General features: G+C 56.1%; 48 protein-coding genes and 1 pseudogene (2 of these 49 only partly in view). 20 read left to right on the top strand and 29 right to left on the bottom strand.

Annotated elements, in window-relative coordinates; all coding sequences use genetic code 11:
* The 3 genes in view from ACR0J0_RS10535 to ACR0J0_RS10525 are tightly spaced (at most 60 nt apart) and all read right to left on the bottom strand, a layout consistent with a single transcriptional unit that may run on beyond the window.
* A protein-coding gene (locus ACR0J0_RS10535; RefSeq protein WP_480663689.1) for a branched-chain amino acid ABC transporter permease crosses the window boundary here: on the bottom strand, positions 1-324 show its 5' portion. Its footprint begins 660 nt before the window's first position; 324 of the gene's 984 nt are visible here — the first part of the coding sequence; it begins with the start codon at positions 322-324; the stop codon falls past the left edge of the window.
* A gap of 1 nt (position 325) precedes the next feature.
* Complete coding sequence (locus ACR0J0_RS10530; protein ID WP_480663686.1) at positions 326-1,243, bottom strand: branched-chain amino acid ABC transporter permease; 918 nt, start codon at positions 1,241-1,243, stop codon at positions 326-328.
* Positions 1,244-1,303: 60 nt separating this feature from the next.
* Positions 1,304-2,440, bottom strand: a complete 1,137-nt coding sequence (locus ACR0J0_RS10525; RefSeq protein ID WP_480663684.1) for an ABC transporter substrate-binding protein — start codon at positions 2,438-2,440, stop codon at positions 1,304-1,306.
* 511 nt (positions 2,441-2,951) lie between these two features.
* Here ACR0J0_RS10525 and ACR0J0_RS10520 point away from each other — a divergent pair.
* Positions 2,952-3,395 carry a MarR family winged helix-turn-helix transcriptional regulator gene (locus tag ACR0J0_RS10520; RefSeq protein ID WP_480663682.1) on the top strand — a complete coding sequence of 148 codons (444 nt, stop codon included), beginning with the start codon at positions 2,952-2,954 and terminating at the stop codon, positions 3,393-3,395.
* A 37-nt stretch (positions 3,396-3,432) separates the two neighbouring features.
* Here ACR0J0_RS10520 and ACR0J0_RS10515 read toward each other — a convergent pair whose 3' ends face one another.
* Both ACR0J0_RS10515 and ACR0J0_RS10510 read right to left on the bottom strand, forming a co-directional pair.
* A complete protein-coding gene (locus ACR0J0_RS10515; RefSeq protein ID WP_480663680.1) occupies positions 3,433-5,400 on the bottom strand; it encodes a 3-hydroxyacyl-CoA dehydrogenase NAD-binding domain-containing protein in 1,968 nt (655 codons plus the stop codon).
* Positions 5,397-6,224, bottom strand: coding sequence for an alpha/beta hydrolase (locus tag ACR0J0_RS10510; protein WP_480663678.1), 828 nt, complete (start codon positions 6,222-6,224; stop codon positions 5,397-5,399). Before ACR0J0_RS10510 ends, ACR0J0_RS10515 begins: the two co-directional genes overlap by 4 nt.
* Before the next feature lie 319 nt (positions 6,225-6,543).
* On the opposite strand from ACR0J0_RS10510, the gene ACR0J0_RS10505 reads away from it, so the two are divergent.
* The 11 genes from ACR0J0_RS10505 to ACR0J0_RS10455 all read left to right on the top strand — a co-directional run bounded on the left by ACR0J0_RS10505 (position 6,544) and on the right by ACR0J0_RS10455 (position 20,110).
* Positions 6,544-8,841 carry a bifunctional salicylyl-CoA 5-hydroxylase/oxidoreductase gene (locus tag ACR0J0_RS10505; protein ID WP_480663676.1) on the top strand — a complete coding sequence of 766 codons (2,298 nt, stop codon included), beginning with the start codon at positions 6,544-6,546 and terminating at the stop codon, positions 8,839-8,841.
* The gene (locus ACR0J0_RS10500; protein WP_480663674.1) at positions 8,838-9,581 is read left to right on the top strand and encodes an SDR family NAD(P)-dependent oxidoreductase; all 744 of its coding nucleotides are present in this window, start codon (positions 8,838-8,840) and stop codon (positions 9,579-9,581) included. Before ACR0J0_RS10505 ends, ACR0J0_RS10500 begins: the two co-directional genes overlap by 4 nt.
* A gap of 13 nt (positions 9,582-9,594) precedes the next feature.
* Positions 9,595-10,395 carry an enoyl-CoA hydratase family protein gene (locus ACR0J0_RS10495; protein ID WP_480663672.1) on the top strand — a complete coding sequence of 267 codons (801 nt, stop codon included), beginning with the start codon at positions 9,595-9,597 and terminating at the stop codon, positions 10,393-10,395.
* Positions 10,395-11,558: an acyl-CoA dehydrogenase family protein gene (locus ACR0J0_RS10490; protein WP_480663670.1), complete on the top strand. Its 1,164-nt coding sequence runs from the start codon at positions 10,395-10,397 to the stop codon at positions 11,556-11,558. The genes ACR0J0_RS10495 and ACR0J0_RS10490 overlap by 1 nt, the downstream gene beginning before the upstream one ends.
* A 2-nt stretch (positions 11,559-11,560) precedes the next feature.
* Positions 11,561-13,180 (top strand): AMP-binding protein, encoded by a 1,620-nt coding sequence (locus tag ACR0J0_RS10485; RefSeq protein ID WP_480663668.1) that lies wholly within the window; start codon positions 11,561-11,563, stop codon positions 13,178-13,180.
* Positions 13,177-14,016, top strand: a complete 840-nt coding sequence (locus tag ACR0J0_RS10480; RefSeq protein WP_480663666.1) for a tryptophan 2,3-dioxygenase — start codon at positions 13,177-13,179, stop codon at positions 14,014-14,016. The genes ACR0J0_RS10485 and ACR0J0_RS10480 overlap by 4 nt, the downstream gene beginning before the upstream one ends.
* A gap of 1 nt (position 14,017) precedes the next feature.
* Entirely contained in the window at positions 14,018-15,214 is a 1,197-nt protein-coding gene (kynU, locus tag ACR0J0_RS10475; protein WP_480663664.1) for a kynureninase, read from the top strand.
* Positions 15,215-15,278: 64 nt separating this feature from the next.
* Entirely contained in the window at positions 15,279-15,683 is a 405-nt protein-coding gene (locus tag ACR0J0_RS10470; RefSeq protein WP_480663663.1) for a RidA family protein, read from the top strand.
* Between the two features lie 748 nt (positions 15,684-16,431).
* The gene (locus ACR0J0_RS10465) at positions 16,432-17,307 is read left to right on the top strand and encodes a type IV pili methyl-accepting chemotaxis transducer N-terminal domain-containing protein (protein WP_480663660.1); all 876 of its coding nucleotides are present in this window, start codon (positions 16,432-16,434) and stop codon (positions 17,305-17,307) included.
* Positions 17,308-17,359: 52 nt separating this feature from the next.
* Positions 17,360-18,250, top strand: a complete 891-nt coding sequence (locus tag ACR0J0_RS10460) for a type IV pili methyl-accepting chemotaxis transducer N-terminal domain-containing protein (RefSeq protein WP_480663658.1) — start codon at positions 17,360-17,362, stop codon at positions 18,248-18,250.
* Positions 18,251-18,415: 165 nt separating this feature from the next.
* Positions 18,416-20,110, top strand: a complete 1,695-nt coding sequence (locus ACR0J0_RS10455) for a phosphate ABC transporter substrate-binding/OmpA family protein (protein WP_480663656.1) — start codon at positions 18,416-18,418, stop codon at positions 20,108-20,110.
* Positions 20,111-20,278: 168 nt separating this feature from the next.
* Here ACR0J0_RS10455 and ACR0J0_RS10450 read toward each other — a convergent pair whose 3' ends face one another.
* The 8 genes from ACR0J0_RS10450 to ACR0J0_RS10415 form a co-directional block, all read right to left on the bottom strand.
* A complete protein-coding gene (locus tag ACR0J0_RS10450) occupies positions 20,279-22,084 on the bottom strand; it encodes an aminopeptidase P family protein (protein WP_480663654.1) in 1,806 nt (601 codons plus the stop codon).
* Positions 22,071-23,066 carry an ABC transporter ATP-binding protein gene (locus ACR0J0_RS10445; RefSeq protein WP_480663652.1) on the bottom strand — a complete coding sequence of 332 codons (996 nt, stop codon included), beginning with the start codon at positions 23,064-23,066 and terminating at the stop codon, positions 22,071-22,073. The genes ACR0J0_RS10450 and ACR0J0_RS10445 overlap by 14 nt, the downstream gene beginning before the upstream one ends.
* A complete protein-coding gene (locus ACR0J0_RS10440) occupies positions 23,063-24,055 on the bottom strand; it encodes an ABC transporter ATP-binding protein (RefSeq protein ID WP_480663650.1) in 993 nt (330 codons plus the stop codon). The genes ACR0J0_RS10445 and ACR0J0_RS10440 overlap by 4 nt, the downstream gene beginning before the upstream one ends.
* 9 nt (positions 24,056-24,064) lie before the next feature.
* A complete protein-coding gene (locus tag ACR0J0_RS10435; protein WP_480663648.1) occupies positions 24,065-24,922 on the bottom strand; it encodes an ABC transporter permease in 858 nt (285 codons plus the stop codon).
* Positions 24,919-25,860 (bottom strand): ABC transporter permease, encoded by a 942-nt coding sequence (locus tag ACR0J0_RS10430; RefSeq protein ID WP_480663646.1) that lies wholly within the window; start codon positions 25,858-25,860, stop codon positions 24,919-24,921. The genes ACR0J0_RS10435 and ACR0J0_RS10430 overlap by 4 nt, the downstream gene beginning before the upstream one ends.
* Positions 25,861-25,916: 56 nt before the next feature.
* Positions 25,917-27,500 (bottom strand): ABC transporter substrate-binding protein, encoded by a 1,584-nt coding sequence (locus ACR0J0_RS10425; protein WP_480663644.1) that lies wholly within the window; start codon positions 27,498-27,500, stop codon positions 25,917-25,919.
* A 144-nt stretch (positions 27,501-27,644) separates the two neighbouring features.
* Positions 27,645-28,232, bottom strand: a complete 588-nt coding sequence (locus tag ACR0J0_RS10420) for a helix-turn-helix domain-containing protein (protein WP_480663642.1) — start codon at positions 28,230-28,232, stop codon at positions 27,645-27,647.
* A gap of 306 nt (positions 28,233-28,538) precedes the next feature.
* Entirely contained in the window at positions 28,539-28,829 is a 291-nt protein-coding gene (locus ACR0J0_RS10415; RefSeq protein ID WP_480663640.1) for a helix-turn-helix transcriptional regulator, read from the bottom strand.
* 132 nt (positions 28,830-28,961) lie between these two features.
* Between ACR0J0_RS10415 and ACR0J0_RS10410 the strand changes: the two are divergent.
* Positions 28,962-29,644, top strand: a pseudogene (locus ACR0J0_RS10410) (IS6 family transposase).
* Positions 29,645-30,050: 406 nt separating this feature from the next.
* Here ACR0J0_RS10410 and ACR0J0_RS10405 read toward each other — a convergent pair.
* Both ACR0J0_RS10405 and ACR0J0_RS10400 read right to left on the bottom strand, forming a co-directional pair.
* Entirely contained in the window at positions 30,051-31,118 is a 1,068-nt protein-coding gene (locus tag ACR0J0_RS10405) for a ParB/RepB/Spo0J family partition protein (protein ID WP_480663638.1), read from the bottom strand.
* On the bottom strand, positions 31,111-32,496 hold the full coding sequence (locus ACR0J0_RS10400; protein ID WP_480663874.1) for an AAA family ATPase: 1,386 nt from the start codon (positions 32,494-32,496) through the stop codon (positions 31,111-31,113). Before ACR0J0_RS10400 ends, ACR0J0_RS10405 begins: the two co-directional genes overlap by 8 nt.
* A gap of 579 nt (positions 32,497-33,075) precedes the next feature.
* Between ACR0J0_RS10400 and ACR0J0_RS10395 the strand changes: the two genes are divergently transcribed.
* On the top strand, positions 33,076-34,335 hold the full coding sequence (locus ACR0J0_RS10395; protein ID WP_480663637.1) for a replication initiation protein: 1,260 nt from the start codon (positions 33,076-33,078) through the stop codon (positions 34,333-34,335).
* A gap of 38 nt (positions 34,336-34,373) precedes the next feature.
* Here ACR0J0_RS10395 and ACR0J0_RS10390 read toward each other — a convergent pair whose 3' ends face one another.
* Positions 34,374-36,680, bottom strand: coding sequence for a Tex family protein (locus ACR0J0_RS10390; protein ID WP_480663635.1), 2,307 nt, complete (start codon positions 36,678-36,680; stop codon positions 34,374-34,376).
* A gap of 369 nt (positions 36,681-37,049) precedes the next feature.
* Positions 37,050-37,988: a c-type cytochrome gene (locus ACR0J0_RS10385; RefSeq protein WP_480663633.1), complete on the bottom strand. Its 939-nt coding sequence runs from the start codon at positions 37,986-37,988 to the stop codon at positions 37,050-37,052.
* A gap of 96 nt (positions 37,989-38,084) precedes the next feature.
* On the opposite strand from ACR0J0_RS10385, the gene ACR0J0_RS10380 reads away from it, so the two are divergent.
* The 6 genes from ACR0J0_RS10380 (at position 38,085) to ACR0J0_RS10355 (ending at position 45,013) form a co-directional block, all read left to right on the top strand.
* Positions 38,085-38,603: an RNA polymerase sigma factor gene (locus ACR0J0_RS10380; protein WP_480663631.1), complete on the top strand. Its 519-nt coding sequence runs from the start codon at positions 38,085-38,087 to the stop codon at positions 38,601-38,603.
* A complete protein-coding gene (locus ACR0J0_RS10375) occupies positions 38,600-39,346 on the top strand; it encodes an anti-sigma factor (RefSeq protein WP_480663629.1) in 747 nt (248 codons plus the stop codon). Before ACR0J0_RS10380 ends, ACR0J0_RS10375 begins: the two co-directional genes overlap by 4 nt.
* 59 nt (positions 39,347-39,405) lie before the next feature.
* Complete coding sequence (locus ACR0J0_RS10370) at positions 39,406-40,485, top strand: helix-turn-helix domain-containing protein (protein WP_480663627.1); 1,080 nt, start codon at positions 39,406-39,408, stop codon at positions 40,483-40,485.
* A 358-nt stretch (positions 40,486-40,843) separates the two neighbouring features.
* Positions 40,844-42,991, top strand: a complete 2,148-nt coding sequence (locus ACR0J0_RS10365; RefSeq protein ID WP_480663625.1) for a S8 family serine peptidase — start codon at positions 40,844-40,846, stop codon at positions 42,989-42,991.
* Between the two features lie 11 nt (positions 42,992-43,002).
* The gene (locus tag ACR0J0_RS10360) at positions 43,003-44,325 is read left to right on the top strand and encodes an MBL fold metallo-hydrolase (protein WP_480663623.1); all 1,323 of its coding nucleotides are present in this window, start codon (positions 43,003-43,005) and stop codon (positions 44,323-44,325) included.
* Positions 44,326-44,584: 259 nt separating this feature from the next.
* Positions 44,585-45,013 carry a MarR family winged helix-turn-helix transcriptional regulator gene (locus tag ACR0J0_RS10355; RefSeq protein ID WP_480663621.1) on the top strand — a complete coding sequence of 143 codons (429 nt, stop codon included), beginning with the start codon at positions 44,585-44,587 and terminating at the stop codon, positions 45,011-45,013.
* A gap of 93 nt (positions 45,014-45,106) precedes the next feature.
* Here the strand turns inward: ACR0J0_RS10355 and maiA are convergent, their stop codons facing one another.
* The 12 genes from maiA to ACR0J0_RS10295 all read right to left on the bottom strand — a co-directional run.
* On the bottom strand, positions 45,107-45,739 hold the full coding sequence (maiA, locus tag ACR0J0_RS10350) for a maleylacetoacetate isomerase (RefSeq protein WP_480663619.1): 633 nt from the start codon (positions 45,737-45,739) through the stop codon (positions 45,107-45,109).
* An 82-nt stretch (positions 45,740-45,821) separates the two neighbouring features.
* Positions 45,822-46,367, bottom strand: coding sequence for a VOC family protein (locus ACR0J0_RS10345; RefSeq protein ID WP_480663617.1), 546 nt, complete (start codon positions 46,365-46,367; stop codon positions 45,822-45,824).
* A 63-nt stretch (positions 46,368-46,430) separates the two neighbouring features.
* The gene (locus ACR0J0_RS10340) at positions 46,431-47,747 is read right to left on the bottom strand and encodes a TRAP transporter large permease (protein ID WP_480663615.1); all 1,317 of its coding nucleotides are present in this window, start codon (positions 47,745-47,747) and stop codon (positions 46,431-46,433) included.
* On the bottom strand, positions 47,744-48,292 hold the full coding sequence (locus ACR0J0_RS10335) for a TRAP transporter small permease (RefSeq protein WP_480663613.1): 549 nt from the start codon (positions 48,290-48,292) through the stop codon (positions 47,744-47,746). The genes ACR0J0_RS10340 and ACR0J0_RS10335 overlap by 4 nt, the downstream gene beginning before the upstream one ends.
* Before the next feature lie 3 nt (positions 48,293-48,295).
* On the bottom strand, positions 48,296-49,330 hold the full coding sequence (locus ACR0J0_RS10330) for a TRAP transporter substrate-binding protein (protein ID WP_480663611.1): 1,035 nt from the start codon (positions 49,328-49,330) through the stop codon (positions 48,296-48,298).
* A gap of 17 nt (positions 49,331-49,347) precedes the next feature.
* A complete protein-coding gene (locus ACR0J0_RS10325; protein WP_480663609.1) occupies positions 49,348-49,539 on the bottom strand; it encodes a DUF2783 domain-containing protein in 192 nt (63 codons plus the stop codon).
* Positions 49,536-51,170: an FAD-dependent oxidoreductase gene (locus ACR0J0_RS10320; RefSeq protein ID WP_480663607.1), complete on the bottom strand. Its 1,635-nt coding sequence runs from the start codon at positions 51,168-51,170 to the stop codon at positions 49,536-49,538. The genes ACR0J0_RS10325 and ACR0J0_RS10320 overlap by 4 nt, the downstream gene beginning before the upstream one ends.
* 25 nt (positions 51,171-51,195) lie before the next feature.
* Positions 51,196-52,146: an MBL fold metallo-hydrolase gene (locus tag ACR0J0_RS10315; protein ID WP_480663605.1), complete on the bottom strand. Its 951-nt coding sequence runs from the start codon at positions 52,144-52,146 to the stop codon at positions 51,196-51,198.
* Between the two features lie 358 nt (positions 52,147-52,504).
* A complete protein-coding gene (locus tag ACR0J0_RS10310) occupies positions 52,505-53,743 on the bottom strand; it encodes an NAD(P)/FAD-dependent oxidoreductase (protein ID WP_480663603.1) in 1,239 nt (412 codons plus the stop codon).
* Positions 53,740-54,753, bottom strand: a complete 1,014-nt coding sequence (locus ACR0J0_RS10305) for an Ldh family oxidoreductase (protein ID WP_480663601.1) — start codon at positions 54,751-54,753, stop codon at positions 53,740-53,742. The genes ACR0J0_RS10310 and ACR0J0_RS10305 overlap by 4 nt, the downstream gene beginning before the upstream one ends.
* Positions 54,754-54,762: 9 nt before the next feature.
* Positions 54,763-56,304 carry a trimethylamine methyltransferase family protein gene (locus ACR0J0_RS10300; protein WP_480663599.1) on the bottom strand — a complete coding sequence of 514 codons (1,542 nt, stop codon included), beginning with the start codon at positions 56,302-56,304 and terminating at the stop codon, positions 54,763-54,765.
* A 14-nt stretch (positions 56,305-56,318) separates the two neighbouring features.
* Positions 56,319-57,671, bottom strand: the 3' portion of a protein-coding gene (locus ACR0J0_RS10295; protein ID WP_480663597.1) for a GcvT family protein. 1,101 nt of this gene lie beyond the right edge of the window; 1,353 of the gene's 2,454 nt are visible here — the last part of the coding sequence; its start codon lies off the right edge, out of view — the gene reads right to left on this strand; the stop codon is at positions 56,319-56,321.

Raw genomic sequence — 57,671 nt, 5'->3', positions numbered from 1 at the left:
AACAACGGTGGCAACCACCCAGATGATCATCATCGAGTTTGTGCCTTCGACCAAGACTGGCCATTCCAGCAGTGGTGTGTAGGTCTGGGCATGATAAGCCAGAATGCCCATGGCATAGCCGCCGAGACCAAAGAATGCAGCGTGGCCAAAGCTGACCAGCCCACCAAAGCCAAGTGCGAAATTCAGTCCGATGCCCGCAATCGAGAAGATCACCGCGCGCGTGACCAACGTGATCAGGAAGGGTTCATCCGAAAACCACGCCGCCGTTGGGATCACAATTAGCAGGATGAGAAGGCCGCTGTTCAGCAAGGATTCCCGTTTCATTTCATACCCCTCCAAACAGCCCTTTGGGCCGAACCAAAAGGACGCCCGCCATAAGGATGTAAATTGACATTGAAGCCAGCGACGATCCAACCGAAGTGGCCGCTGAAGGAGAAAGGAACAGGGCGAACAGTTTTGGCAGCAGGAAGCCACCCAATGTGTCGGTAAGGCCAACCAGAATTGCGCCGATCAATGCGCCTTTGATCGACCCGATCCCGCCGATCACGATCACGACAAACGCCAGGATCAGAACGGGTTCGCCCATACCCACCTGCACGGATTGAATTGCGCCGATCAGCGCACCGGCCAACCCCGCAAGGGCTGCTCCAAGCGCGAAGACCAGCGTGTAGAGACTGGAAATGTCGATCCCCAAAGCGCCGATCATTTCCCGGTCGTTCTCTCCGGCCCGGATGCGGATACCAATCCGGGTTTTGGCGATCATCCAGAACAGCCCTGCAGCTACGGCCAATCCAACCACTATGAGGCTGAGACGATAGCGGGAATATTCGATACCGAACGGCAGCGAGACGGAGCCCGACAAATAATCGGGCGGGTCAAGAAACAGGGGAAATGACCCAAAGACCCAGCGTGTTCCTTCTGAAAAGATCAGGATCAGCGCAAACGTGGCGAGAACCTGATCCAGATGATCGCGATCGTAAAGCCTGCGGATGACGGTGGTTTCGACCACGATCCCGGCGGCGGCAGCGGCAGCCAGACTTGCCATGAGTGCGAGCAGAAACGAACCGGTCGCGGCCGCAACCGCTGCGGCGGCAAAAGCCCCGATCATGTAAAGCGATCCGTGGACGAGGTTGATCAACCCCATGACCCCGAAGATCAGTGTCAGGCCAGCGGCCATAAGGAACAACATAACGCCGAACTGTAAACCGTTAAGCGTTTGTTCCACCAAAAGAATCCAGGACATACTTACCCCTGTTTCAGCACAAACCCGCCCGTCTTTTCGAACGGGCGGGTTTAGGGCAATTTACATCTGGCATTCGGCGGCGTAGGCGTCGCCGCGATCTTCAAGAGCAACCGAAATGATGCGGTTGGTGTAGACATCGCCTTCCTTGATCACCTCGCGGACATAGATGTCCTGAATCGGGTGATGGTTGGGGCCAAACTCAAAGTCGCCACGGGTAGAGGAGAAGTTGGCCGCTTTCAGTGCTTCCCGGAACGCGTCTTGATCGGTGACATCGGCCGAGTCCATCGCTGACATCAACAGGTTCGCGGTATCAAAGCCTTGGCTGGCATAAAGCGAAGGCAGCCTGCCGTATTTGGCCTGAAAGCTCTCGACAAACGCTGCGTTGGTCGGGTTATCAATGTCTTTCGACCACTGCGACGTGTTGTGAACACCCAGAGCGGCATCACCCACGGCCTGCAGAATTCCCTGATCAAAGCTGAACGCGGGGCCGACAACCGGCAGGTCGACGCCACTGTCCGCGTATTGCTTCAGGAACGAAATCCCCATTCCCCCCGGAAGGAAAAAGAACACACTGTCCGCGTCCGATGCGCGGATCTGGGCGATCTCGCTGGCATAGTCGGTCTGGCCCAGCTTGGTGTAGATTTCGCCGGCCACGTCACCTTCGTAAAAACGCTTGAAGCCCGCAAGCGCGTCTTTCCCGGCAGGGTAATTCGGCGCAAGGATGAAGGTTTTTTCGTAACCCGTCGAGTTTGCATGGGCGCCGGCCGCCTCGTGCAGATTGTCATTCTGCCACGCAACATTGAAATAGTTCTGGTGACATCCGCGCCCGGCAAGAGGCGAAGGACCGGCGTTGGGCGAAAGATAGAATTTGCCCTGCGCCACCGCTCCGGGCACCACGGCCATTGCAAGGTTGGACCAGATGATGCCCGTTAGAACGTCGACCTTCTCGGATTGGATCAGTTTGTCCGCAAGCTGAACCGCGATGTCCGGTTTACGCTGGTCGTCTTCAATGACGACCTCAATGTCGTCCCGGCCGGATTGCTCGACAGCCAGAACAAACCCGTCGCGCACATCAATCCCCAGTCCGGCTCCGCCACCCGACAAGGTTGTTATCATCCCGACTTTCAGGCCCTCTGCCTGAGCTCCGGTGGTCAGAGCGGCTGTGCATATTGCTGCAAGCAACGGTTTTAGTGACATGATGATCTCCCAGTTTATTGTTTGGCTTGCTCTGAAGGTGAGCGGTGTCAGCGTCCGCCCGATCCCGGCAATGTCAAGAAGGCTTTAGTCTTTTTGCCTCCCGGCACATCTCGTATTTTGGGGGGTGCACAGTTTAAACAGCAGGTCAAATGTCCCGCTTGGAGAATTGAGTCCGGAGTGAATTTTGCGGAGATATCTCTCATGCTTCACTTGATTTGACTGTCCGGGGCGCGTCGCACCCCTACCCTCCGATTTATTGGCCAAAGGTGCATTTAGCATGTACAGATGTAGCCGAAACTTCAACAACGTTCAAGCTTAAAGTTTCAAGCTTGAAGAAGTGTATCTGTTATCTCTGATGAGGCGTGACCAGAAAGCATCGAACACGAAACAGTCCGAGCTGGACCGCAAAAACAACCCATAATGCTTTAAGTTTAAAGAACCATCGTCTAAGATCGATTTTGCAAAGCGACTTAACATCGCGTGACTTTCTTGAAATGGGGCCTTCCGGTCAATGAGTGACAAAGATGAACTGGCAAGACGGCGTCTCAGAGCCTGGATCAGACTCCTGCGAGCAACGCGCGCAACAGAAAACCACTTGCGGGAATTCCTAAGAACGCAACACGACACCACGCTGCCTCGCTTCGATGTTGCGGCCGCTTTGTATCGCCACAACAAGCCGATGAAAATGAGCGAGCTAGGAAAGCTATTGCTGGTGTCAAACGGCAATGTCACGGCGATCGTTGAGCGGATGGAAAGTGACGGGTTGGCCAAACGCTGGCAAAGCCCGGATGACCGCCGCAGCGTGCTTGTGGCGCTCACGGAGTCCGGGCGGAACAAGTTTGAAGATATGGCCCGCGCGCATGAGGCCGAGGTCAATTCGCTGTTCAGCGGCCTTGATGACAGCGATCTGGATTTGGTTCGGGACCTGTTGCACAAGGTCGAGCGTGATCACTGACCAGCGCCAATGCCACGCTTTTCGGCAAACCTTTCGATTATGATCCGCTAGGCCGCCGGTTTTCCGCGATAAACATAGGTCCCCCTTTCCATCTGGGGAAGCCAAACGCATTCACCATGGCAACATCAATATCCTGCGCACACCGGGCGATCCCCTCATCAAGAATGGCCTGCCCTTCAGCCTGCATACGCTCAAGTATGCGACCCATGATGTGCTCAGCGCTCATTTTCCGACGGGTGATCCCTTTGCGGCTGGACGCTGAAACAACCAGTTCTTCCACCTCAGGATTGGGCGATCGCTGTTTGCCGTTATAGATGTACCAGCCACGGCCGGTCTTTTGCCCAAACCAACCCTTTTCACAAATCCTGTCCGCGATCTCGACATATCTCAGATCCGGATCGCGCGTTGCCGCCTGCCGCTTGCGCATCGCCCACGCGATATCCAACCCCGCCAGATCCTGCATCTGGAAAACACCCATCGGCAGCCCAAACTCGACCATTGCAGCGTCGATTTCCCAAGGCAGTGCACCATCTTCCAACATGTACTCACACTCGCGGCGATAGGATGACATAATCCGGTTGGCAATAAACCCGTCGCAAACGCCGGACGTGACGCAGATCTTGCCCAGCTGTTTTCCAAACCCGATGCAACTGGCCAGAACCGCATCCGACACCTGATCGGGGGCAACGATTTCAAGCAGTTTCATGATATGAGCCGGAGAGAAGAAATGCAGCCCGATCACCCGTTCCGGGTGGCCGACGGATCGAGCGATTTCGCTCACGTCCAGATAGGACGTGTTCGAGGCGAGGATCGCATCGGGTCGGGCAACGGCGGCAAGGTCAGCAAAGACAGACTTCTTGACCTCCATGTCCTCAAACACGGCCTCAATCACCAAGTCCGCAGTCGCGAAATCGGTATAGCTGGTGGTCGATCGAAAGTTCCGCTCAAGCCATTCAAGCCGGCTTTGGGAAATCAATCCACGCTTCAGACTGCCCGACAGGATTCCCACCACGCGATCCGCGCCCGCCTGGGCCGCGCTTGCGTCGCGCTCGGCCATCGTTACATTCAACCCGGCCAGAAGACAGGCCGCAGCGATCCCGGCTCCCATTGTTCCGCCGCCAACAACGCCAACGGTTTTGATTTCCTTTTTCGTCAAGCCCTTCAGGCGACTCAACCGACCGGCATCGCGTTCAGCAAAGAACATATATCGCAACGCGTTTGATTGCGGAGACTCCTTGAGCCGCAGGAAGGTCTCGCGCTCCTTCGTCAGCGCTGCGTCTGCTGATAGGTCCAGCGCATCCCTAACAGCAGACGCTGCAGCCACCGGAGACAGCTGGCCACGGGCCTTATTTTCGATCTTCTCTATTTTGCTCTCAAACGCCGCCCTATCCGACACCATAATCACCGGGCGATTCAGAGTTGACTGGTGGTCGCCAGACGCGCCTTTTGCGCGAGCAAGCTCCACTGCATCTTCCAAAAGGCCCTCCTCGGCTAGCGCATCAATCAGACCGGCTCCCAAGGCTTTCTGCGCCTTGATGGGTTTACCACCGGATATCATGTCGAGCGCCAGTTCTGCCGGAACCAGGCGCGGTAGTTGCACAGTGCCTCCGGCACCGGGGATGAGACCCAGATTGACTTCAGGCAATCCAAGAAGCGTATCTTCCATGGCGATACGCGAATGACAGGCCATTGCCAGTTCCAGCCCACCCCCCAAAACCGTGCCGTGCAACGCGGCGACCCATGGCTTTTCGGCCACTTCAATAGCCCTGAGAACATCCGGCAGCAGAGGGCCGACAGGCGGTTTGCCAAACTCTCTTACGTCTGCGCCCGCGACAAAGGTACGCCCGGAGCAAGCCAGCACAACGGCCTGCACGGTCGGGTCGTTCTCGGTTTCACGCAAGGCATCCAGCAAACCTTGCCGCACACTCTGACCAAGCGCGTTTACCGGCGGGTTGTCGATTGTCACAACCCCGATCGTGCCGCGTTTTGTAAGCGTAACCGTCATGACCGTTCTCCGATAAGGGTTTTGACCAGCATGCTTTCGGGGTCAGTGAGGTCGTCGATGACATCGAAATGGTGGCGCCCGACCTCGACGTGAAGCCGCGTGTTTATGCCGACGGACCGCCAGCGCTCTGCCAGCAACGCCGATTGCCGTAGGAACTCAGGCCGCTCGTCATTGCCAACCCAGCACACCAGATCAGACCCTGCCCTGGGGGTGCTCAGAACCGCGCTTTCCGCGGCGGCAGTTTTGTCCGTCAGGCCAAGCTGGCTGTTCATCTGGCTCAGCTTCAATGGCCGCAGATCATGAAGACCACTGATAGACACAACACGCTTGATGCGCGCGGACACGTTGGCCCGCAGCGGTGAATTCTCGCACATCATCCGGGTTACAAGCTGGCCACCCGCAGAATGCCCAGACAGGCAGATCGGTCCATCTATGCGCTGTGCCGCCTCGGTTATTGCGTTTGCAATTTGGCGCGTGATTTCCGGTATCTCGGCTTCAGGAGCAAGAACGTAACTTGGCAGGCAAACTGCCCAGCCGTGCTCTAAGGCGCCTTGGGCCAGATGGGACCAATCCGACTTGTCAAATCTCAGCCAGTACCCGCCGTGCACGATCACGGCCAACCCGCGTGCCTTACCCGCTGGAAGGAAAAGATCCAGCTTTTCGCGTGGGTGTGCACCATAGGCGATGTTTAGTTGCGCATTACCCGCCGTGATTCGGAACTCGGCGGCCCGCCTTTTCCAGCGCACCGGGTACGCCATCCCGTCCGGAATGAAATCGGCATTTGCGAACGCTTCGGTCCAATCAATTCCCGCTTCGTTTGTCATTTGAATGCCCGCACCCTGTTGAGGTTTCTGCCCGAATTCAGGGTTCGAATCTTACAGCTATCAACCACCTCGGGACTAGCAGAGCGGATCATGCACTCCCCACCCCAAACGAGAAAAATTGTCAGCTGTGAGGGGCTGCAAAGTGGGCATGCGGGCTGCATGCCAATCGCAAAAGGGGTCATTAAGTCGGACTTTCTCTGGTGCGGATCAGGTTAGTGAGACCATAATACTTCAAACTTAAATATTCAAGCTTGAAGCAAATAAGGAAACAACCTAGGATGTATTCAAAATGAAGCCCTGATTTCGGATGGAGGCACACATGAAGATTGCCTGTTTAGGGGGCGGGCCGGCGGGTCTGTATTTTGCGATTTCCATGAAGCTGCGCGATCCATCGCATGAAGTCGTGGTGTTCGAGCGCAACCGGTCAAACGACACGTTTGGCTGGGGCGTAGTGTTGTCTGATGACGCCCTTGAAAACCTACAGGAAAACGACCCCAAAAGCGCGCAGGCGATCCGTGAAAACTTTGCCTATTGGGATGACATTGCCGTCGTGCATGATGGCGTCCGCACCGTATCCGGCGGGCACGGTTTTGCCGGCATAGGCCGAAAGCAGATGCTGATCCTGCTACAGGACCGCGCGCGGGAATTGGGCGTCGATCTGCGATTCGAGGCTGAGTTCGGAACCGCGGCAGAATTCAAGGATGACTACGATCTCGTTGTAGCTTGCGATGGCATCAACTCACAGACCCGCACTGCCTTCGCAGAACATTTCAAACCCGACGTCGATGTGCGGGCTTGTAAATTCATCTGGCTGGGCACCCATCAGAAATTCGACGACGCCTTTACCTTCATTTTCGAAAAGACTGAGCACGGCTGGATCTGGGGGCATGTCTATCAGTTCGATGATGACACAGCGACATTCATCGTAGAATGCGCGCAAGACACCTGGGACCGGTTCGATTTTGAGGCCATGTCGAAAGAAGAGATCATCGCCACCTGTCAGGATGTGTTTGCCGCGCATCTTGATGGCCACGCCCTGATGTCCAACGCAGATCACCTGCGCGGATCGGCCGTCTGGATGAACTTCCCGCGGATACTTTGCGAGAAATGGTATCATGACAATGTCGTCCTGCTGGGCGATGCTTCCGCGACCGCACATTTTTCGATCGGCTCGGGCTCTCGACTGGCGTTTGACAGCGCAATTGCCCTCGCCAACTACCTGCATTCCGAACCGTCGATGGAGGCGGCCTTCCAACGCTATCAGGAAGAGCGTCGTCTGGAAGTATTGCGCCTGCAATCCGCCGCCCGCAACTCGCTGGAATGGTTTGAAGATGTGGAACGGTATCTGGACCTCGATCCGGTTCAGTTCAACTATTCTCTGCTGACGCGGTCGCAGCGCATCAGTCACGAAAACCTGCGCCTGCGGGATCCGAAATGGCTGGAATCGGCTGAGCGCTGGTTCCAGACACAGGCTGGCGTCGCCGAGGATGCACCAGTACGTGCCCCGATGTTCGCACCCTACAAGTTGCGGGACATGGAGCTGCAGAACCGGATCGTCGTATCGCCCATGGCACAATACAAGGCTGTCGATGGATCGCCGACCGACTGGCATCTTGTGCATCTGGGCGAACGGGCAAAAGGGGGCGCAGGGCTTGTCTATACCGAGATGACCTGCGTATCCGACACTGGCCGCATCACGCCGGGATGCCCCGGTCTGTACAAAGACGAGCATGAAGCCGCATGGAAGCGGATCACCGACTTTGTGCACCACGAGACTGAGGCCAAGATCTGTTGCCAGATCGGCCATTCCGGTCGCAAGGGTTCAACCAATCTGGGCTGGGAGGGGATGGATAAGCCCCTCGGCAACGGAAACTGGGACCTGATCTCTGCTTCCGAGATTCCGTGGTCGCCCGACAACGCAACACCCCGTGCGATGACGCGCGCCGACATGGATGAGGTCACGGCACAGTTTGCGGCATCCGCCAAAATGGCTGACCGCGCGGGCTTTGATATGATTGAGCTGCATGCGGCGCACGGGTATCTGATATCCTCTTTCATCTCCCCGGTGGCCAACACACGCACGGACGAGTACGGCGGGTCTCTGGAAAACCGGCTACGCTACCCGCTTGAGGTATTTGCCTCGATGCGGGCGGCCTGGCCTTCTGAAAAGCCCATGGCGGTCCGAATTTCAGCCAATGATTGGGTCGGCGAAGACGGTGTCACCCCCGAGGAAGCGGTCGAAATTGCCCGCGCCTTCCAAGACGCAGGCGCTGATATCATTGACGTGTCCGCTGGTCAGACCACCATTGACGCAAAACCGGTATATGGACGGATGTTCCAGACACCTTTTTCGGACCGCATTCGCAACGAAACCGGCATCCGGACCATGGCCGTCGGCAACATCTATGAACCCGATCACGTGAATTCGATCCTGATGGCCGGGCGCGCGGATCTTGTGTGTCTGGCCCGCCCGCATCTGGCTGACCCCTACTGGACGCTGCATGCGGGTGCCTCAATCGGTGATCGCCACGCGGATTGGCCGCTCCCGTACCTGGCGGGTCGGGATCAAAGCTGGCGACTGGCGGATCGCGAAGCAGAGGTTTTGGGTAAGGTATGACGATTTCGGGGAAACATGTCATCGTGACGGGCGGCGGATCCGGTGTCGGCGCCGAAACGGCGCGCGCGTTCGCGCAGGCCGGCGCCAAGGTCACAATCATGGGCCGCGGTCAGCAACAACTGCAGGCTCAGGGGCTGTCCTGGCAGGTTTGCGATGTCACCGATCCTGCCTCTGTTTCTTCTGCCTTTGACACCGCACGGGCCGAGCACGGCGATATCGCAGTCGTCGTGGCAAATGCCGGGGCTGCGCTTTCGGTGCCTTTCGAGAAAATGTCGCCGGATGACTTGAACACCATGCTGGGCGTCAACCTGACCGGCGTCTTCAACGTATGGCAGGCCGCATTGCCCGACATGAAAGCTGCGGGCTGGGGTCGGATGATTGCCATTGCCTCAACGGCTGGCCTTAAGGGATACTCGTACGTGTCGGGATACTGCGCTGCCAAGCACGGCGTTGTGGGGCTAACCCGTGCGCTGTCTCTGGAATTGGCATCGTCGGGCATAACAGTGAATGCGATTTGCCCAGGTTTCATCGAAACACCGATGCTGGACCGGAGCATAGCCAACATTACCGAAAAGACCGGCATGACTTCGGAACAAGCCGCCGAGTCGCTTTGGCGCAATAACCCGCAGAAACGGTTTGTCCAGACCGACGAGGTGGCCGGAACGGCAATGTGGCTTTGCTCGGATGCCGCACGATCGGTCAACGGGCACGCGCTCAGCATTTCGGGTGGAGAAATATGACAGGGAGAGATCAATGCGCAGCGAGGTGACGCATTTCAGATGTGAAATTTCCGACGGTATCGCCACTGTGGCGCTGAACCGACCGGAGCGAAAGAACCCCCTGTCTTTTGACAGCTATGCCGAACTGCGGGACTGGTTCCGTGACCTGCACTACAGCGACACCGTCAAGGCCGTCATTTTTGCGCCCAACGACGGGAATTTCAGCTCTGGCGGGGATGTTCACGAAATCATTGGCCCGCTGACCAAAATGAACATGAAAGAGCTGCTGGCCTTCACCCGGATGACCGGAGATCTGATAAAGGCAATGGTGAATTGCGGCAAGCCGATCATTGCGGCCGTTGACGGTATCAGCGCAGGGGCTGGTGCCATCATCGCCATGGCGTCGGATCTCAGGATCGCCACGCCCGAGGCAAAAACCGCTTTTCTGTTCAACCGTGTGGGTCTGGCGGGCTGCGATATGGGGGCTTGCGCCATCCTGCCCCGGATCATCGGCCAGGGCCGCGCCGCCGAACTACTGTATCTGGGCCGCTCGATGACCGCCGAAGAAGGCGCGGCCTGGGGATACTTCAACCGGGTCGTGCCGCAGGACCAGTTGCTGGACACGGCAAACGATCTGGCACGCCGGATCGCTGACGGGCCGGGTTTCGCGAACATGATAACAAAAACGATGTTGGCGCAGGAATGGTCGATGTCGATTGAGCAAGCGATCGAAGCCGAAGCGCAGGCGCAAGCAATTTGTATGCAAGGTCAGGATTTTCACCGCGCCTACAATGCGTTTGTGGCCAAGGAAAAACCTGTATTCGAGGGTAACTGATGCCGGACAAGAGCTTTCTCAACTGGCCGTTTTTTGAGGACCGTCACCGGGATCTGGCCGCGCACCTGGAGGGTTGGGCGGCGACCGAATTGGCGGGTATCGATCACTCTGACACGGATCAGGCCTGTCGCGATCTGGTCACGGCATTGGGGCGCGACGGTTGGCTGGAACATACTGCCGTTGATCCCGAAGGCGGTGCAATGCTTGACGTCCGGAGCCTGTGCCTCATTCGTGAGACATTGGCCCGGCACGATGGGTTGGCTGATTTTTCCTTTGCCATGCAGGGACTTGGAACCGGCGCGATATCGCTGTTCGGCACCAAGGCCCAGCAATCCGAATGGTTGTCCCAGACCCGTGCGGGTCAGGCGATCTCGGCATTTGCGCTGACAGAACCTCAGTCCGGGTCCGATGTTGCCAGTTCGACCATGACGGCCGTGCAGGATGGCGATGACTTCATTCTCAACGGCGAAAAGACGTGGATTTCCAATGGGGGAATTGCCGACGTCTATACCCTCTTTGCCCGCACCGGCGAAGCACCGGGTGCCAAAGGTCTTTCCGCCTTTATTGTTCCCGCTGGAATACCGGGGTTCGAGGTAGTTGAGCGTCTTGAGACAATCGCGCCTCATCCGCTTGCAAGGCTCAGATTCACGGATTGTCGCATCCCCTCCTCTGCTCTCATCGGGGAACGAGGCTCAGGGTTCAAGATTGCCATGTCGGTTCTGGACGTGTTCCGGACCACCGTGGCAGCCGCCGCGCTGGGATTTGCACGCCGTGCCCTGGACGAAACCCTGAGCCGGGTCGCCACCCGCCACCTTCAGGGCGCACCGCTGTTCGATCTGCAGATGGTGCAGGGTCACGTTGCTGACATGGCGCTGGATGTCGATGCTGCTGCACTGCTGGTCTATCGCGCCGCCTGGACCAAGGATAGCGGAGCACCGAGAGTAACGCGCGAAGCCGCTATGGCCAAGTTGTTCGCAACGGATCAGGCACAGGTCGTGATCGACAAGGCAGTTCAGCTGCACGGCGGAGACGGCGTGAAGGCCGACGAACCCGTCGAGAAGCTCTATCGCGATATCCGCGCCCTTCGGATCTACGAAGGTGCCTCAGACGTTCAGCGCGTCGTCATCGCACGTCAGGCGCTCAACGCAAACCACGGAGTATGATCATGCTCAGGGATTCAGCTCATACCGACACGTTTACCCGCGACAACCTGCCGGAAACCGACACATGGCCGGAATTGCTGCTGGACGGTTTTGACTATCCCGATCGTCTGAACGCGGCGGTCGAGTTGACGGATGCCATGGTTGCAAAGGGTTTCGGTGATCATACGGCGTTGATCGGCAATGGTCGCCGCCGCACGTATAAAGAGCTGATGGACTGGACCAACCGTCTGGCTCATGCCCTGGTGAGTGATCTTGGCGTAAAGCCAGGCAACCGCGTTTTGATCCGGTCCGCCAACAACCCGGCCATGGTTGCCTGCTGGCTGGCCGCCACCAAGGCGGGCGCAGTGGTGGTCAATACAATGCCGATGCTGCGGGCGGCGGAACTGGCGAAATATGTAGACAAGGCCGAGGTGACCCACGCGTTGTGCGACACCCGTCTGATGGATGAAATGACCGCCTGCGCCAAGGGCAGCAAATTCCTCAAAACCGTTGTGGGGTTTGACGGTACTGCAAATCATGATGCCGAACTGGATCGTCTGGCACTGGAAAAACCTGTGACTTTCGACGCGGTAGAGACGGCACAGGATGATGTTGCACTGATCGGGTTCACATCGGGATCAACCGGTGAACCCAAGGGCACGATGCACTTTCACCGCGATCTGCTGATCATCGCCGACGGCTATGCAAAAGAAGTGCTGAACGTCACGCCAGAGGATGTCTTCATAGGATCGCCGCCGCTGGCTTTTACCTTTGGACTGGGCGGGTTGGCCGTTTTCCCGCTGCGTTTCGGGGCGACAGCGACACTTTTGGAGAATGCCTCGCCGCCGAACATGGTGGACGTTATCGAACAATATGGGGCAACGATCTGCTTCACCGCCCCAACGGCCTACCGGGCCATGATGCGGGCCATGGATGAAGGGGCCGATCTTTCCTCTTTGCGTGCGGCCGTTTCCGCAGGTGAGACCTTGCCCGGTCCGGTCTACGACGACTGGATTGCGAAAACGGGCAAGCCAATGCTCGACGGAATTGGTGCAACCGAGATGTTGCATATCTTTGTCACCAACCGTTTTGAAGACCACAAACCGGCCTGCACGGGCAAACCGGTCACGGGATATGTGGCCAAAATTATCGACAACGACGGCAAGGAGGTGCCCGTTGGTGAGGTCGGCCGCCTTGCGATACGTGGTCCAACCGGATGCCGGTACCTGAGAGGCGAACGCCAGAAGGAATACGTCCAGGACGGTTGGAACGTGTCGGGCGATGCCTTTTACCGTGATCAGGACGGGTATTTTCATTTTGCCGCCCGGAACGACGACATAATCGTTTCATCGGGATACAATATTGCCGGTCCCGAAGTTGAAGCGGCCTTGCTTAGCCACGAAGCAGTCGCCGAATGCGCCGTCATCGGGTTCCCTGACGAAGCCCGCGGTGCAATCGTTCAGGCGCATGTCGTTCTCTCATCCGGCCACAACCCCGACGAGGACATGGTCAAAGCGTTGCAGGACCACGTCAAAGCATCCATCGCCCCATTCAAATACCCCCGTTCGATCGTCTTTGCGCAGACTTTGCCGAAAACCGAAACGGGAAAAATCCAGCGTTTCAGATTGAAGGAAAAGTCATGAGCGCGCAGCCATATGATCCGGGCTCGGAAGGAGCAAAGATGCGCTTCAAGGACGCTATGTCTTATGGCGACTACCTGAAGCTGGACAACCTGTTGAATCAACAATGCCCGTTGTCAAACGCCCATGACGAGATGCTGTTCATCATTCAGCATCAGACCAGCGAGCTTTGGATGAAGCTGGCCCTTCATGAAATGTCCGTAGCCCGAGACGCGTTGAACGCAGGAAACATGTCCCACATGTTCAAAATGCTGGCGCGTGTGTCGCGAATTTTCGAGCAGCTCAACAATGCATGGGACGTTCTGCGCACGATGACGCCCGCCGACTACACCAGGTTTCGCGAGGCGCTTGGTCCGTCGTCGGGATTTCAATCCTATCAGTACCGAATGATCGAATACGTTCTGGGCAACAGAAACCCCAACATGCTCAAACCGCACGAGCATAATGCGGAAGTGCGTGAAATACTCAGCACAGAACTGGCCCGTCCGAGCTTCTATGACGATGTCATCCGGTTGTTGTTCACCACTATCGACGGGCCCGACGCGAAAATCCCGGAACCGCAGCTGAATTCGCCACATACCCCCCTGCCCGAGGTACAGGCCAAGTGGAGGCAGGTTTACGAGGACGTAGACACCTACTGGACTCTGTATGAACTCGGCGAAAAGCTTGTCGATCTCGAGGACTACTTCAGGCGCTGGCGCTTCAACCACGTCACCACTGTTGAGCGGGTGATAGGATTCAAGCGCGGGACGGGCGGGACATCCGGCGTGGAATACCTGCGTCGAATGCTCAGCGTTGAGCTCTTCCCGGAACTCTGGCACTTGCGCGGAGAGCTTTGAGATGCCCGAAAACACCGTTTACCGAAAGCATCTGTTCGATATTCCGGACGACGTAATTTACCTCGACGGAAACTCTCTCGGCCCGCTTCCCAAAACGGCGGCAGACCGCGCGCTGGCAACCATTCGGTCCGAATGGGGACAGGAGTTGATCAAAGCGTGGAACACGGCCGACTGGATATCTCTGCCCCAGAGGGTTGGCGATAAGATTGCCCGGCTGATCGGTGCGCCAGCGGGATCGGTCGCAACTGGCGACACGTTGTCGATCAAGGAATATCAGGCACTGGCCGCCGCTTTGAAAATGCGCCCTGAAAGGCGTGTCATATTGTCGGATGATGGCAATTTTCCAACTGATCTCTATATGGCGCAGGGGCTGATCGAAACCATCGACAAAGGGTACGAACTGCGCACCACGGCACCGGAAGATGTCGCGGACGCCATCAACAAAGACGTGGCCGTGGTCATGCTGACCGAAGTGGATTTTCGCACAGGTCGCAAGCACGACATGATCGAGATCACCCGCCGCGCCCATGAGGCCGGAGCGGTCATGATCTGGGATCTTGCCCACAGCGCAGGCGCGTTTCCCGTCAATCTGATCGCCAGCAAGGCCGAATTTGCGACGGGCTGTACCTACAAGTACCTAAATGGCGGCCCCGGTGCTCCGGCGTTCATCTATGTGCGGCCTGACCTCGTTGAAACGGTACAGCCCGCGCTTGCGGGGTGGATGGGGCATGAGGCTCCGTTTGCCATGGACCCACAGTACCGCCCGGCAATGTCGACCGAACGTTTGCGTGTTGGTACGCCTCCTGTGGTTCAGCTATCGATACTGGATGAGGCTCTGCAGATCTGGGAAGACGTGGATTTGCAGGACTTACGCATGGCCTCGGTCGCCCTGTCCGAAAGGTTCATTGCCGAGGTCGAGGACCGCTGCCCGCAGCTGCAACTGGCCTCGCCACGTGATCCGTCCGAACGCGGCTCGCAGGTCTCGTTTGCTTACGAGCACGGCTATCCTTCCATGCAGGCGCTGATAGACAGAGGCGTGATCGGCGATTTCCGGTCACCGGACATCATGCGGTTCGGTTTCACCCCGCTCTACCTGAACGTAGACGATGTCGTCGCCGCTGCGAAAATCATCGAGACCGTGATTCAAAACGAGCTCTGGCGAGACCCGAAATACCAACTGAGATCGCGCGTAACCTGAGATCGGCGCGCCAGCTTCGGCCCTCTTGCACACACTGCCCGAAACCAAGCGGAAGAGACAAAAGATGAACCTGAAAGAAATTCACCCCGACGGATGGGCCCCCGCACTTGGCTACGCAAACGGCATGCTGGCCGAGAACGGAACGCTTCATGTTGGCGGCCAGATCGGCTGGAACGCAAACAAGGAATTCGAATCCAAGGACTTTATCGGGCAAATGGAGCAGACCTTGCGCAATATCGTCGCCGTGGTCGAAGCCGCCGGAGGCAAATCAACGGATATCGCACGCTTGACCTGGTTCGTTAAGGACAAGGATGAATACCTGGCAAAACAACGCGAAGTCGGTCAGGCGTACCGCAGGGTGTTGGGCAAGCATTTTCCGGCCATGTCCTTGCTGATTGTCAAGGATCTGGTCGAGGATGAAGCTCTGATCGAAATTGAAGCCACGGCGCATATCTCCGGCGGTCGGTGACGGCAACAGCGTATGATTGAAGAGAAAGATCTCAAAAGTGAGTTGACCCTTTCGGATCAAGTTCACCGCTTCAATGCCATTATGCATTGCTGCCGCTGACTCGTCACGATGGAGGATTGGGTTTTTATCGTAAGTCACTGCTTGATCAACGGGCCTGGCCTAGGATCCGTTCGAAGGTGCCAAGATCAACGGCGCTGAATATCGCGCTCAATATGGCGAACCAGACCAGACGCCCGTGCTAGCTGGTTAAGATGTTTCCGACCTAATGATCTTCCCGTCCTTCTCAAAATCAGCCTGACATGGCCTGCAATTTGTAGAGTGGCAGGAGTATCGTTTGTATGGGACATTTATCCTGCGCTCTAGCAATCTTTGCACTACGTCGCGCTAGCTCTAATCGGATCGCATGTGCAACCAGACAAGTTGACCAAAGGTCCATCGCGGGAAACGGTGACGATCCTTGCTAAAAGATGGGATTTGTATCCGCGCCACTTACGCGGAAATCGCGAGGTCAACAGCCGCTCCATGGTATTAGCGAAATGACCCTCAAACCTGGCGCGTCCAAAGTTTTGTAACTGCACAGACCAAGATGCAAAAAAGGTAAACCGATTAATGGGTTCACCACCATTTAATGATCTAGGTCAAGGTGAATCACCCTAGGGCTGTATATTTCGCTCAACCCAGACAGCACGCTCGTCACAAGATGATGGGTTGAGTCGAGACCCCAACCGGTAAATCCGGAGGCCCTATAATGTTAAGAAATGTGCTTGCGATCGCTTTGGTGCTGGTTGCTCCGACAGGTTTGTTTGCGCAATCCACGACAGTGCCGGCAGATTCTGCTGCACAGGCTGCAAACCGGATCAACATCGCGGGACGCCAGCGGATGTTGTCGCAGCGAATGGCAAAGGCGGCCTGCCTGATGGCTCAGGACATCAGCACAACCACGGCTTATGACCAGCTGACCCAGGCATACAGTTTGTTCATTCGTTCAGACAGCGCCTTGCGGAGAGGAGACCCGGAATTCGGGCTGGCCCCGGAAAGCTTCAGCGCTGTGCTGGCTGCGCTGGAAGAGATTGACTCGCACTGGACAGTCTATCGGAACATTGTTGACGCCGGGATCGAAAACGCAGCGATCGAAAGTGCGGATCTCGAAGTACTCGACAACGCAAGTCTCAATGTGCTCGAGTTTATGAATTCAGCGGTTTACACCACCGCGCAAGCATATGCTTCTGCAACCCCAGACGTTCCGCTGGGCCTTGCGATGACAATCAATGTCGCCGGGCGTCAGCGTATGCTGACACAAAAGGCTGTGAAGGAAGCCTGCCTGATGCGTGTCGCAACTGACCCCAAGGTCCAGGCCGCTCGGCTGGCGAAGACAGTGGATCTGTTTGACCACTCACTAGTGGCCCTTCTGGAAGGCTTTCCGTCCGCAGGCGTTATTCCTCCATCCAACCCAGAGCTTTCCCGAAAACTAAGAGAAGTATCCGATCTTTGGGCGCCCGTGAAAGCGATCCTCGATCGCGCGGTTGCCAAAGAACAACTGACGGACCGGGATCTCGCAGCTCTTGCGAGGGAAACTGAACCTCTTCTGCGCACGATGAACGAAGCCGTCATTATGTACAGGTGACCCCAACAAAACGACCTGAGACAGCCAACTCTCAGTACAAAAGGAAACAAAAATGATCAGAATGGTTCTGACCGCAACCTTCTTGGTCTGCGCAACAGTTGCCCCGCAGACTTCGATTGCACAGGACAGCACAAGTGTGGATCAGGTCACACATCGCGTGAACATCGCCGGCCGTCAACGAATGCTAACCCAACGCATAACCAAAGCCGCCTGCCTGATGGCGCGGGATGTGGGTTTCAACACGTCATTTGACCAAATGACTCAGGCCTTTGATCTTTTTTTGCAATCGGACCAGGGATTGCGCAACGGGGACTCAGATTTGGGTCTGGATGCTGAAAGCAATGACACAGTCATCAGCGCATTGGGGGCAATTGATTCACATTGGGCCGCTTATAAGGCGATCATTGAAGCCGGCATCGACAACGCCACTATTGCCAATGCAGAGTTGGATGAACTCGACAGCGCAAGCCTACGGGTGCTGAAGTTCATGAATATCGCTGTCTACAAAATGGCACGGGCCTATGCCTCTGAAACCGCGTCGGTTTCTCTGAACCTGGCCATCACCGTTGATATCGCCGGGCGTCAGCGCATGCTGACCCAAAAAGCAGTAAAAGAGGCCTGTCTGATGCATGCGGTTGAAGACCCGTCTGAGCAGGCGGCGCGTTTGGCGGATACGGTTGAACTTTTTGATACCTCGCTGTCAGCGCTGCAGGACGGTTTTGACGATATTGGCGTCATTGCCCCGCCAACACCTGAAATCTCCCGAAAACTGCGCGAAGTCGAAGAGCTGTGGAATCCGGTGAAAAGCCTGCTGGAACGCGCGGTGAACGGTGAAGTGCTGTCAGATCGCGATCTATCAGTTCTTGCACGCGACAGTGAACCGCTGCTGCAGCGCATGAATGAGGCCGTTGCCCTTTACACAACGCAGTCCTCTTCGAACTGAAGGCATCCGTCGGGAGGCTGTAGCGGGAGCAACCCAATCCCCAGCCACCCGGTTCTTCGGCGAACCCACCAGGTGAATTTGGAGTGAAATCAGATGTCTCATGCTTCCCGGATTTCAAAATCGTTTCTGGCACACAATTCCAGACAATTGTTTGTGGTTGCCAGCATGTTCGCATCTGCTTTTGCAATAGAGGCAAACGCGCAAACGGCCAACGAAGTAGAACTGACCACTCATGACGGAGGCACAAGCGTCCGAGGCGTAATTCTGGAGTATGATGGCGCCACCTATGTTCTTCAGACAGAGTTGGGAATACTGACACTTTATGCTGCGATGCTCACGTGTTCCGGAACAGGCTGTCCCGGAGCTGACGGGACTATCGCGGAAGCGGAACCTGAAAAAGAAGTTGTCGACACACGAGTGACATTGGTCTCCCGGAGCGATGACACCGAGGTTATGGGGGAGCTGGTTGATTACAGCGACAGCTACTACGTCATTGAGACCCCGCTCGGCAGCTTTCAACTTTCCACTGATCGGGTAGACTGCGTTGGTGCCGCCTGCCCGGATCTGAAACTCTATGATCCGAAGATCGCAGTGCTTGGCGGATCCAACGCTGTGGACTTGATGATGCCCGCATTGCTGAGCGAATATGCGCTCGAGCGTGGTCTTCGATATCTGATTGAGGAGCAATCCCCAGGTCGGTCTGTTATCACTCTTCTGAGCGGTGAGGACGGTTCCGTGGTTGCCGAGATAGACATGCAGCCTGCCAGCGCGGCCGATGCCGTCTTCGCACCGGACATCACGATCACAGACCAACGGATCAACGCGGCTGCAAGTACAGAGCGGGAGTTCTTGCTTGCACTGGACAGTCGCGTTCTGATTGCCGGTGACAAGAACCCTGTCCGCGACCTGAGCATAGAAGAAATCGCGGCCATTTTGTCCGGTGATCTGCGGTCCTGGGAAAACCTGGGCGGGGGCAATTCGCCAGTCACACTACACTTGCTGGAAGGGGATAAACCGGCGCTCTTTTATCAGAAGGTCTCCGGCAGCCCCGATGGCCCGCTGGCTGCAGATACGGTATTTCATCCAAGTGCGCAGGACTTGATCAGCTCGGTCCGCGCAGACCGCACGGCGCTTGGTCTTATTGATCGCGTGCAGGTACAGCGGGACGGGGCCGACATGATGTCCATTCGTAAAGCCTGTGGGCTTATGTCTGAACCGTCCAATTTCGATCTGAAGATCAACAACTATCCATTGTCGCGCCCTGTCCTTGCATATGCCGCAGAAGAGAACCTGCACCCGGTTGCCGGTGATTTCCTTAAATGGACGCAGACAGATGCTGCGCAATCCGTGCTTGAGGATACTGGCTTTGCAAGCGCCCGACTTCAACGCATGAAGATTCAGGACATGGGCATCGCGCTCATCCACGCCGCTGCCGTGGAACCGGATTTCAGCGGGGATGAGTTTTCGTCAATGATGCAAGAGCTACGCCGTGCGGACCGCCTGTCGATCACGTTTCGCTTTGACAATGCCTCCAGCAACCTGGATGCGGAGTCGGTGCTGAACATCCGCGATCTGGCAGACCGGCTGCGCAACAGCGAATTTGACGGGCTGGAACTCCTACTTGTCGGTTTTGCCGATAGTGTGGGTGATGCGGGGCAGAATACGCGGCTTGCGCAACAACGCGCCGAGGCTGTGCGAGAGGTGCTTGCAAATGAGTTTGCCGCCGATGGGCTGAGCGGCTTTAACATTCAGGCACTCAGTTTCGGTGAACAGATGCCGCTCGATTGCAATGACACTGATGAAGGCCGGGCCAGCAATCGTCGCGTTGAGGTTTGGGTTCGGGTGCCTGAAAGCTCTTGATCAGGTAAATGCAGATTACTGTTTGTGCGTCGAACGGCGAGAAAGTTGTAAATGACGCCTGTCGCGCAACGCGCGAACAGTATTCAACCGATGAAAAGAAAAAGATCGTTCTGGATGGCCTGAAGGGTGAGTACAGCGCTGCGGGCAGTGCCGACGATATTGATCCCATCAAATTACCAAGCCACTGGTGGAGCCGAGCCAAGACAGGGCGTTGGATGACAGATAAGTACCGATCCGCTGTTTCATCTCCGCATGATAGGTGTTGAGCCAAGTCCGCTCGGCATTACTCAATTTGTCGAGCAGCAACATGTCCGTCTGGATTGGAATCCATGTGAGGTTCGAGAATTCCATAAAGCCATCTTCTGCCCGGACAATTTCGAACAGGTTCTCAATGCGAATGCCAAACCGGTTCGTTTCGTAATATCCGGGCTCAATCGACAAGATCATACCCGGTGCCAAGTCCACTGGGTTGTAAGGTTTTCCAATGCGTTGAGGATGTTCGTGAACCGATAACCGATGGCCAATTCCATGACCGGTCCCATGGTCGTAATCCAACCCCAGATCCCATAACGGCCGACGGCATATCGCATCAATGTGGTGACCTTGTGTACCAGCGGGAAAACGCAAGGTCGCTATTGCATGGAACGCTTTGAAAACAGCGGTATAAGCGCGGTCATACCCATCGGGTCTGTGTGCCCCGAAAGCGATACTGCGCGTTGCATCCGTCGTTCCCGTCTCATACTGCCCGCCTGAATCCAGCAGATATGTGCCATCCGGTGGGATCGGCACCTGATTGTCCGGGCTTGTCGCGTAGTGGCACATGGCAGCATTGCCTGCAGCAGCAGAAATCGTGTTGAAGCTTTCGCAGATAAAGCCCGGTTGCTGGCACCGGAAGGACAGGATTTTTTCCTCAGCCTCGCGCTCAGTCACTGGATGCCCTGACGCCGCACGGGCCGGCACCTCACGTGCCAGCCAAGCGCAGAACTCCGTCCAGGCGATCCCGTCTTCTATGTGACAGGCTTTCAAACCTTCGATCTCGGACTTGTTCTTTCGGGCTTTCGTCAATGCAATGAGGCTGCTTTTTGCTAGCTCCTTTGCACCGTTCTGTCGTAAAATGGATCGCACGGCTTCCGGCGAGAAGTCCGGATCGAACAAGACGCCCTGATCAGCTTGCACCTTATCCGCAAGCGTCGGCAGCAGTGCTTCCATGGGTAGCAAGCAAACAAAATCGGGCAAATGGTCGGTAATGTCCGCATCTATTTTTCGGTCCGCCACAAACCAAAATACCTGCCCCGATGCATCCGCGAGAAGAAAGGAATGCGGTATCGGATTGAAGGCCACATCAGACCCGCGCACATTCAGCAACCATGCGATATTGTCGGGCTGAGTTTCAATCAGCAGCGTCGCACCTTGCAAGCGCATTTCCGTGACCAGATCCGATATTTTTTTCGCTGAACTCTTACCCGCAAACTGCAATGGAAAGGGTTCGATCTTCCCCATTGGAGGGTCAGGTTGATCAGGCCAGACAGCGTCGACTGGGTTGGTCGCTGTCGCGACCAGCTCTGCCCCGGTCCCCGCCAACGCAGTGAAAAATCGGTCATACCAAACAGGCGGTAGATGCATTGCATCATAGCCAATTTTCCAATTTGTGACCGCAACTGATGCTAGCCAGTTCTCCGGCGGCTCGTTGTGCAGGTGATGGTGGGAAAAGGCCGGACCAGCGCATTGGTTTGCGGCTTGCACCACATAGCGGCCATCAACGAATATCGCGACAGTGTCCGGTGTCACAATTGCCATCCCCGCCGATCCGGTGAAACCTGTTATGTGGGCAAGACGTTCATCATGTGGGGCAACATACTCTGCCTGATGTGCATCATAACGGGGCAAAATAAACGCATCTAATCCTTGTTTGGCCAGTTCCTCACACAAAGCTGAGACAGTGGTTTTCTGGTCCGGGGCATCAAGCATGGGCATTTATCTCTTCGACATGATGACAGGCAACTTCGCCACGACCTTCAAAGGGCAGCAGTGCGGGTACCGTTTGTTTGCAGCCATCCGTGGCGTGGCGGCACCGGACATGGAATGGGCAACCCGAGGGCATGTTCAGGGGTGACGGCAACTCTCCTTCGAGACGAGCCACATTACCCCGATCATCGGGATTTAGTGTGGGGGCTGCAGAAAGAAGCGCCTGACTGTAAGGGTGTGCGGGAGCTGAGAACAGTGTCTCGCTGTCCCCAATTTCCACGATCCGGCCCAGATAGATCACAGCGACCCTGTTAGAAACGTGGCGAACGAGCCTTAGATCATGGGCAACGAACAGGATCGTCAGATCCAGTTCTTCCTGCAGCTCCAGCAGCAAGTTCACAACCTGGGCCTGGACAGAAACATCAAGCGCCGAAACCAACTCATCCGCAATCAGGACTTCTGGCTCAACCGCCAGCGCGCGCGCGATTGCGATGCGCTGGCGCTGCCCACCGGAAAACTCATGCGGAAGCTTGTGCTGCGCATCCTGAGGAAGGCGAACAAGATCAAGAAGTTCAACCACCCGGGCCGGAATCTCGGCCTCTGGGCGCATATTGTGAACGTTCAGCGCTTCGGCCAGTATCTGGCCTGCCGTCATGCGCGGGTTTAGCGAAGAATATGGGTCCTGGAACATCATCTGGACGCGCCGGTTATAGGTACGGTCAGAGCGGTTCTGCTCGCCAAAAACGTCCTGACCTTCGAATTCGATCGTTCCTTCGCTGGGGGCATGCAGGCGCACGATGCAGCGCGCCAGCGTCGACTTTCCGCAGCCGGACTCGCCAACAACGCCCAATGCCTCACCCTTGATCAAATCCAGGCTGATGCCGTTCAACGCTTTGACCACACGGCCTGGCCGACCCGAGGCGTAGTCCACCAGGCTGCGACTTAGAGGGAACCGCAGATGCAGGTCGCGTATTTGCATAACGGTGATCATGCAGCATTTCCTTTGGCGTTGATCACAGGATTGAAACAGGCCACATGCCGCATGTCATTGATGTGCGACAGGTCAGGCCGGTCCTGCACGCAAGCTTCGATGCAGGAACTGCAGCGAGGTGCGAAAGCGCACCCCGGCGGCAATGTGTCCAGACTGGGGGGAACGCCTGGTATCGAATAGAGCGGCGTTCGGGGCGGCAAATTCTGGGGCACCGACCGCATCAGGCCAACGGTGTAAGGATGACGCGGCGCACGCAGCACGTCGCGCACGGGCCCCTGTTCCACAATGCGCCCGGCATACATGACAGAAACACTGTCACAAGTCTGGGCCACCACACCCAGATCATGGGTAACCAAAACCACTCCCATATCCATCTCTTCCGCCAAACGCAGGATCAGGTCGAGGATCTGCGCCTGAATGGTCACGTCCAACGCGGTTGTCGGTTCATCAGCCAAAAGAAGTTTCGGATTGGCGGCCAGTGCAATTGCAATCATCACCCGTTGCCGCATCCCGCCTGAAAACTGATGTGGATAGTCTTTTAGACGTTCCGCGGCCGAGGGGATTCCAACGAGGTTCAGCATTTCGATAGCCCGGTCGCGCCGGGCCGCGCGCGAGAGGTCCGTATGCGTGCACAAGGTCTCCTCAAGCTGGAGGCCGACAGTCAGTAGCGGGTTGAGCGAGGTCATCGGCTCCTGAAAGATCATCGCGATCTCGCGCCCCTGAACACGGCGGAGTTCACGATCCGGCATCGGCACCAGATCACGACCCTGCCAACGTACTTGTCCAGAGACGTCCCCGTAACGACGCGCAAGCCCCATGATCGATCTCAGGGTAACGCTTTTGCCTGACCCACTTTCACCGACCAATCCCAGTACTTCGCCGCGTGTGACAGAAAAATTCACGTCCCGCACAGCAGGCAGCGCCAGTCCGTTGCGATAGAACGTTGTGTTCAACCCTTCGACCTCCAGGATCGGCATCTTGTCGTTCATACCCATCCCCTACCCTCGCGGCCTTAACAGATCGGCCAGCCCATCACCCAGCAACGAGAACCCAAGACCGGTCAGGACGATGGCGATACCGGGCATCAGGCTCAGCCACCAGGCGGTGGAAATGAAGTTGCGACCTTCGGCAATCAAAACGCCCCATTCCGCCTGCGGAGGTTGCGCGCCCAAGCCCAGATAGCCCAGCGACGACCCAAGCAGGATCGCCAAGGCCATATCGGTCATCCAATAAACGATGACCGGGGAAATCGCATTGGGCAGCAAATGGCGAAAGATGATGCGCCGGTCGGAATACCCCATAACGATCCCCGCCGCAGCATAGTCATTGCCCATCTGCGCAATGACCTCGGCCCGCATCAAGCGCGCATAGTAGACCCAGCCGACCACTGAGATGGCGATGTACATGTTGACCAGTCCGGGGCCGAGTACAGCGACAACGGCGATCACCAATACGAGGAAGGGAAATGTGATTACCGCATCGACGACCCGGCCAAAGATCAAGTCAGCAATGCCCCGATAGTAGCCTACCAACGCCCCAATCACGACGCCGATCACCAGCGCAAATACCGTGGCAAAAACGGCCATCTGCATGTTCACCTGATATGCCCAGATCACGCGGGACAAGCTGTCCCGCCCCAACAAATCGGTGCCGAAAGGATGGGCCCATGACGGAGGTTGACGCACAGCCAGATAGTCGATTGCGTTTGGGTCGTACGGCGCGAATGCTCCGGGAAATACGGCGAGCATGATCGAAAACCCGATAATTAACAGGCCAGCCACAAAGCCCGGCTTGCGCAATACCCGCCGCCATCTGGACGGGTTCTGGGTCACAGGATTGAAGGTCGCATCGCTCATTGCAGGCGCATCCTCGGGTCAAGGCGGCTTTGAAAAAGGTCCGTCAGAAGAAAAACCAGCGAGATGAGGACCGCGAATGTCAGGGTCAGTCCCTGAATCAACGGATAGTCACGGGCAAAGATGGCTTCGAGCATCAGTCGGCCCATGCCCGGAACGGCAAACACGGTTTCAGTCACCAGTGTACCGCTCATTAAATTGCCGATGGACAGGCCCAGCAAAGTGACCGTCGAGATGAGTGCATTCCGAAGAACATGTCGTCCAAGGATCAGACGTGCGGGCAATCCCTTGGCACGTGCGAACTGGACGTATTCTGCATCCAATACTTCGATGATTGCGCTGCGCAGATTCCGCATGATGATGGCCGAAGTATATAGCGCGACGGTAATCGAGGGCAGGAACAGGTGGTACAGGCGCTCTCCAAATGTGTCGCCATACCCGCCCACGGGAAACAGGCGCAACTGCGCTGCGAGAAAAGTCAGCAAAACCAGACCGATATAGAAAACCGGCATTGACAACCCAATCTGGAACACGGTGCGAATGACGGCATCCGGCCAGCGCCCTCGATTAAGTGCTGCGACAAATGCCAGCGGCCCGGCGATCAGCAGCGACAAAACCACCGAGTATATGGTCAGAAACACGGTGATCGGCAATCGATCTGCGATCACGTCGAGCACATCCGTTCGCATCAGAATTGAACGGCCGAGATCACCGTGCAGCGTGTTTCTTAGAAACAACCAGAACTGCAACAGCATTGGCTCGTTCAGGCCCAGCCTTTCCCGAATGGCCGCGATGTCCGCGTCAGACGCCCGGTCTCCTGCCATTGCGATGGCCGGGTCGCCCGGCAAAAGGCGCACGAGCAAGAAGATGATGATCATGACCAAAAAGAAGGTCGGGACCATCAGCAAAAGCCGTTTCAAAATGTAAGACAGGCTGGACAAGTCTACGCTCCGCAAAGGGCCCCGCCGCATCTGGCGGCGAGGCAAAAGGTCAGCTCTTATCGGCTGATTGTTGCTTCATCGAAGATGTTATTGCCCAGAGGCGTCTGAACATAGCCTTCGACGGTTGTACCAAGCGCGACTGCGAAGGGTGTTTCATACATGAACAACAACGGAGCGGCCTCTGCATAGAGTTCCTGCATCCTCGCGAACTTGGCCTCACGAGCTGCCGGGTCCATCTCATTTGCGGCTTCTTCGAACAAAGTGTTGAACTCGGCATTCTCCCAGCCTGTGCCTACGGCTTTGGCGGTGGGAGTATGGCCAAGCCAACCGACAACCTGACTGGGGTCATTTACATCATTGACCCAACCATAGGTGTGAATGTCGAACTCACCAGATCGGTTTTTTGCCCCGCGGGTGGCACCGTCCACCTGCTCGACGACCAAATCGATGCCCAAAGGTGCCCACATTTGTTGAAGTGCTGCAAAGATCGTCGCGTCATCGGCGGATCCCGCCAATGTGGTCAGGGTGACTTGCGTCCCCGGCTCAACCCCGGCCTCGCTGATCAAAGCCTTGGCCTTGTCCATGTCGTAACTATAGAGCGGACTCAGATCGGCAGCATATTGTGTCGCTTTCGCCATCAGAGGCGAGCTCATGGGCTGCCCAGCCCCATGCAGGACGACACCAATCAAAGCGTCTTTGTTGGTCCCGTAGTTCAGAGCCTGCCGTACGCGGGCGTCAGCAAGCGGATTGGGCGAGCCGTCTGAGCGTGTTTCACGCGTGTTGATCGGCGAGTAGATAATTCGGGTCGAAGGGTAAAGCTGCATACTGATTTTCGGATCAGCTTCCAGTTCAGCCACACGGCTGAACGGAATAAACTCTGCGGCGTCGACCTCGCCCGCCTGCAGACGCAGGATACGCGTTGCATCATCCGGCACGATCTCAAAATGCACATTTTCGAGATAGGGTAGCGGTTCACCGTCCGATCCCATGCGCCAATAATGCTCGTTCGCACAGAAATCCATCGAGGCACCCTGCTCGAAGCCGCACAGATAGAAAGGACCGGAACCCACTCCAGGTGCAGTTGCAGCAAAGATGGCTGCAGATTTGTCCTGATCGGTGTCACCAGCCGCTGCTTCAAATGCAGCTTTTGAGACGATCGCCGTATTAAAGGTGGACAGCATTGACAGGATAGTCGGATCAGGATCATTCAGAGCAATTGTGATGTCGTTTCCATCTGCCGTAACGCTGCCGATTGATCCTAACAATCCAGCCCAGGGGCTGAGGTCGGGGTTACGCGCGCGATCCAGCGAGAACACGACATCTGCCCCGGACATGGAAGAGCCATCTGCGAACTTGATCCCTTCGCGCAGGGTCAAGGTAACGCTCTTTCCATCGTCAGCGACCGAATAGCTTTCCGCCAGCCCCGGTTCCACTGAATTTCCATCTGTGTTGCCCCGCAGCAGGGTGTCGAACAGACTGCCCACCATCCATATGTCCGGATTACGATCCGCATAGATCGGATCAATCAGGCGAGATCCTTCATAGCGAGCAAAGTTGAGCGTGCCGCCACGTTCCTGTGCAAACAAAGGCATCGCCAATGCTGCGGCAACGGTCGCTCCCAGTACCATTCTTAGCTTCATTATCTTCTCCTCCCGCAAAGTCTTTGCTTTGTGATGAAGGACAATAAGTGATTCTTAGTTTTACTAAAGTTTTTTTTAGTAAAATAATAAAAAATTTTACTCCTCGTTAATTTCATACCTTTCGGGAAGAGAAATTTAGGCCCATCAGCCTGCTTCGGTCATCGGCGACGTAGTCACCCAAAGCTCAACTGCCTCAGCCTCACCAAGCACGACGGAGTAATGACGTACTGAGGTGTCATGATGAATCACATCACCTGGCGACAGGATGAACACCTTGTCCCCAAGGTGATATTCCAACTTTCCCGACAGCAGATAGCAGAACGCCTCGCCCGTGTGACACATCTTTTCTGACACATGCCCTGGTGGGCGATGTACGATCTGTGGGTGGAACAACGCGCCAGCAAACCCGGGGCCCAACTTTTCATAAAACCGGCCGCGTGTCCCAAGAGAATATGTCTGTCTGCTATCTTTCGCGACATATTCTGAAAAAACTTCGGGCACGCTCAACAACTGCTCGATGCTAGTTTGCAAGGCCGCAGCGATAGCCATCAGCGACGTTAGCGAAGGTGAGCTCAGCCCGCGCTCAACTTGCGACAGAAAGCCGGTCGTCAGATCGGTTGCCTTGGCGACTTGATCCAGGGTTTGTCCCATGGCCTTGCGCCGCCGTCGTATCGCCGCACCCAGTTCGGTCGGTTGCCCTTTGGCTTTGATACGCGCTGTCGGAGCCTGCATCCGATCTCTCCTGCTTGTCATACGGCTTGAACCATTCAATAGAAAATTAGCAAGAAGATCAAAATTTATTTTAGCTGAGCTAAAAAACAATGTGACGAAAGCTCTAACCTGGGATCAACGAAAATATCTACTGCTCGTCGCCCCCCCTCCAAAGAGATCATCCCGATGGAGAATAGACCAATCAAGCACAACCAAAACGGCTGCCCAAAAGGTCTTGCTATCAGCCATCGCATTAGCGGCACCCGTCATCCACTGATTGTGAACCCTGACCCCTGGCTTCACCAATGTAGCCAGAATGCTTGAAATCTAGACAACAGGCGGTGAGAATTGAACTGCCTTCCAAGTGAAGTTGACTCTGTTGGAGCTTCTCGTTTTGACAAACACAGACTTCACATGCGTCTGTGCAGCGGAAGTTGCCAGACCAAGCTGTTCTCCGATCCCTGGAGAGGTGAGTCCTGTTATCAGCAAATTGGAAACCCGGATTTCTGCCAGCGAGAGGCCATAGGAAGACCCAAATGCCTCCACCCGAAGTTGCTGCTTCCCGTCTGTGTCGATGAAGGTGATCAAGCATCCTGAAAGACTTTTTTCCAACTCCATGACGGCATCCCGAAGAGGGGACGCAATCATTGGAAATGATGTTGGTTGTGTCGCAAACTATGGGGTCTAGTTGACGAGCCTGCGTGATCTGAGGTTTGTACTGGTCGAAAAATTTTAACAGGTTATTTGAGCATGATCTCGTTAAAGGGCTGTCATTTCCCCAAAGATGCAGTTTTGTACGCTGTTTACTTCTATTTGCGGTACACGGTGTCCTATCGTGACTTGGAAGAGATCATGGCTGAGCGCGGTGTGCGAATTGACCATGCCACATTGAATAGGTGGGTTGTGAAATACTCACCGATCGTCGCAGCTCGTGCGCAATCGAAGAAACGCCCAACGCTGAATTCATGGCGCATGGACGAGACCTATATTCGTGTTCGCGGCAAATGGATGTACCTCTATCGGGCCGTCGATAAAACTGGGAATACTCTTGATTTCATGCTGTCTGAGCGTAGGAACCGTCCAGCAGCAGCACGGCTCTTTGGCAAAGCGCTGGCTTCCAATGGAATCCCGAGCAAGATCGTCATCGACAAAAGTGGAGCCAACGCGGCGGGCATTCGAGAGGTGAACAATATCCTCAATCGGTTTAGCTGCCCAGCCAAAATCCAAACGGTCAGGTCCAAGTATCTGAATAACCTGATCGAACAGGATCATCGATTTATCAAGCGTCGCGTAAGGCACATGTGTGGGTTCAAATCGTTCAGATCCGCATCAGCTACTTTGGACGGCATTGAAGTCGCCAACATGATCCGGAAGCGGCAATTCCCAGCAATACGACGTCTGGCTTCCAGCTATTCGCCGAGATCGCAGGATAGGTGTATCCAGTAAGTCGCTGACCTTGACCGTTCCTATTGTTTGCGACACATCCCTCGCAGCTCTCGTCATCTATTGGCGATGAGTCCTGACCCTAGATAGAACTAAACAGCTTTCAAAACTGCATCCTTGGGGAAATGGCAGCCTTTCAATGAGATGGTGCTAAACCTGTTCGAGAACTTTTCAACTGTGAGAAACCTCAGATTACGCGGGTTCGTCAATTAGACCCAAAGTTTGCGACACATCCCGAAAAATATTGTAAATGAAGCCTATCAAGGACTTGGTGCTCATTTTTTGCGCTTTTTGCTCACTGCTGACGACTACTGAATTCAAACCGGAAGCCTCCCCTATGATCTGTTGCCGTCGAAACCTGAAGTCGCGGAAGGCGCTCCAGGTTTCGCTGCGAAACTAGCTTAGGTGGCGTGCAACTTGCTTAACCAACTCTTGGGCATCTTCTTCAGAGACACCTTTCAACCGAATACGGATACGCACTTCGTCCGACGACAACTCTGCCAGCACATCCCCACCGCCTGGCAATTTGACTGGTGCCAAAGGTTTGACTTGCTGAGGGCGCCCCCCCCGCGACTTACTCTTGTTAGGCATCGGTGCTGCATTCATCGCACTTTCTAAGATTGCCCATTCGGACTTTGGATCCAGTACTTCCGCCTCTGCCAAGGCTTGCCGGAGCTCAGCTTGCGCGCCTCCCCGCAAAGCCGAAGCCAGTTTCAATCCTGCTTTTTCCGATAGCGCAACTGGATGCTGCAGTAAGTCCCCAAGCGCCTCATGAACAACTGCAAAGCTACGAACTTTCGATCGCTTAGCTTTCGACGCTGCCGCAAAGAGAACATCGACGGCCGCTTCGGTCGTGTCAAATATCCCCTGCCCCACAGCCAAAACCGCGATGCGCCCACGCTCGTAGGGGCTGAGGTTTGAGCGCAGCTCATTTTCTTCGACCATAGATACGTAGGCACCCTGCCCCGAACCCGAATCTCGCACAAATGCGGGAATTGTCGAAAAGCGCGGGTCATCTTCCGAAAGCCGCCGAAAAGCATCTAAGCGCCTAAATCCTGAGATCAGACCGTATCCATCGCCGTCACGTGAAACCTCAATGGGCGTTCGCAATCCGTGAGCACGTAACGACTCAAGAAGCTCAGACATGGCCTCTTCGTCTTCGACCATCCGATCTCTGCGGATAAACTCAGCGTCAATCTGGTCAATCGGCAGCATTTCAGCGACTAGGCCGGCTTCTTGCGCATCTCGCCAAAGTGCCGCGTCGTTTTGGTCCTGAGCCAACGCAACGCGATCCGTTACAGACGCCATTCCATTCAGGGTTGCTGCTTCGGCAGCAACCTGGGCGATTGGCGGTGTAGCCGCAGAGGCTTCAAACGGATTCAATGCCGGTTTCGCCGCGAAACCGGCCTCCAATTCTTCAAGATCTGCGGTATTTGGTGCTGTCAATCGCCTGCGCTTAGCCATCTAGCTGTCCTCCCATTTGGGCATCCCGCCACCAACACCCTATCAACACTTCTTTGAACTCGGCGTATGTGCGATCAAAGGTTTCCCGACCACGTACATAAGTGTCGCGGTTGAAATCGCGGTAGTCCGCCTCATAGATGCCGTTAACTTGCTCACCGGCCTGCCCCACCAAAGCGGTAAAATCCTGCCTGTAGGCATTCATGAAATCACCAAAATAGGCTTGGATGACGTTGGCCATATCTGTCTGTTGGCTCGCATCAAATCGAGTGATAATGGCTCGGACCACATCCCATTCAAACTTCAATTCGGGCAATCCGGCCGCTCGCTGCGCAGCGTTTTCGCCATCTTCGATGCTCGCAAAGGTCGTGTAGAGCATATCAAAGAACCGGCCGGTTGAATCGAACTCCAGGAATGAAGCCCCTAATGGCACCAAGAGAATATCAGCAGCCGCCAAAGCGTTGATCGTTAGGTACCCAAGTGCAGGAGGCGTATCAACGAAAACGACATCATAGTCGTTAAGCACGCCTTCATCTTCCAGGAAATTGGTGAGCCCATCCCAAAGCGGCCAACTTCGAAGCCCCATACGCCATACGGGTATCTGAAACTCCGCCCAGTACAGGTTTAACTGCGCTCCAATAAGATCGATATTGGGCCAATGTGTTTTCTGGATAACGTCACTAGGCTTTGTATTCAGGGCTTCCTGCAACGTTTCATCCAGGGGAATTTCAGGCTGCCCCCCTACCTGCCGTACGCGGTTTTCTTCCTGCACAGCCCGCGCGTAGTCCTTGGCAATGAGTGGAAAGACAGTCTGCCACTCGTCGGCGACAGATCCCCCGAGAATCGAAGTCATGGATCCCTGACTATCCAAATCAATGACAAGGACCTTGTATCCATCCAATGCCGCAGACATTGCAAGATGAGCAGCTGTTGACGTCTTTCCCACGCCGCCCTTAAAATTCGCAACAGAAACGACCTTGGCGGGCAACCCTTCCGGACGATAAGGCAAATATTCTTTGGTGCTGACACCTTCCGCAGCAAAGTACTTCCTGAGTGTTAGAACTTCGTCGAGTGTAAACCACTTGGAACCCGCTTCACCTTCGCCCTGCGGAAGCTCCGGATTGGCCTTGAGGACACGCCTCAGATGGGCGGGTGCAACCGGTATCAGGTACTTTGTAATCTCCCAGATTGAAAAACGCCGCAATCTCTTTTCCCCGTCGGGCGCATACCCTCGCCGTGCCAAATCTTCACGTCCTTTGGCGCAGAACGTAGCTGCTTTCGCGAATCGTGTTGTGCCAATAGGATCTGGTAACTTCGCCGCCGCACTTTCCGGGTCGAGATTAAGATAAGGAGGTAGGGGAGGTTGGTTCGTTTTGCTCACTGTCGATGCCTCAGCTAATGTTCGCCTTGCCGGCGTATATGGGGCAATGTAGCGAACATTACCTTGCGAGGCTATCCTGTGAATGCGAGTTTTCCACAGAAATTGCGCCTCAAGCATGGTTTCGCCACGAAACTGAGAAAAAAATGAAAAGAGGAAGCACTAAACAGTTTATTCTTTTTATATAGTTTAGACTCTTTGCGAATAAAATATTGTTTAAAAACAATGCCTAATGGTACATAGGGGACCCGAATACAGGCCGAAAGGTACCAGAGTCCGGGATTAAAGGTACCCGGATACGGGTTCAATAGCACCGAACGTCGGGAAGAAGGGCTCCGATTCTCAGGACGTCAGTTTTCCAGCGATTTCAGGCTCTAATTTTGACTTTCAGAGGCGCAATTCGTTCATTGATTCGTTGGGTGAGAATCCCAAAACGACTCTTTCTGGGGATAACTCTGTTCAGTGTTCGGTTAGGTACCCAAATGCGGGTTGGGCCAAATCCCGTATATTGGTACCCAATAAAGATTGAACTAAAGGTACCTTTCGTGCCAAGAATCAGAAAACGAGCAGCCAGGCAGAATCATGCCGGATACAGAACTTAACATGGACCAGCTCTCCGGGGCTTTGCGCCGGGAGACGGTAAAGAAGAACGTCGCTGCGATTCATATCAGCGGCAAGCTGACCTTGTTGCAACGTAAGCTATCGAATGTTCTGTTGCTCAACGCATACGACGCTTTGACCTCGGCGCCGACACATACTATCGATGCGCGGACATTGGCGATGATGGTCGGGTACAATTCTAACGACTTTGACACTCTGCGGGCCAGTCTGCGCGCACTGGCTGAAACCGTCGCTGAGTGGGACATGCTGGATGAACAAGGCCGCCAGGAATGGGGCGTCTCGTCGCTTCTTAGTTTTGCCAAGTTGAAGAATGGAGTGTGTGAATATGCGTATTCCCCGGCTTTAGCGCAAAAACTGTATGATCCGAAAATCTACGCGTTGATAAATGTTCAAATTCAGCGGAACTTCAGTTCCGGTCATGGATTGGCGCTCTACGAAAACTGCTATCGGTTTGTGCGGACCGGGTCCACGGGATGGTGGGCGCTTGACGTATTTCGAAAGCTCATGGGAGTGGATGGCAGCGACTACTACAGCAGCTTTAAGCATCTGAATGCCAAGATAATTAAACCTGCCGTCGCTGAAGTGAACAAAAGCTCTGACATACTCATAGAGCCTGAGTTTCAGAAAAAGGGACGGACCGTTACGGACATTCGCTTCTTGATAAAAGGAAACCCGCAGAAAGCGATGTTTGAAATAGATGATAGCGATGGTGTCCGGAACCTATCGATTTACAAAACGCTGCGGAAACAGGGCGTTTCAGACCGTCTTGCGCGTCAGTGGATATCGGAGCACGGAGAGGACTACGTCCAACAAAAGCTGGACTATGTAAACCGGCAGGAGGGGGTGAAGTCGGCGCTAGGTTATTTGTCGGCGGCTATGCGGGATGATTACATTACAGCCAAAAAAGAGCCCGAGATTGTGCCGAGTCCGGAAGCAGTGGAAGTGGCTCAACTCAGGGATGCCGAAAAGCAAAAGCAAGACAGGGAATACGAAGCGCGAGCGGCCGAACGTACCGAGCGGGCCAGGAAGCTGGCAGTGGTGGAAGACTTGGTTTCGCGGCGAAACCCCACACAAAGAGATGCAGACAAGCGGTTGTTCGTGTCAGGGCTCGATAATGATCTCGACCGTGAGCACTTTCGGGCTCACGGTTGGCGATCGGGTCTAAACGCAACAAAAATATTCGAATTTTGGGAGGAACTGGAGCCAGACGCATTCACATAGTATCATTCAGGAAGGACTGGTAAAACGTCACTCAATCCCTATCGATTTTTCATAGCCGACCTGAGCGCATCTCCAAGGGCGCTGTGATGTGCATTCTTGTCAGATTTTGCGTGTTGCGGGCTTTTACCTTTTGCCGCGTAAGGACGTTTTCCAGGAGCATTTGCTTCACGATCCCGGCGCCCCGAAGCTCCACCGTCCTTTCGCATGGTTAACCCAATACGCTTACGTTGTACATCTACCTCAACAACGGTCACTTTGACAACTTGCCCGGTCTTAACCACTTCATGAGGGTCTTTGACAAATCGATCGGCAAGCTGGCTGACATGCACCAGACCGTCCTGATGCACACCGATATCGACAAAAGCGCCGAATGCAGCAACGTTGGTGATCGTACCTTCCAACACCATTCCGGGCTTCAAATCGGTTATTTCTTCGACCCCATCGGTGAACGATGCGGTCACGAAACTGGGGCGTGGATCCCGACCCGGTTTCTCCAACTCAGAGAAAATGTCCAACACAGTTGGAAGGCCAAAGTTCTCATCCACGAAACGCTCGGCATGCAGACCCTTCAATGCGCCATCGTGACCCATGATCTGGCGAATATCGCGACCACAGGCTGATACGATCCTTTGGGCGACGTCATAGGCCTCAGGGTGGACCGAAGACGCATCCAGCGGTTCCCACCCGTCACGTATCCGCAAAAAACCCGCGCATTGTTCGTAGGCGCGAGGACCCAGGCGTGCGACCTTCAAAAGCTCTTTTCGGGACCTAAACGCGCCATTCAAATCCCGGTGCAGGACGATGGCCTCAGCCAATCCGGGTCCAAGGCCAGAGACGTGTGAGAGTAGGGGGGCAGAGGCCGTGTTCAGGTCTACGCCCACCGCATTCACGACGTCTTCGATGACCGAGGCCAGCGACTGCGATAAACGATGCTGGTCAACATCATGTTGGTATTGCCCAACGCCGATGGACTTAGGTTCAATCTTAACGAGTTCGGCCAATGGGTCCTGCAAACGCCGTGCGATCGACACAGCTCCGCGAAGCGAGACATCGAGATCAGGGAATTCTCGCGCGGCTAGTTCTGAAGCCGAGTACACGGACGCACCGGCTTCGGACACTACAACCTTTGTGGGCGCCGTGACAGTTTTGGGCAGCAGCTTCAGAGTATCGGAAACCAGCTTTTCTGTTTCGCGACTTGCCGTGCCGTTGCCAATGGCGATCAGCTCGATCTTGTGAGCCGAAATCAGGTTCAGGATGGCTGCCTGCGCGCCGTGCAGGTCTTTTTTGGGCTGAAAGGGGTACAGCGTGTCCGTCGCAACCACTTTACCGGTTGCATCAACGACAGCGGCTTTGACGCCGGTGCGGATTCCCGGATCCAAGCCCAGAGTTGGTCTCGCGCCGGCCGGTGCGGCGAAAAGTAAGTCTTTGAGATTTCTGGAAAAAACGTGAATTGCCTCTTCCTGAGACCGACTGCGCAGATCGGCCATCAATTCGACCATCATCGACAGAGAGAGTTTTACCCGCCAGGTCCAGCCGGCAACTTTGCGCAGCCAGGTGTCTCCGGGAGCATCGCTGCGGGTTTGCAGATGGGCTGCAACGATGGCCTCGGCCCGCGTGGCGCCGGCATCGGGTTCAGGAGAGATATCCAGTGTCACGATGCCTTCTTTCGACGCGCGCAACATGGCCAGCGCGCGGTGAGATGGCGTTTTGGACCAGAGCTCGGTGTGATCAAAGTAGTCGCTGAATTTCGCGCCCTCCTGTTGCTTGCCGTCAATCACTTTCGAGGTCAGCAAAGCTTCGCGTTGCATAAAAGAGCGCAGCTCTCCCAGAAGGGAGGCACTTTCGGTCAGACGCTCGGTGACTATGTCCCGAGCGCCATTGAGTGCGTCCTTTGTGGTTGGAACTGCTGCGGTGACATAGGTCTGGGCCAACTCTTCGGGATCAGCAGAACGGTTTGCCAGAATGGCGTCCGCAAGTGGCTCCAACCCGTTTTCTCGCGCAATCATCGCCTTGGTGCGACGCTTGGGTTTGTAGGGCAGATAGATGTCTTCCAACTGGGCTTTGGTATCCGCCTGCGCGATAGACTTGGCCAAATCATCCGTCAACTTGCCCTGATCCTTGATCGAACTCAGGATCGTCTCGCGACGGGCTTCCAATTCACGCAAATATGTCAGGCGGTCCGACAATGTCCGAAGTTGTGTGTCGTCCAATCCGCCCGTCACCTCTTTGCGGTAGCGGGCGACGAAGGGAACTGTAGCCCCTTCGTCCAGCAGCTTGACCGCGGCGCCGACCTGTTCGGGGCGGGCGTTGATTTCGGTGGCGATGGTGCGGGCGATGCGGTCCAAGGGGGCCTCCTGTCTTCAGTTGGGAGGAACTTCTTAGCCAGCCGAATCGCAGAGGGAAAGGGTATATCGCAACCGCAAGCCCCGTTCGGCCAAATCCAGCAAATCATCGTGTAGGGTTTTCGCGACCTCGACACAGCCGCGGGCTGTGTCGCGCGCATGAGGCGCATGTCTGTGGATCTCACGTTTGGTTAACAATGCCCGTCTTAGCCGCGTGTTCCAGATCAACACCGGACTCGGTCAGAATAGAATGGCTGAGATCCCTGATGTCCGCCAGTGTCAGTTTGGCCCTGCCGCTCCCTTGCCTGAGGGTAGACAAGGGACAGCGTGGCAATTCGGACAATCGAAACCCGGGTTCCACTGAGCCAAGGGTTAGCCCCGAGATTCTGCCTGCAAATAGGCGATCACGTCGGCAATATCCTTGGCGTTTGTGAGGCCAGAGAACTGCATCCTGTTTCCGGGAATGGCACCCTTGGGATCAGCCAGAAACGCGGCAAGAGTTTCGGTTGTCCAGACCGTGCGGGACTGTCGCAAGGGGACAGAGTATCCGTAACCGGGGGTCTGGCCAGCAGCCGATCCGATTATACCATGCAGCGACGGGCCAACTTCGTGCAGTCCTTGTTTCAGCTGATGACAGGCCCGGCACTTGCGAAACACTTTCTTGCCCGCTTTGATATCGCCATCTACGGCGGCCACAGTAGTCGGAACGACCGGCACAATGTTGGATTGTCTGCCATCCGCGTTGAAGACCAACCGCGCTGTGACCGGAACAGTTCTAGTGATGCCGGGCAGGTTGGCCAGTTCCATCAGCCTGTCAACACCCGCATTGACGCCAGCGTCTTCGGTACTGAGGAACACCATGTCGTTGGTGGATACCATCACCGACGTCTCGGACAGGCGGACGGCAAACATCTCAGCGTCAAATTCGACATTTGTTCCGACCAGAGACAAAACGGCCTCAACGTCAATTGTTGTGGTTTGACCAACGCCGAGGGTCGAAATTTCGCCGATGTCAAATTTTGCAGTAAGCGAAGCAGTTCCTGCATTGCGGAATACGTGCGCGATCATCCGTTCGTTGCGAATGTCGACATTGGTCTCGACCGAGGACAGGTCGATCTCAATTTCGGCTTTGCCGTCCGGGCTGACATGACCCGAGAGTTTTGTGAAGGAATTGACCTCGCCAATAGTGTCTTTCTTGATTGTTCCATAGGCCAAATGCGACCCTTCCGGGGCCAACGTCCAACTGTCGGCCAACGCCTGGGTTGCAACAATTGCCGACGCAATCGTGACCGCCTTCAACAGAAGTTTCATTTCATTCCTCCAACATATGTGTCAGTCCAGACCACGCGGGCCCGGTCCGTGAATGACAAACACACACAGGTCGCGATTTATTCGATGAGTGTTGAAATGAGCTCCGAACAGGCCGTGCGCGGCGCGATCCAGACGCATTCGAAACGTGTCTGGCGGTTTGGGCTTGCCTTGTCCGGCGCATCCGACGTTGCCGACGACCTTTTGCAATCCACATGTCTGCGCGCGCTGGAACGTCACCATCAGGTGACGTCACATGATCGGCTGGACAGCTGGCTGATGACGATCTGCCGCTCGATCTGGCTGAATGAGGTGCGGGCGCGTTCGGTGCGCAAGGCGCAAGCGTTGTCTGTTACACCCGAGGCAGAATTAATTGCGTCCGGACCGGATTCAGAAACGAATATTTTCGCCGCTGAAGTGTTTACACAAGTGATGCAGTTGCCAGAAGCGCAGCGAGAGACGGTTATGCTTGTGTTCGTCGAAGGGTACAGCTACCGCGAAGCCGCCGCGTTGCTGGAAGTGCCGATTGGGACTATCATGAGCCGGCTGTCCAACGCCCGGCAGAAACTGAAAAAGCAGCATGATGCGGCAGACGCCGTTCGACGGAGTGGCAAATGAAGTTTTCCGACGAGACGCTCAGGGCGTATCTGGAAGGCAATGCGGATGTGGCCGAGGCCGCCGCTATCGAAGCGGCGATCGAAAATGACGCAGATCTGGAACAGCGCCTTATGGCACTGGACCCGTACGCGCCGGTCGTGCAGTCGGTGTTCGAGAATATTCCCGCCAAAGCGCCGCAGTTAGATTTACCGAAGTCGGGAACGGCCAGTCCCGTCCATCCTTCGGGTGGGCCGTGGCGTTTGCTGGCTGTGGCGGCGTCAGTTGCCGTTGTGGCCGTGTCCGCCACGTACTGGGTGAACCGCCCGCAACCGATGGGCTGGGCCGAGCAGGCGGCAATCTACCAGTCGTTGTATTCTCCGGATACGATCGCCTCTCTGGACAATACACCGGAGGCGCTTGACGCTCAGTTCGCGCTGGCTGAGGCGCAATTGGGTCGGTCCCTGAACCGGGACACGCTTGAATCATTGTCGGGGTTGGAGCTGAAGCGCGCGCAGGTTTTGTCGTTTAAGGGCAAGCCGTTGATTCAGGTGGTTTTCGCGGATGATAAGGGTCAGCCCCTGGCCTTTTGCATTATCCGGCAAGGCGAAGGTGCCCCTGCGAAGGACGTCAAACATGCGGCTCTTAGCGGTTTGGCCACCGCGACATGGGCGCAGGACGGCTATGGATACATGCTAATCGGTAGCAGCGAGCAAACCGATCTGAACGAACCGCTGGAAATCCTGACCACGACCTTCACGGGTTGATGGTCCGTCGTGTCGAAAACGCCTTGTGAACCGCTCAAAATATCCGAATTATAGCGGGCATGACGTCGAAACCAGTGATGCCGGATCCGGATGAGGACGCCGATACGGTCGGTCCTCCCAGTATCTATGATACCGACCCGCCCGATGATGATGATCTTTGGTTTCTTCCTCCGGATGAGGGCAGTCCACAGGCGGGCTTTCTGCCGCCCGGACCGGTGGCCGACCGGCGACAGTTGTTCGACCCACGGGATTGGCGCGCCGCGCAGTCCGAGCTGTCTTGTGAGCTGGCTGAATTGGCGGCCACTTTCGGTGCCCTGGATGAGCGGCTGCGCGCAGGGCCGAACGGTTGGGGACATCGTCTGGCATTGATGGACGTGTCCGATCTTGGCTGGTGGACAGGTGACCGGATCGGCGTCGACAGGCTGGCGCTGTGGACAGGATTGCGGATCGGGGCAACCGGGGATGACGTTCAGGCGTTGTTTCGTGCTGGTTGGGCTGTCCGCCGTCTGACATCAGGCGCAGGTCCGTCGGATGGCGGTTGGGAAACCGGGCTAACGGCGTTTCTGGATCGCTTGGCGCAGGGGATCGAAGATACTCCTGATGCTGTTGCTGATCTGGCCGAAGTCATGCGCAACGCGGAAGGATTGCACCCCGTCACGCAAGCCGCGATCGGATTTCACGCGTGGCGTGCATTATCCGAAGGCATTGGGCAGGACACCGAAGCCGCGATCATTGCCGCGCGCCATGCCGCGACGATGGGTCGGGGTGGGGCGGTCTTTATGCCTCTGGCGTTGTCGGGGCCGGGTGCGTTGCGCGGGGTTGGCACGCCTGACGAAAAGCTCTCGGCCTGGATCAGGGGAGCAGGGCAGGCTGTTCTGGCCGCGCTGCTGCATCTGGATCGGGTCAATGCTTGGGATCTGCGCGCCCGAGAGGCGATAAGCGATCTGAGCGGCCGAACGCCGCCGCGCCTTGTCGACGCTCTGACCGCATGGCCCATGGTATCTGCGCCGCTTGCCGAGGAATTGACACAGGCCTCACGTGCGGCCGTACAGCGCAACATCGACAAGATCATGAACCGCGGTCTGATCCGCGAGGTGACGGGGCAGGGGCGTTACCGGGTCTGGACCGCAGCGCTTTAGTCTGTGGTTCAATTTCGGAAAGCGCCGGTCGGATAACTCGGATCTGTTGTAAAGCCTCCGGCGTTCCCAAAAAGGTTCAATCCCTCCGTGATACATAGGCAATGGCCCCGAAGGTACGAGTTACCGTCAGAGAACGACCAACTGCGGGTTTGTTCGGGCGTCGCTGCCCAAAAGGTTGAGAGATTGAGCAACGAATGGAACGGTTTCCTTCGGTTTCCCCGCAGCAGGGTCTCACTTGTCGACTCGATCGGGCTTGAAGATCAACTGGTGGCGCCACTTCAATTCTGAGTTGAACATGTATTTGGAGATTTTGGTAAGTCCCCCTAAACTGCAAGGAGATTTTATTGGAGATTTTTAGATGTCAGTTATCAGCAAAACCGCACACCGATTGCATCCCAGGCTGCGGGTGGTTGGAAATGGTGATGGGCCGGTAAATGCGTGCCGGGCTAAGATTTCGACACAAGTTTCCACAGGAACGTCGGTCGAATTCTCCGTCGACGATATCGAAGATGAAACGTCGATCGCCGATTTGCAGACAAGCGTTCAGACCTTCTCACGAGGTCTGGATCGCGATCTCTTGAAAAGACACGGCCTGTCAGCCCGCGAGAAGCTTGCCAAAAGACCACCTGCGGACACGTCTTACGTAAATGTACTCATTGATGTTACTTCAAACAGTCAGGACACAGACGATGCCGCGAACAAAGCGGCGGTGCAAAAAATCTCGGACCTTTGCGCGCACGCACTCGACAGACGACGCGCACCTTCGAAAGTTTCTGAAGTTATTACTCGCGGTAACCAGATTGCCGCCACGGTTCCGGTGTCCTTCCTCAGCGACCTGAGCGCCATGGATGAAGTTGCATTCGTGAATGTCACCGACCCGCTAAAACTGGATATTCCAGCTGCGATACCTTCGTCCAAACCCACAAATCGCTCAATCGGCAAAAAGTCTCTTCACAATGATGGTGAGGGCTTGCTTGTCGGAATCGTTGATGTTGGAGGATTTGATTTCGCGCATCCTGACTTTCTGGATGAAAACGGCAAAACTCGGTTTTTGCGCATCTGGGATCAGGGTGGAGAGTTCCGGGTGCCACCGGCTCAATTTGACTATGGCAGCGAATTTACCGCATCTCATCTTGATGCAGCGTTAGCAGCTTCGGGTACGTCAACTGGCTTGCCCGCAACCCTGATCGAGCGTCAATCCCAAACCAACAGATCGTCTCACGCAACCCATGTGGCGAGCATCGCGGCAGGCAATAGTGGTGTTTGCCCAAAGGCACAAATCATCGGTGTGTTGATCGATGTACCTGTTCCTGAAGGCGACTATGAACGCAGGCGCGAAACATTCGCAGAGACCAGTCGGGTCGTCCATGCGGTCGAGTACCTGCTTGATGTCGCCCGTCAGGAAGAAAAGCCGATTACCATAAATATCAGTTTGGGGACAAACGGTGGGGGTCACGACGGGCTGAGTGCCACAAGCCGCTGGCTGGACAATGCTTTGGCGCAACCGAACCGGGCGATCACACTTGCTGCGGGAAATGCCGGCCAGGAAGCTCCTCAGGAAGAAGGTGATATCAGCTGGATCATGGGGCGGATTCACTCGAACGGTCGGATCGCGTCGCGCGGTTTGGAAACTGAATTGGAGTGGATTGTCGTCGGTAACGGCATCGCGGACGTTTCCGAAAACGAATTGGAAATCTGGTATTCGCCGCAAGATCGGATGCAAGTTGAGGTGCTACCTCCGGGCGAAACGCGCTGGCTTAAAGTGAAGCCTCAGGAATTCATCGAAAACAAGCGATTGCGTGATGGCACGATGGTTTCGATCTACAATGAGCTTTTTCATCCAAGCAATGGTGAGAACTACATTGCAGTCTACCTGTCACCGCACTTGAGGCCCGGAGAAATACGAGGTGTACGGGCTGGAATCTGGCGTGTGCGGCTGATCGGCGAAGAAATCCGCAACGGTCGGTTCCATTGCTGGATTGAACGGGACGATCCGCATGAGTTTGGTGTTCAAGATGGGCAGCGAATTTTCCGGTTCCCATCCTTCTTTTCCACTTCCAGCAATGTCGACTCGCATTCGGTGTCGTCACTTGCGTGCGGACGGGCGACCATTAGCGTTTCAAACTATGATGCCGCCACAAACCGCATGAACGTAACCAGCAGTCAGGGACCGACGCGTGACAATCGCATGAAGCCCGATCTGGCGGCCCCGGGTACAAACATCGTTGCAGCAAATGGTTTTCGAAATGAGGACGATCCTCTGTGGGTGTCGCAGTCGGGAACGAGCATGGCGAGCCCCTACATAGCCGGCGTGGTTGGGCTGATGATGGCTGCGGCGGATATCCCACTGAATTCATTGCAATGCCTCGGTATTCTGCAACGCACCGCCAAACCCTTGCCTGGTGGGTCCTATGATTGGGTCAACGATGCTGGGTTTGGGCGCATCGATCCCGAAGCCGCGATCTCTGAGGCGCGCGACTTTTCGGCCCGTTTCGACAAGAGCTGAAAGGGGGCGAGATGAAACTGAGAATTTTTCAATCCGAGCACGGCGATTGCCTCCTTCTTCAGGGTGACGGCACCAATATTCTTTGTGACGGCGGCCTTGGCAAAAGTATGAAAAAGCATGTACGTCGCCCGCTGGCCGAACTTGTGGCCGAAAACGGCGGTGCGCTTGATGCCGTGTATGTGTCCCATCTGGACCAGGACCATATTCAAGGTGTTCAGTATCTTATGCGGGATGCTGTGGAATGGATGGTTTACGACTACCACCAGGCCCAGGGCAATGACGGGGTAAGGGAACCGAGAATCCCGCGGCCACCTGAAATGAAGGCGCTTTGGCATAACTCGTTCCGCGATCAGGTCGGTGAGAACGCCGGAGAGATCGGTGACCTTCTTGCCGCGGCGGTTCCGGCATTGCGAAGCACCGGAATCGACGCATTTTTGCACGAAGCGCATGAACTGCAAAACATAGCTGCGTCGATACCGCAGGCCTTGGAAGTATCGCGGTACGCGCAACCGGACTTTCTTGATATCCCCATCAATGTCCTGCCGGGCCAACTTGGACCGGGAAAACTCCTAATGCGCGGAGATGACCTTGTTCAGTTTACGATTGGCACACTCGACTTTACCCTGATCGGCCCCTCAAAACCGGCTCTAAAAAACTTGCGGGACGGTTGGAACAACTGGCTTGAAACGTCAAAGGGTGAAAGGGGTGTGCAACGCGTAAACGAACGGATACGCAAACAGCTTGATCGATTTGCCGCTGGTGAATGGAGTGGGTCTCCGTTTGATCTCTACGATTGGAACGGGATTGACGCATTCAAAGGCGTGACGGCGCCGAATGTTGCCTCTCTTGTTTTCATGGTGGAAGAAAACGGACATCGCGTTCTTTTGACGGGAGATGCGCAGCAGGACAAATTAACTGAAGATCTGGAAGCTACGGGATATCTTGAGAACGGATACTGCCATTTGAGTGTTCTCAAGGTCGCCCACCATGGGTCGGAACACAACACTGACGCAAGCTTTGCCAAAGCGGTGTCGGCTGATCATTATGTCTTTTGTGGCAACGGCGAAAACGGGAACCCCGAGCCTGAAGTTCTCAGGCACTACTACGACTCGCGAATAGGTCCCTCCTCAAAACGCGCTCTTGCGCCTGAGGCACAGGACCGGCCATTTACATTCTGGTTTTCCACCAACTCCAGCGAGTTGCCGGGGCAAAGTGATAGGCGGAAAAATTTCGAAGAAACCGAGCGCCTGGTTGCCGAAATGATCGAAGGTAGCAATGGGCAAATGCGCGCAGAGTTTGTGCGCCGTGATTACCGCACATTGACCATTACATGAAATGGAGGCCGGAGTATTTCGTTAATCCAAGCGGTTGGGCAAATCAGGTCTTTTGAGCCCCTTAGCATTGAGGGCTGAGAAGATTATTCAGGTTTTTTGAAAGGCCCAGCTTGCCCGATTGGGGCAGTAGCCCCGGCGCGAAGCAAGCATGTCAAGCCGCCGTTTAATCAAGCGGCACGTGTGGATCCCTGTTACCAACACCTAGGGCCGACGCCGTGAAACTCGTTGCACATGAAACCAAGGCGACTTATGGTTTTGTATGCAACTAGATTCCTTCTTTCCCTATCGTCTCGCTGTGGCGTCCGAAGCGTTCTCGCGAAAACTGACCGAGGTTTATCATCGTGAGTTTGGTCTGTCGCGAGAAGAGTGGCGCCTGCTTTTTTTGCTCGCCAACGCCAAAAGCCTGACCTCTTTGGAACTGACACAGCGCACGACTTTGGATAAGGTTCAGGTCAGCAGGGCGGCGCAGAGGCTTGACGATAAAGGCCTGATAACCCGAGCGACGTCTGAAGAAGATCGCCGGCTCAGGGTTTATCATTGTACTCCAGAAGGCCTTCGACAGTTCAAAAAGCTGCTCCCGCAAGTCGAAGCTTGTGCGCAAGAGATGCTGAACTCAATGTCGGCCGAAGACCGTGCGGCGCTGGACCAGGGCGTTACCGCGCTCCTCAAGGCCGCAACAGAGAACTAAAGACCTTTTCCGTTTTGCCAAAGCCAGTCTGGCGCAATTCGAACTGTCCGGTGGGGCAGGGTCGGACGGCGTAAATAGGTCATGACATTTTCTTCAGGAGGCGTCGGGTTGGTTTTCAGGACGAGCGGCGGCGAATTCAGGTAGCGCCAAAGCGTGTTCTTCAATCTCAAGAAGCCGGGCGAACGGGGTCATGTCTACGCCCCATCGATGTGCATTATACAGCTGCGCGACCAGGCAGATATCGGCAAGGTCCGGGCTGTCGCCAAAACTGAAAACGCACCCATCAAGCAAAAGCGCCTGATAGGCATGGAACCCTTCGGTCATCCAATGCCGGAACCATTCGATCCCGTCCTCGGCTGAAAGCCCGTAACGGGACTTCAGATGTGTGACGACCTTCAGATTGTTGACCGGATGAATGTCCATCGCGATGGTGTGGGCCGCAGCCCGTACCCGAGCACGCTCGAGCGGGTTTTCCGGTAGAAACGGAGGTTCGGGTATTGTGGCATCGAGGTAATCTATGATGGCAAGCGATTGGGTCAGCACTTCTCCGTTATCCAGCACCAGTGTCGGCACGCCCTTGCCGGGGTTCAGCGCAACATAGTCCGGCGCGCGCTGCTCTCCGGCAACCAGATTGATCGGTACCGTTTCGTAGGAAACACCTTTGAGATTCAGAGCGATCCGAACCCGGTAAGAGGTCGTGGAGCGCCAATAGCTGTATAGTTTCATGACTCGCTTGTTTTTTATTTACCGCTTCAGGCCCTGCGGATCGGGTGCCCCGCGCCGAAATCCATCCGACGCGGAAAGCCGTTCACGCTGTCTTGTTCAGTTCTTTCGCATGCAGCCAATCGGCATGTTTCGGAGCTTTCTTGGTCTTCGACCAATCCTCCAGCATCAGCCATTTCACTTCGTCCATGCGTTTTAACATCGCTTCCTCTTCCGGGTCCGGGCAGGCCAGTTCGATACGATGGCCGGACGGATCGAAGAAGTAGATGGAGTGGAAAATCGAATGGTCGGTCACGCCAAGCACCTCGACGCCATTGGCTTCTAGATGGTCCTTGAACTGAATTAGCGTTTCACGATCCTTCACCTTGAAGGCGATGTGCTGCACCCAAACCGGGGTGTTCGGGTCCCGGCTCATCTCTGGCTTCGTGGGCAATTCAAAGAAGGCGAGCACATTGCCGTCCCCGGCATCCAGAAACAGATGCATGTAAGGGTCAGGTTCGTGCGTTGAGGGGACATGATCCTCGGCAATGGCCAGGATGAAGTCCATATTCAGCATTTTTCCGTACCATTCGACCGTCTCTTTTGCGTCTTTGCAGCGGTAAGCGACGTGATGGATCTTCTCGATTTTCATCGGTTTCTCCTTTTCGAACATGCAGTTTCAATTGTCGAGGCGACCGAGGGCCGCCCCGATTGGTCACATCAATCCCACCAGCCATAGCGACAGTGAGGGCACGAGGATCAGCAAGGTCAGCCGCAGGACATCGGCGATCCAGAAGGGGAGTACACCGCGGAAGATGGTTCCAAGCGAGACATCCTGCAGCACGCCCTTCAAAACGAAGACGTTCATGCCGACCGGCGGTGTGATAAGGCTGATTTCCGTGGCTACGACGACCACAATGGCGAACCAGATCAGTGCGTTTTCCGGGTCCAGCAGCAGTTCGTTTGCAAACTCAAGTTCGAACATCAGCGGGTAGAAGACCGGCACCGTCAGCAAGATCATCGACAGGCTTTCCAGCACGCAGCCAAGCACCATGTAGGTGACGATGATGAACAGGATGACAGCCCAAACCGGAAGTTCGTTTTCGATGACGAAGCCCGACAGCGCATCCGGTAACCCGGCATAGTTGATGAAATTGGTGAATAGCTCGGCACCGATGATGACGGCAAAGATCATCGCGGTGGCCCGGATCGAGTCCAGCGTCGCGGTGAAAAACCCGCGCCACGTCATTGTCCGCAGCGCTAGAGCGATCAGCACCGCAGCGCCGGAACCCATCCCTGCCGCCTCGGTCGGTGTGAAGAAGCCACCATAGATACCGACCATGATGAAAAGGAACAGACCCAATACACAGAAGACGCCGATTACATCGGTCCGGCTCATGGGTTCGGTGTTTTCCTCCTCCGGAGCCAACGCGGGATTTACCCGTACGGCAACCATGACTGCGCCAAGATAAAGCAGCACGCCGATGATGCCGGGCACAATTCCAGCAATGAAAAGCTTGGCAATATTGGTTTCGGTCAACAGGCCGTAAATGATCAGGATCACCGAGGGTGGGATCAGGATGCCGAGGGTTCCGCCAGCGGCAATGGACCCCGTAGCAAGACGGTCATCGTACCCAAACCGGCGCATGGAGGGCATCGCCACTTTCGACATCGTCGCCGCCGTGGCCAGTGACGAGCCGCAGACCGCCGAGAAGCCACCGCAGGAGAAGACAGAAGCCATGGCAAGCCCGCCGCGCAATCTGCCGAAAAGCCGATCTGCGCCCGCGAACAACCCGTGGGCCACTCCAGAGCCAGCCAAAACGTTGCCCATGAAGATGAAAAGGGGAATGACAGAAAGGCTGTAGGACAGAGCCGTGTCGAAAGCCACCTGACCGGTCATTGCCCAAGCCGGTTCCCAACCGCGCATGAAGGCAAATCCGAACCCACCCACGGCCGCCATTGCAAATGCGATTGGCACACGCAGAAGGATCAGACCCAGAAGGATCGCGAAGCCGATCAGAGATTCAATCATGGCGCGCTCTCCAGGTGGTCTTTGTCAGTTTCGTGTTCGACAGGTGGTTGCAAGCCGCGCAGGAACGCGATGAAAGCCGAAATCATGCACGAGACGCCAGCCAGGTAGCCAAAGGGTGCCAGCGGAATCTCCAGCGCATTTGTCACTGCGCCGTCATGGGCTGCCTTGGCGGCATGGGTGAAAAGCCGCCAGGCGAAGGTGGCCAACAACGCTGCAGAGAACAGGCCAGCAAATGCGGCCAAAAACCGTTGTGTTTTTCGTCCAAGCGCCAGATTCAGCAGGTCTACTTCGACATGCTCGCGGCGTTCGGTCGTGAGTGGCAGGGCCAGAAAAACAAGCGCTGCCAACAGTATTTCAGTGAGTTCGAAAGCGCCAGACAGCGGCGCATTGAACAAGTATCGTCCCACCACATCCACACAGGTGATGAGAACGAGGCTGAACAGGATCAAAGCGGCTCCGACACCCAGCGACCGGTCGAGCAGCAGCCCGATGTCCAGCCCCTCTTCAGGGGGCTGGTCGGGAAAACGATGACGAAGCCGTTCCATGGATCAGAAGTCCACACCAGCTTGTTTGCGCATCTCTTCCAGAGCGGCTGCCCCGTCGTAGCCGTCAGCCGAGATGGCTTCGGACCACGCTATCTCGGCATCTGCTGCCTGGGACTTGATCGCATCAACCACTTCAGCTGGCGCTTCGTAGATCTCGATCCCGGCCTTTTCAGCTTCGGCATTGCCTTTCTCGTCGGCACCGATCCAAGCCTGACCGACCAACTCGGCAAAGGCTTCGCCGGAAATCGCTTCGATAGCCGCCTGATCTTCCTCAGAGATCTCATTCCACTTTGCCTCGTTCATGACCATGAACCAGGTTGTATTGTAGATACCACCGGGTACTTTCATAGTGTACTTGACGTCCCCGGTCAGCTTGAAGGCGGCAAGGGCGTCGAACGGGAAGGTCACGCCGTCGATCACACCGCGGGACAGTTTTTCGTAAACTTCACCCGAGGACATGAAGAGTGTCGTGGAGCCCAGACCTGACATCAGGTCCGAGATGTATCCGCCAGGCACACGGATTTTCAGACCGGAAAAGTCATCCGTCGTCTCGATTTTGCGGACATTGTTGTGCAGCATGCCGGGGCCGTGCACAAAAAGCCCGAGAAGTTTGGTGCCCTCATGTTCTTTCTGTGCTTCCAATGGACCGGAATAAACATTCCAGAACGCCTTGGAACCAGCAACGGCATCGTCCCCGATGAAAGAGAACTGGCCGATCCGCGAGCGAGTGAAACGGTCATCGGTGGTAAAGGAATGCAAGCCATAGGTAATGTCAGCAATCCCTTCGGCAGCCATGTCGTAATGCGCCGGGGGCGGGCCCATCGGCTTTGCCAGAACACGCACCGTCACACGACCATCGGTGACGTCTTCCACCTGCTTGGCCCAGGGTTTGATCGCATTCACCACGATTGGGTGGCGCGGTGGCAGCCAGCTTGAAAGCGCCAGCTTGGTTTCTGCCGCGGCAGTCGTGGCAATGGTCATGGCAGCGGTTGCTATACCCGCGAAAAGCAGGGCGTTGCCCTTCAGCTTGAGTTTCATAGTGTCCTCCCTTGGATTTACGTGATGTCTGCAGCTTTGAGCGCCTGGCTCAGAACCTCGCGGTCACCGATATGGTTAGCCAGGATCAGGATCAGCCGCGCATTAACGGCGTCGCTCTCGGCCTTGGTCTTGCCTTCATGGGTTGCCAGCAGGTCGGCGTAAAAGTCGTCGGTCCCGTCGATGTTCGACGTCAGGATCAGATCGCTCATTGGCTTGCCTCCTTCCCGGTAGCGCGGCGCAGGGCAGTGCGCATCAAATGTTCATTGAAGTTATCCCGGCGAGCCGCAACGTGTTGGTCCGGCCGGATCAGGTAGACTGCTGAATTGGCTTCGCCGAGATAGCGTTTCTTCAACTGACCGGTCGGGTCGTCTCGGGTCGAAAGCGCCAACCGGCGGGCCGTGATGCCGTCTTCCTCCAGAGTTTCGGGTGCCTCCGCATCGATCGTCAGAAGGATGAATTCATCGCCCAGCTTCGACAGCAGGAATTCGTCGCCCAGCGGCGCGTCGGGGCAGGGGGCACCGGGCTGTGTCCGCTCTGGGCCACCCGCCAGCGCATCGGCCGAATTGAGGCGCGATCCACTGTACACGCATGGAACCGAAAGCCTGCCAGAATTCACCATCGGTCGTGCGAACTCATGCTCGCCGCTCAGGCTGAGAACAGCATCGCGGAAAATCCGGCTGGTCTCAGACTTCGGGGTGATGAAATCGGTTGAGCGGGTAGAATTCAGGATATTCTCGTCCGCGCCATGGATGCGTTCGGTATTGTATGTCTCAAGCAGGCTTTCCGGCGCTTTTCCTTGCAGTACCAGCCCCAGTTTCCAACCCAGGTTGTCCACGTCCTGCATACCGGAGTTGGCGCCGCGTGCGCCAAAGGGCGAGACCTGATGCGCCGCATCACCGGCAAAGATCACCCGACCCGAGCGGAAGCTGTCCATGCGTTTGCACTGGAAGGTGTAGATCGAGGACCAGACCATCTCATAGTCGACGTCCCCCAACATCGCGTCCAAACGTCGACGGATGTTTTCCTCTTTCAATTCTTCCTTTCGGTCTACATCCCAGCCGATCTGGAAGTCGATCCGCCATACATCGTCAGGCTGTTTGTGTAGCAGAGCCGACGCGCCCGAGCCGTGGGTCGGCTCGAACCAGAACCAGCGTTCGGTGGGGAAATTCAGATTGCCCTTCAGCTTGATGTCGGCGATCAGGAAACTGTCCTGAAAGACGCGGCCGGTGAAATCCAAGCCGAGCATCCGGCGCAGCGGCGAATTGGCACCGTCGCAACCGATCAACCAGTCAGCTTCCAGCGTGTACGGCCCGTCCGGTGTCATCACCGTCAAAACGACATAATCGTCGTGCACCTGAACCGTATCCACCCGGTTCTTGCCGCGCAATTGGATCGGGGCGCCTTCGGCCTGCAGCTCGCGCAGGCGGTCGATCATGTATTGCTCGAAATAGGGTTGCTGAAGATTGATGAAGGCGGGAAATTTATGCCCGTCTTCCGGCAGCAGGTTGAACTCGAACACCTTGTCGTCACGGTGAAACACCTTGCCGAGGTTCCAAACAACGCCCTTGTCCAGCATTGGCTCGCCGCAGCCATAACGGTCAGCCACTTCCAGGCAGCGCTTTGCAAAGCAGATCGCGCGGCTACCCATGCCGATGCCTTCGTGATCGTCCAGCACCAGTACCGGAATGCCTTGGCGCCCCAGGTCCAGCGCGGTGGCGATACCAATCGGACCACCCCCCATGACCACGACCGGGTGGCGCACCGGTGCGTCGCGATCCTGATCCGGCGACTTTTCGTACGGATAGCTCTTGTAAGCCAGCGTGTAACGGTCATCGAACATTGAATAATCCCCTCCCTTCAGACGGTCAGCCCTGCAGCTGTTCCCACATTTGCAGATCTCGTTGCGCCGTCCATATGCGCGGCGTATCGATGCCGCAGGCCTCGTCATAGGCGCGGGCAACATTGAACGGCAGACAGTGTTCGTAGATCGCGTAGTCCGCGAATTTCGGGTCGCACGCGGCGCGTACGGCGTCCCAGGCATCTTTCAGGCTGCCGCCGCCGGCGGCGATGCGGGCGGCCGGGCGATAAGTGCTTTCGACGAAGTCACGGGTGGACTCGATTGCCGCTTCAACCATGTCTTTGCCGACCAACGCATCACCTCGGCCGGGTGCAATGGCGTCAACGTCGAAAGCGGCGATATTGTCGAGTGTGCCACCCCAGTCTTTGAAGTGACCGTCGCCGCAGTAGCAGGCCGAATGGTATTCGACGATGTCACCTGTAAACATGACATTCTGGTCCGGGACGTGAATAACGATATCACCGGCAGTATGAGCACGGCCAAGATGCATCAGATCCACGCGCCGGCTGCCGAGGTAAACGCTCATGCGATCTTTGAAGGTGGTGGTGGGCCAGGTCAGTCCGGGAATGCTCTCATGACCTTCGAACAGGCGGGGGAAACGCTGAAACTCACTGTCCCAATCTTCCTGACCACGCTCGACAACCTGCGCCCGAGTTGTTTCGGACATGAGAACCTGATCAGCACCATAAGCCGAAGCGCCAAGGACACGGACCGCGTGATAGTGGGTCAGTGCCAGATGTGTAATTGGTTTGTCGGTTACTTCACGGACTTTCTCGATCACCTTGCTGGCCAGACGTGGCGTCGCCTGCGCTTCGACGATCATCACGCTGTCGTCGCCGATGATCACGCCGGAATTGGGGTCCCCCTCAGCAGTAAAGGCCCAAAGCCCGTCGCCGACTTCGGTAAAGCTGATGGTCTTTTCGGTCAAATCTTCCTGAGATGCGAATGCCTTAGCCATCGTTTTCTCCAAGAGTGAATTGCTCACGCGACTCATAACGTTTCATTTGCAACGATCATCGTTGCAAATGAAACTAATGTCAATGCTGTTTCGTTTGGTGCAATTGGGGTGAGTTTCGCGCACCGAGGGCAAATCCCACCCGAAGTTTGGCTTGCGAATTCGAAAAAAAGGGCGAGCCCCGTTGTCTGCTCGTCGGTCAGCCTATCATGGCTGCTTCTGGCACTGCTCCGCTATCTTAGCCCTAAATGACGCAGTGCTGGGAAACCCAATGCACACTGTCCCTGATCAGCCCAAATTCATTGGTAGGGTGTGTTGCCCTAAGCGGGCTCTCTTGATTTCACGGTGCGTTCCCCGCGTGTCAAAACCTATCAGGCCCGTAAGGGGTCAGGTTGGTATCGGTGCTACGGTTTGCAATAATGTCAGCCACCATTCGGCCCGTTGTCGCGCCAAGCGTCAGGCCGAGTTGCCCGTGACCTGTGGCGAAAACGACATTGCCGAGGCTGCGAGGCCGCCCGATAACAGGCCGCGTGTCCGGCATGAAGGGACGGCGGCCAGCACGCCTTTCGCCGTTTTCTGTGTTGAGCCCCGGCAGCACTCGGCGCGCGCGCTCTACCAACACGTCAGCACGTCGCCAGTTGGGCTTTGCCGAGAGACTAGCGAACTCGATAGTGCCGGCGATGGCCAGTGCGTTCTCATGAGGTGTGATGCCAAAGCCGCCAGAAGGATAGAAGACGGTATGCTTCAGATCGACACCAGGCTCTGGAAGACCGGTCCAATAGCCCATCAGACCTTCCATCGGGAGCTTTACGCCCATTTCTGCAGCCAGTGCCTTAGACCCTATGCCAGCGGCAAGTACGAATTCCTCGGCCTCCAATAGATCACCATTCTGCAGCCGTACCGACTGAATCAGACCATCCGTCCGTTCAAATCCACACGCTCCCGACGCAACCACTTCGCCGCCTCGAGCCAGAAAGGCCTGATGCAGATCGCCCACCAGTCGGACGCTGTCTGCCACGAAACTCCAATCGCGTAGCACCGAGGCGTATTGAAAATCCGGTGCAATCGCAGGATCTATGTCGTGCGCTTCCGCGCCCGGAATGTCCTCGATCGTGCAGCCCAGATCGCGGGCCAGATCAAAGGCGGCGCCCATGCTTGCCTTGTCAGCGTCATTGTCAAAAAGCTTTATGATTGGTCGCTGGATGAGCATATCCTTGATGCCATATTCGGACATCTGGCTTTTGAAATCAGCTGTGGCCCGGAAAGTCACCTGCGCCAGATCGGCAGCAATGGCTCGCATTTTCGGATCGGTGGCGTTCGCAACAAAACGCAGGAACCAGGGAAGCATGCGCAGTGCTGAGGCGGGGCGCAATGCAAGGGGGGCCTCAGGGTCCATCAGCAACCCGGGGACCTTCCAAAGTAGGCCGGGCTGTGACAGCGGGACAATCTCACCAATGGCGATGCAACCGCAAGAAGCCCAGCTTGCACCCTGGCCAATCTTGTCCGGCTCAAGGACAGTAACCTGATGGCCATCCGCCTGCAGGGCCAGCGCAGCGGAAATCCCCACAACGCCGCCGCCGATTACGATGATCTTCTTCATTCAGCCCCGGCCATATCACGCAGTTGTTCAAGCAATTCGGTGCTGACGGCCACGCCATCTGTGCCAGATGCTGAACGCTTGGCCAAACGACCGTCGCCCGGTACACGGGCGCTGCCATTGCCTTCGATCTCGTCGCAGATACGGGTGACATAGTCACTAAAACCTGCGTTGCCGAACTTTGTCGGATCAATCGCAATCAGTGTCGCGCCGCCCTTGATGTTGAGCGCGCCGTGGGCCTCACGATCTTCGTTGTCGACCGAAAGCGCCCCGCCGGCCAAAGCTGCGCCCAGTATTTCAACAAGCAACGCTATGGCGCTGCCTTTGTGGGCGCCAAACGGCAGGAGGCTTTTGGTCTCCAGGATCGCATTCGGATCATTGGTGGGGTTGCCGTCACGATCAAGGCCGCCATCCACGCCCAAATCGTGGCCTTCAGCAGCGGCCATGCGAACGTCCATCAGCGCGACAACTGAAGACGCCTGATCCCAGACAATGGGCGCTTTACCATCGCGTGGACACGCAAAGGACATCGGATTTGTGCCAAAGACAGGCTTGGTGCCGCCATGTGGAACAACCATCGACAGCGAATTGACCACGCCAAGTGCCACAAGCCCGGCCTCGGCCAGTGGTTCGGTGTCAAAGCGCAGGCCGCCAAGGTGATGGCAGTTGGCGCAAGCGAAGGCGGCGATACCATTCTGGCGTGCCATCGCGATCAGCTGTTCGCGGGCCTGTTCGGCGGCGATCTGGAAATAGCCGTTATCGCCATCCCCGCGCAGAACGCCGGGCGCTGTTTCGGTAACGGACGGAGTGGCGTCGGGGTTCGCGTAGCCCGAGGAGAAGCTTTGTACATAGACGGGCAGCATCCGCAATCCATGGCTACGGGGGCCGTCGCGCTCGGATTTGTAGACCAGCTCTGCCAGAACATCGCTGCCGCTGTCATTCATGCCGGCATTGGTCAGTATGGCTTTGGCCAGGGCTCTGACCTCATCAAGCGAGATTGCCGTCGTTTCCATTTGGTCCTCCTAAGCGCTGATGCGTTCGTTGTACGCTTGCTTTCTGTTTGCCACAAACTCATCAAGCGCGCCGCGAATGTCATCAGGCATAGAAGGCTGAATATAGTTGGCAAGCATGGTGCGTGCGGCTTCGCGGCCAACTTCATCCGCGTTCCTGGCTCCTTCCAGCTCCCATTGTTCAAAGCTGTCGTTGTTTTGCAGCGGGTTCATCACCATCGGGTTTTCGCGCGTATGATCCGTGCCAAGGAAATGCCCACCGGGACCAATACGAGAAACATCCTCCAGGATGTCGTTCAGGTTTTCTGTTTTCAGACCAGAGAAGAAACGGTGATAGCCTTCGAGTTGGTAGCTGTCGTGGATCCATTTTGAATAGCTGACACCAAGCGCGCCTTCGACGAAGCCTGCAGAATGAACCACAAAGTTGCAGCCGCCCAGCAGCACAGGCCACATGGTATTTGCGCTGTCGAATGCGGCCTGAAGGTCGGGCGATTTGGAACCGGACCACATCGTGCAGGAACGCCAGGGTACGCCATAGAATCGCGCCATCTGGCCAACAAGCAGGTTCATCAACCCCGGCTCTGGCGAGCCCATCATTGGCGCGCCGGTTTTCATCGACACGCCCATGATTGCCACACCCAAAACCATCGGAGCGCCGCGGCGAATGATCTGCGAATAAGCCATACCTGCGAGGCTTTCGGCAATCAGCAGGGCGACGCCGCCTATGGGGCTGGCGGGGGTCGAAGCGCCTGCGAGCACAAAGGGTGACAACAGGCAAGGCTGGTTTGCGCGCGCATAGACTCTCAGGCTTTGCAACATCGTATCGTCCCACACCAGTGGCGTATTGCAGTTCAAAAGTGCCGCGACGACGACATTTTCATCAACAAACTGCTCACCATGGACGATACGCAGCATGTCCATCGTCTCGCGGGCAGCTGTTTCGGAGAGGACCGAGCCTTTGATGGGTTTGTCCGTCAGCGTCAGTGCGGCGTGCACCAGATCCAAATGGCGCAGCGGTACCTGCACATCTTGCGGCTCTGCCGGGAGAATACCGGGGACATGCATGCTCTGACTCATCTGCGCCAGTTTGAAGAAGTTGTGCGCGTCCTCCAGCGTCGAGGGCCGCCGAACCCCGTCGAGCCCATAGACAAAAGGCGCACCATAAGCATTGGCAAAGACGGTGTCCCGCCCGCCGACGCGGGCCGAACGTTCGGGATTGCGGGCGTGATAATCCCAGTCCTTGGGCACGGAAGAAATCAGGTCCATCAGCATCTCGCGGCCGATCCGCACCCGCTGATTTTCGACATCTGCACCTGCGCGTTTCCAGTCTGCCAGCGCCACCGGATCCCGAAACTCGATCCCGGTCGTTTCCAGAATTGTCATTGCTGCGTTGTGTATTTCTTCAACACCCTCGGGGCCGAGCAGATCAATTGGTCCAACCTTCCTATGCAGGGTGGAAAGATACACCGGTGGGGGGTTGGTTCGTGCCGATACCCGCGCAGCCCGTCCTCCGGAGCGGCTGCTGCGCCGCGACTTTGTCTGTCCTTCGCTCATTGCCTGTCCTCTGCTCATGCACGCGCCCGGGCGCTGGTCGGGTCATAGGCGCAGATGTCGATCACCTCGCCATCGCGCAGTTCATTGTGAATCTTCACCTGCAGTTTGGTGCCCGGCTCCATGAGCTCTTGCGGCACCAGCGCCATCGCGATGTCATGCTGGCAGTGATAGGAGAAGCCGCCCGAAGTCACGCGGCCGACAATCTGGCCATCCTTGTACACAGCTTCATAGGCAATGACCGATGTATCGCAGAACGGCAGCTTGATGGTGACAAGCGAGTTGTAGTTGCCTTGAGATTTCTGCTTCAGCAAAGCCTCTTTACCGATGAATTCGCGCTCGCGCTCAACTCCCTGCACCTTCTCAGTGAAGGCTACAAAGCGATCCAGGCCTGCCTCGAAAGGTGTCATGTCCTTGCAAATCTCGCGATTGATCGCGCGATAGGACTTGTCCAGGCGCATGGACTCGAGCGCCAGTGCGCCGAAGGGTTTGACACCCGCTTTAAGCAGTTGGTCTACGATGTGGCGGTTGTAATTCACCGGATGGTGCAACTCCCAACCAAGCTCGCCGGTGTAACTGACGCGCAAGAGCCGCACGCCTTTGGCATAGCCCACTTCACCCATTTGCGCCGAAAGCCATGGGAAACCTTCGTTCGACAGGTCGTTGTCCGTCAGCTTTTGCAGTATTTCGCGGGATTTAGGACCAGCAAGGGCAACAACGCCGAGCTGCTCGGAAATATCTTCCATGACGACAGAGCCGTCCTGCGGCAACTGTTTGCTCAGAGTATCCCAGTTGTAGACCTGCCCGTTCGGGGTCGAGACGAGATAAAACTCGTCCTCCGCATCCCGTACGATGGTGTATTCGGCGTCCATACCGCCTTTGGCGTTCAGCATCAGAGACAGCGTCATCCGCCCGACCTTAGGCAGCTTGTTTGCCATCAACCTATCAAGCCATGCGGCGGCGCCCGGTCCCTTAACGGTAAATTTCGTCATGGGCGACATTTCGATAAAGCCCGCCTCTTCACGTGTGGCTCGGACCTCTTCTGTCACATGGTCCCAGGCGTAGGTTTGGCGGAAACTGTGGACAGGGATCGCCTCTTCGGGGGAAGGCGCAAACCATTTGGGGAATTCGTAACCGTTGTAAATCGTCCAGACCGCGCCCTCAGCTGTTAGAAGATCGTAAGAGCCAACCGTGCGCATGGGCCGAGCGGAATAGCGGTCTTCGCCCGGAATATGCGCTTCCATATGCGTGCCCCATGTCTCGCGGACCTTGTCCATGGTCCAGCGCTTTGAGGCGTAGTCACCAAACCGGCGCGGATCGAGTTCTGACATATCAATCGCAGGTTGGCCGTCGAGGATCCACTGGGCGAG

Source organism: Ruegeria sp. BF12 (genome assembly GCF_056538705.1).
The sequence above is the reverse complement of the archived record's forward strand: the minus strand, read 5'-3'. Positions and strand labels throughout refer to the sequence as shown.

What these genes read in the sequence shown, in the direction of transcription:
- ACR0J0_RS10530 (WP_480663686.1), bottom strand. Translation starts at nt 1,243, where the DNA reads ATGTCCTGGATTCTTTTGGTGGAACAAACGCTTAACGGTTTACAGTTC.
- ACR0J0_RS10525 (WP_480663684.1), bottom strand. Translation starts at nt 2,440, where the DNA reads ATGTCACTAAAACCGTTGCTTGCAGCAATATGCACAGCCGCTCTGACC.
- ACR0J0_RS10520 (WP_480663682.1), top strand. Translation starts at nt 2,952, where the DNA reads ATGAGTGACAAAGATGAACTGGCAAGACGGCGTCTCAGAGCCTGGATC.
- ACR0J0_RS10515 (WP_480663680.1), bottom strand. Translation starts at nt 5,400, where the DNA reads ATGACGGTTACGCTTACAAAACGCGGCACGATCGGGGTTGTGACAATC.
- ACR0J0_RS10510 (WP_480663678.1), bottom strand. Translation starts at nt 6,224, where the DNA reads ATGACAAACGAAGCGGGAATTGATTGGACCGAAGCGTTCGCAAATGCC.
- ACR0J0_RS10505 (WP_480663676.1), top strand. Translation starts at nt 6,544, where the DNA reads ATGAAGATTGCCTGTTTAGGGGGCGGGCCGGCGGGTCTGTATTTTGCG.
- ACR0J0_RS10500 (WP_480663674.1), top strand. Translation starts at nt 8,838, where the DNA reads ATGACGATTTCGGGGAAACATGTCATCGTGACGGGCGGCGGATCCGGT.
- ACR0J0_RS10495 (WP_480663672.1), top strand. Translation starts at nt 9,595, where the DNA reads ATGCGCAGCGAGGTGACGCATTTCAGATGTGAAATTTCCGACGGTATC.
- ACR0J0_RS10490 (WP_480663670.1), top strand. Translation starts at nt 10,395, where the DNA reads ATGCCGGACAAGAGCTTTCTCAACTGGCCGTTTTTTGAGGACCGTCAC.
- ACR0J0_RS10485 (WP_480663668.1), top strand. Translation starts at nt 11,561, where the DNA reads ATGCTCAGGGATTCAGCTCATACCGACACGTTTACCCGCGACAACCTG.
- ACR0J0_RS10480 (WP_480663666.1), top strand. Translation starts at nt 13,177, where the DNA reads ATGAGCGCGCAGCCATATGATCCGGGCTCGGAAGGAGCAAAGATGCGC.
- kynU (WP_480663664.1), top strand. Translation starts at nt 14,018, where the DNA reads ATGCCCGAAAACACCGTTTACCGAAAGCATCTGTTCGATATTCCGGAC.
- ACR0J0_RS10470 (WP_480663663.1), top strand. Translation starts at nt 15,279, where the DNA reads ATGAACCTGAAAGAAATTCACCCCGACGGATGGGCCCCCGCACTTGGC.
- ACR0J0_RS10465 (WP_480663660.1), top strand. Translation starts at nt 16,432, where the DNA reads ATGTTAAGAAATGTGCTTGCGATCGCTTTGGTGCTGGTTGCTCCGACA.
- ACR0J0_RS10460 (WP_480663658.1), top strand. Translation starts at nt 17,360, where the DNA reads ATGATCAGAATGGTTCTGACCGCAACCTTCTTGGTCTGCGCAACAGTT.
- ACR0J0_RS10455 (WP_480663656.1), top strand. Translation starts at nt 18,416, where the DNA reads ATGTTCGCATCTGCTTTTGCAATAGAGGCAAACGCGCAAACGGCCAAC.
- ACR0J0_RS10450 (WP_480663654.1), bottom strand. Translation starts at nt 22,084, where the DNA reads ATGCCCATGCTTGATGCCCCGGACCAGAAAACCACTGTCTCAGCTTTG.
- ACR0J0_RS10445 (WP_480663652.1), bottom strand. Translation starts at nt 23,066, where the DNA reads ATGATCACCGTTATGCAAATACGCGACCTGCATCTGCGGTTCCCTCTA.
- ACR0J0_RS10440 (WP_480663650.1), bottom strand. Translation starts at nt 24,055, where the DNA reads ATGAACGACAAGATGCCGATCCTGGAGGTCGAAGGGTTGAACACAACG.
- ACR0J0_RS10435 (WP_480663648.1), bottom strand. Translation starts at nt 24,922, where the DNA reads ATGAGCGATGCGACCTTCAATCCTGTGACCCAGAACCCGTCCAGATGG.
- ACR0J0_RS10425 (WP_480663644.1), bottom strand. Translation starts at nt 27,500, where the DNA reads ATGAAGCTAAGAATGGTACTGGGAGCGACCGTTGCCGCAGCATTGGCG.
- ACR0J0_RS10420 (WP_480663642.1), bottom strand. Translation starts at nt 28,232, where the DNA reads ATGCAGGCTCCGACAGCGCGTATCAAAGCCAAAGGGCAACCGACCGAA.
- ACR0J0_RS10415 (WP_480663640.1), bottom strand. Translation starts at nt 28,829, where the DNA reads ATGGAGTTGGAAAAAAGTCTTTCAGGATGCTTGATCACCTTCATCGAC.
- ACR0J0_RS10405 (WP_480663638.1), bottom strand. Translation starts at nt 31,118, where the DNA reads ATGGCTAAGCGCAGGCGATTGACAGCACCAAATACCGCAGATCTTGAA.
- ACR0J0_RS10395 (WP_480663637.1), top strand. Translation starts at nt 33,076, where the DNA reads ATGCCGGATACAGAACTTAACATGGACCAGCTCTCCGGGGCTTTGCGC.
- ACR0J0_RS10385 (WP_480663633.1), bottom strand. Translation starts at nt 37,988, where the DNA reads ATGAAACTTCTGTTGAAGGCGGTCACGATTGCGTCGGCAATTGTTGCA.
- ACR0J0_RS10380 (WP_480663631.1), top strand. Translation starts at nt 38,085, where the DNA reads ATGAGCTCCGAACAGGCCGTGCGCGGCGCGATCCAGACGCATTCGAAA.
- ACR0J0_RS10375 (WP_480663629.1), top strand. Translation starts at nt 38,600, where the DNA reads ATGAAGTTTTCCGACGAGACGCTCAGGGCGTATCTGGAAGGCAATGCG.
- ACR0J0_RS10370 (WP_480663627.1), top strand. Translation starts at nt 39,406, where the DNA reads ATGACGTCGAAACCAGTGATGCCGGATCCGGATGAGGACGCCGATACG.
- ACR0J0_RS10365 (WP_480663625.1), top strand. Translation starts at nt 40,844, where the DNA reads ATGTCAGTTATCAGCAAAACCGCACACCGATTGCATCCCAGGCTGCGG.
- ACR0J0_RS10360 (WP_480663623.1), top strand. Translation starts at nt 43,003, where the DNA reads ATGAAACTGAGAATTTTTCAATCCGAGCACGGCGATTGCCTCCTTCTT.
- ACR0J0_RS10355 (WP_480663621.1), top strand. Translation starts at nt 44,585, where the DNA reads ATGCAACTAGATTCCTTCTTTCCCTATCGTCTCGCTGTGGCGTCCGAA.
- maiA (WP_480663619.1), bottom strand. Translation starts at nt 45,739, where the DNA reads ATGAAACTATACAGCTATTGGCGCTCCACGACCTCTTACCGGGTTCGG.
- ACR0J0_RS10345 (WP_480663617.1), bottom strand. Translation starts at nt 46,367, where the DNA reads ATGAAAATCGAGAAGATCCATCACGTCGCTTACCGCTGCAAAGACGCA.
- ACR0J0_RS10340 (WP_480663615.1), bottom strand. Translation starts at nt 47,747, where the DNA reads ATGATTGAATCTCTGATCGGCTTCGCGATCCTTCTGGGTCTGATCCTT.
- ACR0J0_RS10335 (WP_480663613.1), bottom strand. Translation starts at nt 48,292, where the DNA reads ATGGAACGGCTTCGTCATCGTTTTCCCGACCAGCCCCCTGAAGAGGGG.
- ACR0J0_RS10330 (WP_480663611.1), bottom strand. Translation starts at nt 49,330, where the DNA reads ATGAAACTCAAGCTGAAGGGCAACGCCCTGCTTTTCGCGGGTATAGCA.
- ACR0J0_RS10325 (WP_480663609.1), bottom strand. Translation starts at nt 49,539, where the DNA reads ATGAGCGATCTGATCCTGACGTCGAACATCGACGGGACCGACGACTTT.
- ACR0J0_RS10320 (WP_480663607.1), bottom strand. Translation starts at nt 51,170, where the DNA reads ATGTTCGATGACCGTTACACGCTGGCTTACAAGAGCTATCCGTACGAA.
- ACR0J0_RS10315 (WP_480663605.1), bottom strand. Translation starts at nt 52,146, where the DNA reads ATGGCTAAGGCATTCGCATCTCAGGAAGATTTGACCGAAAAGACCATC.
- ACR0J0_RS10310 (WP_480663603.1), bottom strand. Translation starts at nt 53,743, where the DNA reads ATGAAGAAGATCATCGTAATCGGCGGCGGCGTTGTGGGGATTTCCGCT.
- ACR0J0_RS10305 (WP_480663601.1), bottom strand. Translation starts at nt 54,753, where the DNA reads ATGGAAACGACGGCAATCTCGCTTGATGAGGTCAGAGCCCTGGCCAAA.
- ACR0J0_RS10300 (WP_480663599.1), bottom strand. Translation starts at nt 56,304, where the DNA reads ATGAGCGAAGGACAGACAAAGTCGCGGCGCAGCAGCCGCTCCGGAGGA.